This window comes from Paraniabella ginsengisoli (assembly GCF_022513635.1).
GTDB classification, from domain to species: Bacteria; Bacteroidota; Bacteroidia; order Chitinophagales; family Chitinophagaceae; genus Niabella; species Niabella ginsengisoli.
Window position 1 is genome coordinate 517700 of sequence record NZ_JAKWBL010000002.1, and the last position, 57671, is coordinate 575370.

Consider the following 57671-nt stretch of genomic DNA (forward strand, 5'->3'; position numbering starts at 1 on the left):
CGCGTGCGGGTTTGCCAATAGGTGCTTACTATGGTTTGAAAACAGATGGCTTTTTTCAAAGTTATACCGATATAGAAAATGCTGCAATTCCCATTGGTGTAACACCGCAGCCTGGCGATGTTAAATTTGTAGATCGTAACGATGACGGCGTTATCGACGACCGCGATCGTTATTGTCTTGGCGATGCCTTTCCGCATTATACTTTTGGTTTTACCTATAACGTAGATTATAAAGGCTTTGACCTTTCCATGTTGATACAGGGTGTTGGAAGCCGCAAGCAATCACTACGCGGAGATATATATGTTCCTTTTCACCATGGCGCCTGGTATCCGGTAATGTTCAAACATCAGTTAGATACATGGACAACAACAAATACCGATGCAAGATATCCTCGTTTGTCTGACGATGCATCTTCTTCTTATTCTAATAACTGGGGCCGCGGCTCTGATATTTTTATATTGGATGGTAAATACCTCCGGCTTAAAAATCTTCAGTTAGGGTATACGCTTCCTGCAAACCTTGTGGAACGTATGGGAATAGGCAGTATAAGAGCATATGTTACTGCGCAGAACCTATTCACTCTTTCAAATAATTCCTTTATTGATCCTGAATCATCCGAGTTTGATAATAATATGCGTTCAAGTGGTGCAAATAGCGGACGCAATTACCCAACGCTTAAGTATTACGGCTTTGGTATTAACATGGAATTTTAAAACTAAACTTAAAAGATGAAAAAGCTATTATATATCATAACCGGATTTATCGGTATAATATCAGTCTACTCTTGTCAGAAGCTGGATATTGCGCCAATCGATCGTTTTACAGATGACAATTATTGGACAACTCCCGGAAGAGCCGAGTTGTTGTTAAACATGGCTTATAACCAAATGTATAATGCCGATATAATGTGGCGTGATGAATTTTTAAGCGACAATATGTTGCAAACCTATGGTGCCAGCGACACCAGAACGATAAGGCGGGGCGAAGCTACGCCGGCGTTAGGACTTTTTAACAGCGAGTGGGGACAGTCTTACGGAGGCATAAAAACTTGCCTGGTATTTTTAAACAATGTTGATAAAATTCCGAAAATGGACGAAGCGCTTAAAAAAGAATGATCGACGAAATTCGTTTCATTAAAGCGTTTGTATTTTTTCGAATGGTGAATTACTATGGCGATGTTCCTTTTTTAATGATGAAATATCATTAGACGACGCTTACACCGTTAAACGTACACCAAAGAGTGAAGTGATGGCTTTTATTCATTCCGAGTTAGACGATATTATGAATGCTGGAAATTTACCAAAAGCAAGTGACCTTGCTGAATCTGAAAGAGGCCGAATAACGATTGGCGCTGCCTGTGCATTTCAAGCGCGTGCCTATTTATATGAGAGCAATTATGCCAAGGTAAAAGAATATGCCGGGCGACTTATTAATGACCAGGCTACTTATGGAGAGTATCGTCTTTTTGAATATGCTGCAAAAAAGAAGAAAGCTATTTAAGGCTTTTTACGCCTGAGAATGAGTATAACGATGAAGTGATTCTGGATATTACGTATGTACCGAATCTGAAAACATGGTCGCAAATGAGTCAGATGGCGCCTATTAGCAAACGTGGCGAATTATCATCTCAAAATCCCACACAGGAATTGGTAGATTGTTACCTTACAATGAATGGCTTGCCAGTAAAGGGTGCGGAAATAGATCCTTCATACGTTGAGAACAATCCGTATGTAAATCGTGATCCGCGACTGACTGCAACTATTGTTTATGACAATTATAAATGGCTTAATAAAGATGGCACGACTAGTACGATACGTACAGCCAAAGGTTCTGGTACTGATGATGCTTATATAAGCGCCGTAGATCGCCAAACAAAAACAGGTTATTATGTGCGTAAATATTACGACTGGGATATGGTGGCTATGGCCGCAGGTCTTAATATAATAATGTTCAGATATGCCGATGTATTACTGATGTATGCAGAAGCTTGTAACGAACTGTCGAAAATAACACAACAGGAGTGGGACATGAGCATAAGGCCCATTCGCAGCAGAGCCGGTTTTGAAGCTGCACTGGCGCTCAACTATCCGGCTGCTAAGAACCAAGAAGAGATAAGACAGATTATTAGAAACGAACGTCGGGTTGAACTGGCGCTGGAAGGCTTAAGATGGTTTGATATTAAACGCTGGCAAATAGGCGAGCAGGTACTTAAAGGATTTATGCACGGTTTTAAATTTGGGGAACAGATGCCGGCATAGACGGCGGATATGTAAGAGTTGATGAGTTCAAGTTCAATAATAACCGTGATTATTATTGGTCGGTTCCGCTGGAACAAATTGATCTTAATAAAAATCTGCTTCCTAATAATCCGGGTTATTAAGTCATTAAAGTAATAACACTATCTATATAATAGAATTAATAATTCATTCGCAGGTTGGCGGATAAGTTCTAAAAACTAAAACAAAAAAATAACAGATGAATACAATAATCACCAAAATTCTTTTTCATGTTTCGCCATGTTTGTTATGGCCGGATGTGCTAAAAATGATATGGAATATAAAGACCCTAAGGTAACAGCAGTGGACGCGCTTTATGCACCATTAGAAAACCAAAAACTAACTTTAAGTACACAGACAGGCGCTAACATTCTTTTTCAATGGTCACCCAGTCATGCTCAGGATGGACAATTAGTTTCTTACGAAGTTGTTTTTTACAAAGAGTCTGATATGAACACACCCATTTATCGGATCGTATCTGATAATACTGGTAAAGAACTTTATGCGCACATCACTCATTTAGATATAAATAAAGCCTGTTCTGCAGCCGGTATCCCCACAGGCGAAACAGGAACTATTTATTGGTCTGTTGCTTCATGGAGAGGCATTAGTTCTGCGGTTTGTCCACAAAAAAACAAACTCACAGTTACGCGTCTTGAAGGTTTTGAAGTAATACCCGACAACGTTTATATAACGGGCGAAGCTACTGAAACAGGAAGTGATGTTGCAAAAGCGATAGTTATGCAAGAGCCCAGTGAAGGTAAATTTGAAGTATATACAAAGTTAAAAAACTCTGGTTCTTTCTCTTTTGTGGACAGGATTTCGGGCACACCCGAAAGGTATTATATTAATGCTGAAGGTAAATTGGCTGATGCCGATGGTGAAGAAACTTCAAGTGTAGATGATGAGGCCGTTTATAGAATAACACTGGACTTTACAAATAAAGGTGTAACCACTACTAAGATAACTAAGATGGGTGTTTTCTTTAGTCCGGAAAATAAAATAATCATCGATCTTCCTTATGTAGGATTAGGTGTTTGGTCAGGCACTGGCGTTGTTACATTCAGACAAGAGTCGTGGGGTAGGGATGAGCGCTATAAGCTTCAAATGGAAACATCCTCTGGTACTGCGCAGTTCGGAGCTTTAAATCCAACCGACAGCCGTCCGGCTGCCGATGCACCAGCTTCTTATTATTATCTGAAACTTCTTGATCGAACTACTCAGTGGGATGACAAGTGGAAATTTGGTGCAGAGATGGATGGTGCTAACGTTACTGTTTCTGTCAAGTTGCAAGGCGGCGCGCCATATACACATACTATAAAGAAAAATTAAATTTTGACTGATTGAAAGATGCAGGCTCTTACTGCATCTTTCTTAAAAAACAGGTATATGAATAGGAATAGATTGTTTTCATTAATCATGCTATTGACCATCGTGTCGTGTACCAAGTATGATGATGTTTATATGGAGGAAGAAACGATGGAGAGCGACTTTTACAAAGTTGACTGGGTGGCTGCTGCAGACAGTGCCACTACTTCATTTGTTGATAGATACTGGAACAAGGCAGAACATGTGTTTAATAATACATTCGAAGGGCAAATTGCCTGGAATGACTACTGGCCGGAAGCACACGGACTTGATGTTTTAGTAGACGCTTATTTAAGGACAAATAAAAATGAATACAAACAGGCCATCTACGACTTTTATGAAGGTGTAAGAAATAAAAATTGGTATAGTGATAATTGGGAAAACGAATATTATGATGATATGGGCTGGCATGGGCTGGCTCACCTTCGAGCATTGGAGGCTACAAACGACACAAGATATGAGCAATCTGCAAAGAATTTGTGGTCGTGGATAACGCAAGGCTGGACTGAATTTGATGGTGGCGGTATAGAATGGCGTAAAGAATCAGACGAGTTGGGTGAAGCAAAAGGGATTCCGGCAAACGGGCCTGCAGCAATAATTGCAGCCCGCAGGTATCAAAAATATCCTGATGAAATAAATGGTGGGTTGGATAACCTGGAATGGGCAAAAAGAATATACGACTGGATGAAATACAATCGCACTATATTATCATCAGGCCGCATCTTCGAAAATATTAATGACAAAAACAGTGATTACTCGTATGATGTAGGTACTTATTTAGGAGCAGCATTGGAGCTTTACAATATCACAAAAGACAAGGTTTATTTGGATGATGCAATTCGCATTACCAATTATCATATTACCCATAACATAAACGAAACCTATGGTGTAATGATCGATTGGGGCGAACAGGCCGGAAACGGCGGTGGCCACGATGTGAATTTGTTTAAAGGAATCTTTGTAAGATATTTTACTATTTTAATTCAGCAACCAGACTTGTCGAATGAAGATCGCGCGCGTTATATTGCGTTCTTAAAAAACAATGCACAATATTTGTGGATTGAAGGAACTCAAAAAACGCCTGCTATCAAGTTCAGTTATAGCTGGTGGAAAAATCCCGGGGATACTGAAACCTGGGGAGATTTGCGTGCTGCAATAAGCGCAGTTACTACAATTGAGGCTATGGCGTTATTGCAAAAAGAAGGATACATAAAAGAGTAATCTTATTCAATTAACATAATTGAGTATTTACTTTGATGTATTATAAGAAAACTACAGATATTCGCAAATGCGTTTTCTGCGAAAATTTGCAAAAAAAAATCAGCGATTTATCAGCGGGAAAATTTCATTAAGCTCTAAGGTTTAGACAACTTCAATATTATAGTTCCTCTATAACCATTTCGAAAAAAAAAATTATGTTTAGAAAAGCCATTTATTTTTTCGCAGGATTATTAGCAACTTCTGCAACTTTATGTTCTGCGCAAAAACAAGGCGCCAATTTAACAGACTTTGTAAATCCATTTATTGGAACAACGACGCTTTGGGACAGTATTGATCTTGGTTACAAACCTACACGCCGCGCATGGGGCGCAGAAGCCTATCCGGGGGCTTCTCTGCCTAACTCGATGGTTCAGGTTACACCAGTAACAATGTGGCGAAGTGGTTCCGGATATCAATATGAAGATACAGTTGTTTACGCTTTTGCCCACACAAGTAAGGGACATTGGAATCTTTGTTACGTACCGTTGATTGCTGTTAGTGGAGATGTTAATCCGAAAACTTACTATTCTTCTTATAAACACACCAAGGAATCTGCCAGCCCGGGTTATTACCAGGTTTATTTAGAAAAATATGGAATCAATGCGGAAGTGACATCTACCTTAAGATGTGCTTTTCATAAATACACTTATGATAATGGAAAGAACAAAAAAATCCTCGCCGATCTGGCGCGCTCTAATGAACGCGTGAATGACTGGAAAATAAAAAAGCGACGATAATTCTTTTAGTGGTTATCAGAAAACAGGAAGCCCCTTTTATTTTTATGCGGTAACAAATCATAAAATAAAAAATGTTGAAGCGCTCAAAGATGGAGATGCAGAAGTAAGTATCGTCAACTTATTAGACAACAAAAATGCAGCTGATCCATTAGAAATGAAAGTTGGATTTTCTTATGTGAGTATCGAAAATGCTAAGAAAAATCTTGAAGTCGAAATGTTATCTAAAAATTTTGATCAGGTTAAAAATGAAGCAACAGAGAAGTGGAACATCTTGTTGTCAAAAATAAAAGTAACCGGAGGTACTGCAGATCAAAAGCAAACTTTTTATTCAACTTTCTATCGATCATTTTTATGGCCAATTTTATTGAGTGATGAGAACGGAGAATTTAGGAATGCAAAAGGCGATATTATTAATAAAGGATTTAAATATTACAGCGATCCTTCTTTTTGGGATGACTACCGTAATAAGTTGATCCTGCTTGGTATGATCTCACCAGATGTTGCTGCCGATGTTATAAAATCCATAACCGATCGTGGTGAGATAAAAGGTTTTATGCCAACTTTTTTCATGGAGATCACGCTTCGGCTTTTGTAGCAGGCAGTTATTTGCGTGGCATAAAAGATTTTGATGTGCAGAAAGCATATAGTTGCTTCTTAATAATGCCTTTGTTGATGGTAAAGGGGGACGGCCACATTTAAAAGAATATATGGAACGTGGCTGGATATCGGAGATGGATGTGGAAAACCCTAAACTGGAAACGGTTGCCAAAGCCGCGGTAACAAAAACCCAGGAATACTCTTACGATGATTATGCTACTGCACTACTTGCAAAAGAATTGGGCGATAAAGACAACTATGCAAAGCTGATGAAGCGAACCGACAGCTATAAAAATCTTTTTGATCCTGCTACTCAATTAATGAGGGGGCGCTTAGCAAACGGGCAATGGATCACGCCATTCAATCCTGAGCAGCCGTATTTTGAATATATGTATCGAGAAGCAAATGGCTGGCAATCTACTTTTTTGCCCCGCACGATCCGAAAGGGTTTATAGCGCTTTATCCAAGCAAAGAAGCTTTCGAGAAAAAACTAGACTCATTGTTTACCATTCCATGGAAAGGTTACGAGGCACACAATCTTACCACTTTTATTGGCCAATATTGCCATGGAAATCAACCTGGCCATAGCTCTCCTTATTTGTATTATTTTATTAACAAACAGGAGAAGGCTCAAAATTTATTGAACAAAATATTGAATCATTATTATCGTATGGGCCCGGAAAGACTGGCTTATTCAGGAATGGATGATGCAGGTGAAATGTCTTCCTGGTACACATTGAATGCGCTGGGTTTATACACTTATTCGCCGGCTGATCCTGAATACCTGGTAACGGTACCTTTATTTGATAAGGTTGTATTTGATTTAAGCGGAACAAAGTTTACCGTTTTGAAGAAAGGAAAAGGCGAGAAAATTACAAATATTACTTACGGAGGAAAGAAGATAGATGGCTATTTTATTCAGCATAAGCAACTGCAACAAGGTAAAGAACTTATTATTACAACCAACTAAGCTAAGCAACTTCGACAAAATAACTAACCACATAGGAACATAGAACATCAGGAATGAAAAAGGAAACATAATTGCACATAATCGTTTAATAGCCTGATACTATGGTCCGCCTTTGGCGGAATCTATATACCCTTAAGCGTAGCAAATACTATGTCTCTATTTGGTTAAAAGAGGAAATTATTTGTCAATCTTACTAATTTGTGTTTAAATACTTTCTAAACCTGAAATATAAAAATAGACTGATGAATATCTGGGGCATTGATTTAGGCGGAACAAAAATAGAATGTGTTGTATTAAACGATCAAAATCTTGGAGTAATAGCGCGTCAGAGACTTCCGACAGAAGCCGACAAAGGTTATGATCACATTCTGTTTCAAATAAAAAAACTGATCAACCGTGTTGCTGATCAATTGGATGAAAGCCCTGACCGTATTGGTTTTGCAACACCAGGAGTATTAGAGCCTGCTACTCAAACCATGAAAAACTGTAACACTACATGCATGAACGGTCGGACGATGCAGAAAGATCTGGAAGCGCTATTGAAAATTCCTGTTCGTATTGCCAATGATGCCAATTGTTTCGCATTAGCTGAAACAAGAATGGGTGCAGGAAGAAAACATCAAAATGCAGAAGTGGTGTTTGGTATCATCATGGGAACGGGAGTTGGTGGTGGTTTAATAGTACATCAAAAAATTATTAAAGGACACCACGGCATCGGTGGCGAGTGGGGGCATAACATCTTAGATGAAAACGGGCCGCAATGTTATTGTGGTAAACGCGGTTGTGTTGAAACTGTAATTTCTGGACCTGCGTTGGAAAAGGCTTATGAGAATTTTACAGGAACTCATCTTAAGCTGAATGAAATACTGCAAAGACATTTGGAAAGAATTGATGCCCATGCTACAACTATTATAGATCATCTGTTAGAAAACTATGGCAAAGCTTTATCCACACTTATAAATGTGATTGACCCCGACCTGATCATTATAGGAGGAGGCGTTGGCAACATGGATTTGCTGTATACCGAAGGCTATGAACGCATTAAAAAATACATTTTTAATAATGGTATTTTAACTACTCCAATTTGTAAGCCTGAATTAGGCGACAGCGCAGGTGTTTTCGGTGCGGCATTGCTTTGGGAATAATTTTCTTAACTGCTTATTGAGAATCCCAATTTTTTCGTTCAAGTAAAATTATTAGACATCGACAAACTTTATTTTCCTATTTTTATGTTCAAATGTATGTACATATGAAAACTGGAAAATTTCGATGGCTATTTTACTTCGTTATACTTTTGATAACCTTTATTCTTAATATCCAGTCAGCGCAGGCGCAAAAAAGACCAAGCCTAATATTATTTTGATCGTATCAGATGATCATTCATATAAAGCTATCAGCGCATACGACAATAAATTAATTCAAACACCAAACATTGATAGAATAGGAAATGAAGGCGTAATAATGGATAAGGCTTTTGTCACCAATTCAGTATGCAGTCCAAGCCGCGCCGTTATTTTAACTGGTAAGTATTCGCATGTAAATGGGTTAAAAGATAATGGAACTTTTTTAATGGCGACCAGGAAACGCTGCCTAAAATATTGCAAAGAAATGGTTACAAAACAGCGTTAATAGGGAAGTGGCATCTTTGGTCAGATCCAACCGGTTTTGATTACTGGAATATTCTTCCGGCACAAGGCCATTATTATAATCCGCCATTTATTAAAATGGGAAAAGATACTGCATATAAAGGTTATGTTACGGATGTTATAACGGATCTTTCTTTGCAGTGGATCGAACAAAATAAAGACAATCCATTTTGTTTGATGCTATTTCATAAAGCGCCTCATCGCAATTGGATGCCGCCAATTCATTACCTGGATTCTTTTCAGAATGTGCAATATGGATTACCATCAAATTTTTATGATGATTATGAAGGAAGAGAAGCTTTACAGCGGCAGCATATTACTGTTGCAGAAAATTTAGATATACGATACGATAGTAAAATTCCTTGTGCTAATTGTCCGGTTACAAAAATCAACGATTGGGCGCCGGCAGAATTTCAAAGGGAAATAGAAAGGCTAACACCGCATGAAAAAGAAGTGTGGGATAAAAATTATTATAAGGACAGCATCACATTTTCAAAACTGAAAACCAAAGATCAGCTGGTTCGATTCCAGTTTCAGCGTTATATGGAAGACTACTTGAGATGCGTAAAATCGGTAGATGATAATGTTGGGCGTGTTCTGGATTATTTAAAGAAGCAAAAATTGGATAGCAATACAATTGTCGTTTATATGTCCGATCAAGGCTTTTATTTGGGTGAGCACGGCTTATATGATAAACGGTTTATGTATGAAGAATCTTTTAGAACTCCAATGCTGATCCGTTATCCTTCGGGCATTCAGAAACACAGTCGCATCAGTGCTTTTACGCTTAATCTGGATATAGCGCCTACTCTTCTGAGCTGGGCTTCCATTCCCATTCCTAAAGATATGCAAGGTGTATCCATGAAGCCGTTAATCGAAAAAGGTGGTGATGCTTCGTGGAGAAAAGAAATATATTATCATTATTATGAACTGTCGTTTGGGTTGACAAAGCATTATGGTATTCGTACCGACAGGTACAAGCTTATACATTTTTATGGTGATATAGATTCATGGGAATTATATGATTTGAAAAAAGATCCACACGAAATGCATAATCTTTATAACAATGCAGCAATGACTTCTACGGTAAGCGATCTAAAAAATCGTTTATACAAATTGGCAGCTTATTATAAAGACAATACTCTTTAAGAAGGGTCTCTTCTGCTTTCAACTGTATAGACAAATGAGTCTGCTTTATAGTAGCCAAGATTATATTCAATAGGTCGTTCTCCCTGGTCGTACACGAAGCGTTTTCTAAAAAGAATGGGTTCTCCTGTTTGAATTTCAAGTTTATCAGCGATAAGTTTTGATGCCGGTTTAGCACTTATCTCTTCTTTGGAAAGCGTTGCCACAATGTGATGAACGGATTCGAGCATCTCATATAGCGGCCGATTAAAATCTTCATCTCCTGTCATTTCAACACGTGGATGAAAGTAAGATATAAAATAAACAAAAGGAGCATCAGTGCGGCCTCGTAAACGCTCCAGCTTTAATACTTTTTTGTCCATTGAGATCTGAAAAAAATTAGCGATTGTTTCATCTGGCGATTCCCAGCTTAAATGCAATTCATAATTTTTAATGGGTATTCCACGCGCCTGCATTTCCTGCGAAAAGCTTAGCCAATTGTTCGACTTTGAGCTAACCGTTGCTTCAGCTACTTTGGTGCCTACACCTTTTTTCTAAGGAGCAGTCCTTCATATACAAGTTTATTTAACGCCTGCCTCAACGTCGTTCTTGAAATTGCAAGTTGCTTCGCAAGGTCAACCTCGTTTGGCAAAAATTTGCCATTAATGTATTCCGGCTTTTTAATTAAGTCACGCAGCAATTTTTCTGCTTGCAAGTGAAGAGGTATATGATTTTTATGATCAAGTGAAAGTTTCATTTTGATTTTTTACAAAAATAATTATTTTGCTAAACAATTAAATGTACATATGTTTGTACATATAGATTGATTTAACAATAACGATGAAATTGTTTTATGAAATGAGCCAAAAACATTTTGCATGCCCGCAAATACAATTTGGCGAATTCCATCTGACCATTAAAAAGAAAAAAATAGACAGATGAAAAAAGCCCTCAACTGAACTCAAAAGCCGGGCATCCTCGTCGGCTTATTAAAAACGATTGTCTGCTATGTTCCGGTAATGCTTCCAAAGAGCACACTTGGATTCAATGGAACGCACTTCGAAAGATAGTGTCATACATGTTGCTATTTATGTCAGTATTTCTTTTGGGTCAATCCGGCGCAAACGCTCAAACTACAAATGGACAAGTTATTCGAGAAGATGGTCGTCCGGTAGCAAACGCTTCAGTACTTGTTAAAGAAAGCAACGCAGGTAATATTACTGATACGATGGGCTACTTTTCAGTACCAGCACAAATCGGTCAACATTTGGTGATCAGCCGGGTTGGTTACCAAACTACAGAAATACTGATACAATCAGCTGATTCGTTACTTGTGCATCTTAGCAGCACTAATAACTCCTTAGAAGATATTGTGGTAATTGGTTATGGAACTCAGAAAAAAGCCACACTTACCGGTGCGGTTTCTTCTATAACAGGTAAAGAAGTGGTAACAACAAAAAATGAAAATCTTCAAAACATGCTTACCGGTAAAGTTCCGGGATTAAGAGTAGTACAAAATAGTAGTGAGCCTGGTAGTTTTGATAATGCTTTTGATATTCGGGGACTTGGATCGCCATTAGTGGTGATTGATGGAGTGCCTCGAAACAATATAACACGCATAAATCCTGCTGATGTTGAATCTATTTCCGTATTGAAGGATGCTTCTGCCGCGATATATGGAGTGCGCGCGGCTAATGGTGTGGTTTTGATCACTACTAAGAAAGGAAAAAAGGAGCGGTACAGCTAACCTATAATGGTACGTATGGCTTGCAGTTCGCTTCAAGATTGCCAAAGCCTGTTGGCATTTTTGATTATATGACATTAGTGAATGAGCAAAGAATGCATAATATAAATGGCGGCACACCACTATATACCGAAGAAGATTTTGAAGCCTATCGCAATGGAACTAAGATCGCTGCTAATTGGCAGGATGCGATCATCAGGAAGTCAGCGCCTTTTACACAACACGATATCAGCGCAACTGGCGGAACTGATCGTTCTTCGTATTTTATTTCTTTAGGTTATACATCGCAAGATGCATTCTTTAAAAGTGATGATGTTGATTATAAACGTTATAATATCCGTTCAAATGTTAGCTCAAAGATCACGGACGATTTAACATTCGATCTGAATTTAAATGCGATAATGGATCGGAAGAATCAACCTTATATATCTCCGTGGTATGTGTTTAGAAGTCTTTGGTATCAACCGCCTATTCAAAATATTTATGCTAATAACAATCCTGAATATTTTAATAATGTGCCAAGTAATCTTAATGGTGTAGCACACGCCAGTTCTGATGTTAATGGGTATATGATCCAAACCAATAAATGGTTTCAATCATCTGCAAGCCTTACGTATCAACTTCCTTTAGAAGGGTTAAGTTTAAAAGGGCTTTACAGTTATGACTTTAATGATAATAACAACAAGGTCTATATGAAGTCATACAACCTGTATAATTATGATGCCAGCACTGATACTTACAATCCTGTTCCTCAGCAAACACCTTCAACTATCAGAAGAGATTATGCCGAATTTCCTGCTACTTTATTGCAGGCATCTTTAAACTATAATCGTTCGTTTGCCAACAAACATAATCTTACAGCATTGTTGTTATATGAAAGAGGTGTGCGCAGTGGTGATAATTTTTTTGCGCAACGTGAATTAGCGCTTCCTGTAGATCAGCTATTAGCTGGTATCAGCACTAATCAGCAGGGAGGTACCAACGCCGGTAATTTATATAAGACCATCAATGCTTCGTGGGTAGGGAGGCTGGCTTATGATTTTAAAGGAAAATATTTGGCAGAATTTTCATTCAGAGAAGATGGATCGTCAAAGTTTGCTCCGGAGCAACAATGGGGTTTTTTCCCGGCAGGCTTTTTGGCCTGGCGTATTTCGGAGGAATCCTTCTTTAAAAACAGCAATGCTTTATCGTTCATTAATAGCTTAAAGTTTAGAGGGTCGTATGGAGAGATGGGTGACGAAAATGCATCAAACTATCAGTTTGTTAGCGGTTATACATACCCGGTTTCGGGAAATGCAACTTCACTGCCTGGCGGTTCTGTATTTGATGGTGTCTTTGTGAATGGTGCGCAAGGTAAAGGTCTTGCTAACCCGTTGCTATCCTGGTACAAATCGAAAATGTTCAATGTTGGTATGGATTTGCAGGCATGGCGTGGATTGTTAGGTTTGACTGTTGAATATTTTGATCGGGAACGTACAGGACTTTTAGCAACTCGTGCACTTACTTTGCCAGAAGAAGTAGGTGTTGGTTTACCGCAGGAAAACCTTAATGGCGATCGCGCACGCGGTTTTGAATTTGAAATCACGCACGATAATCATATCGGCAGCTTTAACTATAATGTTCGCGGGGTGTTTGGCTACACACGCACAATGAACACAACACAAGTATCAGCACGTGCTGGTAATTCCTATCTAAATTGGAACAATAGCAATTATACACAAGATAGATGGAACAATATTTATTGGGGATATGGATCACCCGGCCAGTTTCAATCTTATAACGATATAGCCAATAATCCTTTCTTCGTGCCCCGCAACACTGTTGTAGGTGATTATATTTATGAAGACTGGAATGGTGATGGGCAAATCAGCACGCAGGATAATCATCCTATTGCCATGGCAGGTTTGCCATTGGTCACTTATGGCTTTACTTTAGGAGGCTCGTATAAGGGCATTGATTTGAATATGACCTGGAGCGGTGCTGGTAAAGTTTATGTATCTTATTTTGAACAATTAAATACTCCACTTTGGGCTGGTGGCGGAGCTTTGGAACAGTTTATGGATAGGTGGCATCCTGCTGATCCAACAGCCGATCCTTACGATCCTAATACTGCCTGGGTGCCTGGGAATTATGCATACACAGGTACGATACCTTATACAAATACACTTGCCAATGCTTCTAATGCAGCATACTTAAGACTTAAGACGGTAGAGCTTGGGTATACACTTTCTAAAAAGTTCTTCAAAGGGAATGGTTTGAAAGGTTTAAGGCTGTATGCAAATGGATACAATCCTATAACCTTTACGAAGCTCAAGTATCTGGATCCGGAACATCCATCAAGCCAGTTTGGATACCTGTATCCGATAGATGTTAAACTCACATTTGGTTTAAATATTCAATTTTAAAAAAGTCGCATCTGATTATATAACGATAAAAAGAAACAGATGAAAAATTATATTTTAGGTTTATTGCTCTCGGCGCTATGTTACTTATCGGCTTGTGAAAAGCTGGATGCACCACCGCTAAACGTAATACAGGATAGAGATATTTTTAATAGTGAAGCTGGAATAACCGCTTATATGGCGCGTATTTACAGTGTTATGCCAATAGAAGATTTTAAGTATTCTCCAACGCTTGGTTTTAACGCCTTCGTAATTGGTTCTTTTGCAGGCATTACCGGCGAGGCATTGAGTCGAGACATGGGCAATGCAAATGGTTCCTTTGGCTATTGGAGCGCGGCTTACAATCTTATCAGGGAATGCAATTATTTTTCGGAAGTATTACCAGACTATGCTGGCAATTTTACCGAAGAAAAGGTTAAGTACTGGCTGGGCGAAGTTAGGTTCATACGGGCAGTTACCTATCTTGCTTTGGTGAAGAGATATGGTGGTGTTCCCATTGTTGACCAGCTTTTAACAGATCCCGATCAGTCAATTGGTGACATTACAGAAAGCCTGGAAGAGTTGAAAATCCCACGATCTTCTGAAGAAAAAGTATGGGATTTTATTGCAGAAGATTTAAAGTACGCTTATGAAAATCTGCCGGAAACTAGTGTAGCAGGTAGAGTTAACCGATATGTGGCTGCCGGTTTTTTATCAAGGGCTATGCTGTATGCCGGTAGTATTGCCAAATACAACTCAATAGAATTGACCGCTGGTAGCGAGCGTCTCTGCGGTATACCAGCATCAAAAGCTGTTACATATTTTAAAGAGAGTTATGACGCTGCACAATTGCTGAATGGCAAATACAGCCTCTACAAAAAATCATGGTCGGCTACTGATAAAGAAGCACAATATCAGAATTATATAAATACATTTCTTGATGCTTCCAGCCCGGAGAATATATTTGTTCGACAATATAAATATCCAGATGCTGTACATGGTTATGATGCATTAAGTGTGCCTAAGCAACTTGAAGGGCCAGGCGGAAATTATTCTTCTGAAACCAATCCTACACTTGATTTTGTTGAAATGTTTGAAGGTCTACCACGTGATGCTAATGGCGCAATTCGTACACGTGATGCTGACGGTAAATACATCCTTTATGATAATACCATGTCTTTATTTTCGAATGCGGAACCAAGACTAAGAGCCACCATCATTTTACCTGGCGATGTTTTTAAAGGACAAGTAATTGACATCAGAAGAGGCATCTACACCGGAGAGACTGCTGGCGGCATCAATAAATTAATTCCTCCGGGATCAACAATAAACTATCCCACAACCAATATTGTAAGTTCGGCCAGCGCATTGCAGACACCCTATCAATTACCCGATGGAAGTATGATGAATCCGGCAGGTTTAAGTGGTGTATTCACAAACCTTGCAGCTAATGGTCCCGGCGGCAGCATTACAGGTTTTTCCGTTAGGAAATATTTGAATCCTAATAAACCCACAGCAGAAGTGGTAACTAACCGTTCTGAACAAAGCTGGATCGAATTAAGATACGCAGAAGTTTTATTGAATGCGGCAGAAGCTGGATATGAATTGTCTTCATTGGGACAAGGCGCCAGTTATCTTCAAACAGCAATTACCAATGTTAATATGATACGCGAAAGGGCAGGTGCGTCCAGCATTACATCTATCAATGACGTTGATGTAATTAGAGAAGAGCGCAGAAAAGAACTCGCCTTTGAACATAAGGTATATTGGGATCTGAAAAGGTGGCGAATCATAGATCAGGAACAAAACGCACGTTTATATCGTGTGCTAATGCCTTTTTATGCGGCTAAAGCAGATAAATATTTTTTGATGATAGAACAGACGAAAGAAATGCTCGTTTTACGTTTGATTCAAGATGGTACTATGATCAAATTCCCACTTCAGCTATTAGCAAAAACTCAAGCCTGATTCAGAACCCCGGCTATTAATAATGAAACATCAATTATTAAATAATCGCAGCGTAGCTGTAACAAAAAATATAAAGATGAAAAAGAATCTTTTATTAATGCTCTTTAGCATCTGTCTTTTTCCTTGTGGAGTTGTTCCAAGCTTGATAGTTATGATGCTCCCGATCAAACATTGAAGGGTCGCATTATCGACGCAACTACCGGAGAAAATGTTCAAAGCGAAGTGTCTGGCGAGAATGGAGTGGGCACCCGCATTGAATTGCGTGAATTAAGTTGGAGTGATAATCCGACTCCAATGTATCTTGCCACTAAACAGGATGGAACTTATATAAATACAAAAATATTTTCAGGAAATTATAAGATCTCTGCTGACGGTGCTTTTGTACCGCTCGTACAAACAGGTACAAACGCGGTGGATCATAGCCAGACTGTTGATGTAAAAAGCGGAACAACAGAAGTTAATTTTACGGTTGAGCCATTTTTGCGAATCGTATGGGAAGGTGAACCTGTACTTAATGCCGACGGCACTGTTACTGTTAAGGTAAAGATTACAAGAGGCACAGCAGACCCGGATTATCAGTTAAACGTAACAGATATTAATCTTTACGTAAACAACTTTGAGTATATCGGTAACAATAATTTCGATGCAAGGTATTCAAACAGAAGATCATTTGGTGGTACAGATGGTAATGATCTGCTCGATCAAACATTAACGATAACTACAACAGGCGGCGCATTACCCGGTAAGAGAACTTTGTATTTACGTGTAGGAGCAAGAACAACCTATCCCAATAATGGCAGGCCGTATAATTACAATGAAGTTAAATCTATTAATATTCCATAACAAAAGTTAAGAACTTAACTATAATACCTGCTTCATTCAACGTGCGTTATATTTTATCCGTCTTCCTGATTTTATTTTATCCATGCTTTTTAAAGGCAGCGGATAAGATTTTTAATGATACTGCCACAGCACCAGCTGCGGCAAAGGTTGAAGTGATGCCATATTATAAATTCAATGAGGAAAAAGCTCCGGCGCGTGTTGTAAAGATTTTTCTTCCTAAAAAAACAACAGGCCAGGTTTTTATTGAAATGCTTACTGGCGCATCGAATACTAAGTCAACGGTGCAAAGAGATACTGCTTTTTCTGAATTCGAAGTTTTGCTGCCGGAGCATGTAGGAGTCAGGAAAACTGAAGAAATAACAGTTAAGTTAGAATTTGGCAATCATAAAGTGATACTTCATGCAGCTGTTCCGGCCGAACGCTATTGGAATGTTTATATATATCCGCATTCGCATGTGGATATTGGTTACACGGGGTTGCAGGAAGATGTCAGCAAAATACATACACGAAATATTGATGTGGGTATTGACCTGGCAGCTAAAACGCAGCATTATCCAACCGGCTCTAGGTTTATATGGAATACAGAGTCTGCCTGGGTTGTAGATCGTTATCTGAAATCAGCTGATCCCGCAAGAAAGAAAAAGTTTTTTGATGCTGTAAAAAAAGGATGGATTAGAATTGACGCAGGACATTCGAATATAAACACCTCCATATGTTCTGATGAAGAATTGATGCATTTTTTTGATCAGAGCAATAGCATTGAAAAAAGTACCGGAGTTCCTGTTAACACAATGGTTCAGATGGATGTGCCAGGCGCAGCATGGGGAATTGTAGACGCGGCAGTTCATAATGGTGTAAAGGGTTTTATTTCCTTCCCTAATTATTATGACAGAAGGAAAATGCTGGAACATAAACCATTTTACTGGTTAGGGCCAGATGGTAAGAGTAAGATTCTTTTTTACAAGGGTTTCCATATGGCATTGGTTATACTATTAAAGGAAATTTATACGGGCTGAAGAAATTACAAACATATACTGAAGATGACAGGGTTCAGACCAATGAACCCATGAATAATTTTATTGATAAATTTCTTTTCAAAGAAACAGCAGCATTGGAAAGAGCAAATTCGCCGTATGATATTTTTGTGATGACATGGTCGATGGCTGATAATTGTGTTATAGATGCAGACTTGCCCGAAGCCGTTAAAAAGTGGAACGAAACGTATGCATACCCCAGGTTAAAAATTGCTGGTACGGCTGAAATTCTGGACGCTTATGAAAAAAATATGCAGAGCAAATTCCAACTTATTCCGGCGATTTTACTGAATACTGGACGAATGGATTAGGCTCGGCGGCTGCGCATACAGGAATGGCAAGGATCGCTAAAGAGAACCTGGCGCAGGTTGAAATCATTAATGCTATTATTGGCTCTGGCTCAAAAAAGAAGGCATTAATAAATGACGGTTGGGAAAGTCTTTTACTGGCCGCAGAACATACCTGGGGTTATCAAAATCCTAAAGATCCATTTGCTAAGGTGATTGAAAAAAATAAGCAGCAATATTTCTCGGGCGCGAAACAGTTGAGTGACTCTTTGCTTGCTTCTTTCAGTGATACTACTGTTACACAAGAAACTTATTCGGTTGTAAATACACTTTCCTGGAACCGGAAAGGTATTGTAACTCTAAGGCCAGAGCAAAGTCAAAGAGGGGATAAAGTGATAAATATTTCATCAGGAAAAGAAATGTTATCTCAACGTCTTTCCAATGGTGATCTGATTTTTCGAACAGAAATAATACCGGCACTTTCTTCACGCATGTATAAAGTGGCCAAAGGAAAATATAAAGAAACAAAAGATCAGATTTCAAGTCAAGACAATATTTTGTCCAACGATTTATTGCGTTTAGAGATTGATCCTGTTACTGGAAATATTCAGAGCGTTATTAAACTTGATAATAAGCATGAATATATTTCGCCTAAGGAAGGCGTAAATAGTTATTATTATTTAAAAGGCGTGTTTAATGGAAAAGACCAGCCAGGAAATCCCCAAGGTGTTCGTTCCGTTACAATACAAAAAAAGAATCCGGCCCTTTATTGAATTCAATATTGATAAAATCTCAAGCGCCTGGTTGTAATTGGTTGGAAAGAGAAGTAAAGCTTTATGCTGGTGAACCCTTTGTTGGCTTGCAGAACAGGTATGATAAAGTTTCCACAAAAGAAAAAGAAGGTATTCATTTTGGGTTCACATTTGATCTTCCTGATGCAATAGCTCATGTCGACGCTCCCTGGAGTGTTATTACTCCTGAAAAGGAGCAACTGCCCGCAGCCAATAGAAACTGGATGGCTTTTGAACGTTGGGTAGATATTTCCAATTCTCATAAGGGAGTAACCTGGACTTCATTAGAAGCTCCTTTGATTCAATGGGAAGATATGGACAGCGTTATATTGGATGGTGCCAGGCAAGCAGATCTTTGGAAAAAGAAAATAAAAGATTTTCAAAAATTATTTTCCTGGCCACTCAATAATCATTGGGATACAAATTTTCCTTTAGAACAAGGAGGCATCATTAAAGAGCAGTATGCTGTAAGTTTTCACGATGGCTACAATGTAGCAGCAGCGAATCGATTTGGCATGGAACAACATCGTCCGCTTGTAGCTGTAAAATCCAAAGTAAACTTAATAGATCAATCTCCATTCAGTTTTGATAAACCCGGCATAATCGTTTCAAGTATTACAAAAACTAATGATGAGGAGTGCTGGATTATAACATTCCGTTCTTTTTCTGATAAAAAAGAAGAACTAAAGCTAAATTGGGGATCAATAAAACCAGAATCGATTTTTGATGGGAATGCTGATGGCCCAGAAAATGAAGTAAAAGGAAATGAACTTGTCATAAATCCTTACGGAATAAAGATGATATATGTGAAACAAGCAACTAATTTTCGTTAAGCAAAAATATTTAGTGAGAAAGAAATGATTAAATCTATAAAAAAATCTGTTAGTATGATAGAACCTTCAAATGAAAAAACTGAGGCGGTAAGTTTTAAAACCTATGCGAGGAAAAGTGGCCAACCTTTAATGCCACAACAAATAAAAACACAGCTTGAAAAAGATGATCAATATTCAGTTTATCCATATCATGCTTTAGGTTCGGGTAATATAAAAACAGGATATGAAAGCCTGGCTGAATGGATATTGGAGCATCAAGGGAAAGTTGCTATCGATGGGATGAACGGTGTGTTTTGGAATGAAGTACATGATAGCCTTTCACGTGCATTTGCCAAGACAGAAAAAAAATACAATGGAGATTTACTCATGAATTTTTTATTTCAGAAGAAGAGATTGATCGACTGGTTCAACCTTTTCTGGGTGAAGTAGATTCGGTTTGGGGTACAAAGTGTACACATAAGCTAAGTGATTTTTTTGAAACAGACCAGCTTGCTAAGGAGCATCAAAATACCGAGGCTGATTGTGTTATTATTATAGGAATAGGCGCTGCTTTAGTAGATGCAACCGCTCCGGTGATCTACCTGGATGTACCCAAAAATGAAATTCAATATCGGATGCGCGCTGGCGCCATCATGAATATGGGATCTAATAAGACAGATAATGGAGCTGCAATGTATAAGCGCACTTTTTTTGTTGACTGGCCATTATTGAATGCGCATAAGCAAACAATAATGAAAAGGATTTCTGTTTTTGCAGATACGCAATGGCAGGAAAGTGTTTCATGGGCCGAATCGTTTTTTATTAACCGCGCGTTGAAGGAAATGAGTCAAACTGTTTTCCGCGTACGGCCCTGGTTTGAGCCGGGTGCATGGGGTGGCCAATGGATGAAAGAGCATATTCCAAATCTAAATAAAGATGAAGTTAACTATGCCTGGTCTTTTGAGCTGATCGTGCCAGAGAATGGAATTGTTTTTGAAAGCGACATGAATTTGCTGGAACTCTCTTTTGATTTTATCATGCTGAATGATGGAAGAAATGTTCTTGGTAAACATGCAGATTTTTTCGGAACAGAATTTCCTATTCGCTTCGATTTTCTTGATACATGGGATGGTGGTAACCTGTCTATCCAATGTCATCCGCGATTGCCGTATACACGTGAACATTTTGGCGAACAGATCACGCAAGACGAGACTTATTATATTTTAGATTGTAAAGACGATGCTGAAGTGTTTCTGGGCTTCCAGGATGATATCAATCCAGATGAATTTAAAACTGCTCTTGAAGAAAGCCAGGATAAAAATATAAAAGTTGATATAGAAAAATATGTTCAGTCTTATAACGCCAATAAACATGATCTTTTCCTGATACCTAACGGGACAGTCCATAGTGCCGGGAAAAATAACCTTGTTCTTGAAATCAGTTCTACACCATACATTTTTACATTCAAAATGTATGACTGGCTTCGCCTTGATTTAAACGGTGAGCCAAGAGCGATCAATATTGAACACGCTTTTAAAAATCTACGCTTTGAATATAAAGGCGATTATGTAAGCGATCAGTTAATCTCAAAACCTGGCGTTGTCAATGAAGGCGAAGATTGGATATTATATCACTTACCTACACACGCTCATCATTTTTATGATGTAGAAAGAGTAGAATTTAAATCAGAAATAACATTGAGCACCAATGATAGTTGTAACGTATTGATGTTAGTTGAAGGCGATGCTATTCAGGTAAAAGTAAACGGGGTTTTACAAGTGTTTCAATATGCCGAGACCTTCGTAATTCCTGCTGCTGCCAAAGAATATACTTTGGTGAATAACGGAAAAGATGTTGCCAAAGTTGTTAAAGCATTTATTAAGGAATCAATAGATCATTTAAGATGATAAATGATAAAGTTTTATTGGACTTACAATCCTTACACTTTCAAATTATCAATAACAAGATCAGAAATCTTATTCTAAGAATTACATCTGACTAAAAACAAAATGAAACATAAACAGATGAAAAAGATTATAAGTTGTTTACTACTTACATTTTTTGTTCAGTCCCTAATGGCACAACAAAAGATGCCCGTCGATTATGCGGATCCGCTGTTAGGAACATCCGAATCAAGATGGATGTTAAACCCTGGAGCAACCATGCCTTGGGGCATGGTTCAGCTAAGTCCCGATAATCAGGGCGGTGTCTGGAAATCCGGATACGAATATAGCCTTAATAATATCGGGGGTTCAGCCATATTCATGCGTGGACAATGGCGGGCCTTTCAGTAATGCCAACCGTTGGCGTGTTGAATACCCGAAGAGGCCCTGCAGACGGCCCTACAACCGGATGGACGACTGGCTATCGTTCGAGGATTGTGAAGGAAAGCGAGAAAGCCAGTCCGGGATATTATGCCGTAAAGTTGATGAATGGTAATATTTATACGGAATTGACAAGCACTACACGAAGCGGTTTTTTCAGATTTACATTTGATGAAGATCAGGAAGCGCATATTTTACTTGATCTGGATATACCTTTTGAAAACACGGCTGAGATAGAGGATGCTGTTTTTGCCAAAGTTTCTGATAAAGAAATAGAAGGTTATTCAAAGCAAAAGTGGAGCTGGAACGAATATACAGTTCATTTTGTGATCCGGTTTAATAAGTCCATTGAAGGTTTTGGGGGCTGGGCCGGTGACAAAGTTACCCGCAATGTAAAAGAATTTAAAGCAAAAGGAAGCAGTGGGGCTTTCGCTGATTTTAAAACATCGAAAGGTGAAGTGCTGTTAATGCAAACCGCAATTTCATTAGTAAGTGTTGATCAGGCAAGATTGAATCTTGAAACCGAAATGGATCCCTTCAACTGGGATTTTGATGCAGTAAAGAATAATGCAAGAAATGTTTGGAATGCTTTACTAAATAAGATCAAAATTGAAGGAGGCTCCGAAGAAAATAAAAAGAAGTTTTATACCAATCTGTATCGTTCTTATGTAGCACGTACTACCTGGAGCGATGTAAATGGGAAGTATGTAGATGTAAATGAGAAAGTACAACAGGTAGATCCTAAACGTCCTGTTTATGGAAGTGATGCATTGTGGAACACCTTTTGGAACCTGAACCAGTTGTGGGCTTTGGTAAATCCCGATCTTACTAGCAATTGGGTGCATTCACTACTGGAAATTTATAAAACAGGCGGATGGTTGCCCAAAGGGCCTGCAGGAATTGAATATTCCGGCATCATGGAAGCATCGCACGAAATTGCTTTGATCGTTGGAGCTTATCAAAAAGGTATTCGCGATTTTGATAAGGACCTTGCACTAAAAGCTCTCGTTCATCAACAAACAACGCCTGGCATAAAAACGCCGGAAAATGGTTTTGCTGGTAACCGCTTTTTTGAATCTTATATGAAGCTTGGTTACGTGCCGAATGAAGAAGGCCAGGTTTCTAATACTTTGGAATATGCTTACGATGACTGGTGTGTATCACAGTATGCAAAGGCATTAGGTAAGAAAGATATCTACGAACAATTTATAAAACGTGCAGCCAATTATAAAAATGTTTTCGACTCCGATGTGAAATATATCAGAATGAAAAACCGTGATGGTTCCTGGGTAAAGGACTGGTCGCCATATTGCTGCACAAGCTTTAGTGGTCCCGGCTATCTTGAAGGCAACGCATGGCAATACAGTTTTTTTAATCCGCATGATGTACAAGGTATTTTGAATTTAATGGGTCGCGATACATTCAATACACGCCTGGATGAAGGTTTTCAAAAGTCTGCTAAGTTTAACTTTAATGCTGATGGAGACTTGTACGATCTTGTTCCTATCAATCATGGCAACCAGCCTAATATGCAGGCGGCCTGGTTATTCAACTATTCTGGCAAACCCTGGCTTACCCAAAAATGGACAAGAGCTATAATGGATCAATATTACGGGGCAACCCCTTATCATGGTTGGTTGGGAGATGAGGATGAAGGCCAGATGGGAGCCTGGTATGTAATGTCAGCAATGGGATTGTTCCAAACGGAAGGAGGCGCCTCTGTAAAACCTTTTTATGAAATAGGAAGCCCGTTGTTCGAAAAAGCAACTATTAAGTTAGATCCAAAATATTATCCCGGCGGCCAGTTCACTATAATTGCCAAAAATACTTCTGATAAGAATATTTATGTCCAATCGGCGCAGCTAAATGGAAAACCTTTAAACAAGCCCTGGTTCTATCATGCTGACTTAGTAAAAGGAGGAACGTTGGTTCTTCAAATGGGGCCAACGCCCAATAAAAGCTGGGGTTCAAGTCCACAAGATGCACCGCCATCAATGTCACCCAACAAAGAAGCAAAATAATATAGATTCATAATAATTATAACTGATGGAAGTAGTAAATAAAAAATCATCTGTCCTTTTGATCACGCTGGTGGTATCTCTTGGCGGATTTTTATTCGGCTTCGATATGGCTGTAGTTTCTGGCGTACTTCCTTTTTACAGGAAAAATATACGTTGTCGCCAGTGGCTGAAGGTTGGTTTGTTACGATCGCATTGATCGGATGTATTGTTGGCGTTGCATTTTCTGGTGAAATGTCAGACAGATGGGGACGGAAGAAACCGATGTTCATATCAGCTTTCTTTTTCCTGATCTCCGCTATTGGTGCGGCGCTTGTGCCAACTTTAACCGGCGTTTTTATTTTTAGATTTATTGGCGGACTTGGTATCGGGCTTACTTCTAATCTTGTACCTCTTTATATTTCTGAAATAGCTCCGGCAAAAACAAGAGGCCGTTTAGTTACGCTTTACCAATTTGCGCTTACGCTGGGAATACTATGCGCTTACTTAAGTAACGCTTTTTTAGTGAAATATAGCGAAACGTATAACATCCAAAGCAGTGGCTCTCTTTTTGAATATGTTTTTTTACTCGATGTATGGCGTGGAATGTTGTTGGTTGGTGGTTTGCCTGCATTGTTATTTTTAGCGGGTATGTTCTTTGTTCCTGAAAGTCCGCGCTGGCTGATGCAGCGTAACAGATCTGCTGAAGCTTTAACCATCATGCGTAGGTTTTCAAACGATGAAGTTTTAGAATTGCCAAAACTTCAAACCGATTCGTCTTCCGCAGATAGTGTTTCATATCGCGAACTTTTTAAAGGACGATGGAGAAAAGCAATGATCGTGGGTATCCTGCTGCCATTGTTTTCACAGTTTAGTGGAATCAATGCTATTATATATTATGGACCCAGTATTTTAAACGACGCTGGTGTTTCTATGAATAATTCATTAATGAGCCAGGTTGTATTTGGCGTAGCCAATATGTTGTTTACGTTACTTGCAATATGGAAAGTAGATACATTGGGGCGCCGCCCACTTTATATATATGGTACACTTGGCGCTACAATAGCGTTGGTGCTTACAGGTATATGCTTTGCAACAGGTGCATCAACATCTGTTTTTATTTTGATAAGTGTGTTGATGTTCCTCGCTTGCTTTGCCTTTTCTATCGGCCCGTTAAAATTTGTTGTAGCCTCCGAAATATTTCCCGGTCACATACGCGGCAGGGCAATGGCGCTTTCTATCATGGTCATGTGGGTCGCCGATGCAATCGTGGGCCAAATCACACCCATCATGTTAAAGCATTTAGGTACGCCTGCAACTTTTTGGGTATTCGCAACTTTTTGCTTTATCGCATTTATTGTTGTTTACAAAATATTGCCGGAGACCAAAGGGAAATCTTTAGAGCAGATCGAAGAAGGATGGTTAAAAGAGAAAGGCAACTAAAGTTTGAAATGCCTGCAAGTAATAAAGTGTATTATTTTTTATGAGATCATCAGTAAACAAATGGCATCGGTATTGCCACGCTCGCTTGTACTGTGGAACATAAATGATCTTACATAAACGATGATAAATAATATCAAATGACGACGAAACAAAAAGCTAATCATTTAATTGCAGCAGCAGATATTGGAGGAACTCATATAACAGCAGCAGTAATTGATATAGTTGATCGATCAATTATTCCTGGTTCGTTGGTAAGGTTGTCCGTCGATGCTTCTGACAATGCAGAAAATGTTATAAGTAGGTGGAGTTTGGCTCTAAAGCAGGCTTCAGGCGATTTGCCGGTTTCTAAAATTGGTATTGCAATGCCGGGGCCATTCGATTATGCCAATGGCATCAGTTATATGATCAACCAAGGTAAATATGAATCTTTGTATGGCTTAAATGTAAAACAGTTATTAGCCGACCATTTAACGATTGAGGAAGATCTTTTTTCTTTTTCTAATGATGCGGCCTGTTTTCTTTCGGGTGAACTCTTTGCAGCAAACATGGATTCAAATGTGTTTGACAAATCAATTAGCATAACATTAGGCACAGGTCTTGGTACCGCTTTGTATAAAAATGGAGTAGCCGCAAGTGCAGATCTTTGGTCATTACCCTTTAAAGATAATATTGCTGAATATTATTTATCTTCTAAATGGTTTGTTGACCAATATTTACAACGTACAGGATCTCATCATCAGGGAGTAAAAGATCTGGTGCAAATGGCTAACTCAAATAAAGTTGCGGCACATCTGTTTCAGATCTTCAGTTATAATCTTGCCGATTTTTTAATACAGTTTATAAAAAGGGAAGAAGCTGAAACCATCATATTGGGCGGTAATATCTCAAAGGCCTATAAGCTTTTTCTTCCTGGTGTAAAACGCTTTGTAGCTGATGTTTTTCCGCATGTTCAAATAAAAGTATCCAGATTAGGTGAGGTTGCTTGTTTGTATGGCGCCGCGGCTGAAGCCATTGCTTTAAAGGTCGAAGCGCAATAAAGTAATTAGGAAACTCTGAAAATAACTTAACCACATATAAGTACATAGTATTTTAATACTCTTGATCAGACCAAAGAAAAAATTAAAGATGAAAATGAATTTTAAAAATAGTTGCTTTTTCCTGATACTGTCAATGTTCTCATTGCCATTGTTGTCACAAAAGATTTTACAAAGTGGGTTGATCCTCATATTGGAACGGCACATTGCAGATGGTTTCATTTCACCCCAGGTGCTTTCCCGTTTGGTATGGCCAAACCAGCTCCATCTACAAATGGTAGTTTCGGCAATGCCCATGGATGGGATGCCACTGGTTATGATTACAGGGATTCTACAATAGAAGGGTTTCCTAACTTCCATGAGTTTCAGGTAGGAGGTATCGTATTTGCACCTTCAACGGGAAAGCTGCAAACAATACCTGGAACAAGGACGGATCCTGAAAGTGGCTACAGGTCTCGATTTGACAGGAAATATGAAGTTTGTACTGCCGGATATTATGCAGTGAATCTTAAAGATTATAATATAAAAGCGGAACTAACAGCAACAGAGCGGGTTTCGTTTCATCGTTATACTTTTCCGCAGTCCCAGTCTTCTCATATAATTTTTGATATCGGCAATCAGCAGGGAGAAAGTGGTGAGGTTGTAGATGCTGAAGTATCTATTACAAGTGATGGAATGGTAGAAGGCTGGGTAACAACAGCTCCTGTATATATAAAAAATACCAGGCTGGTGCCACACTTACCATGTATTTTTCTGCCAAGGTCGATAGAAAACCTTCATCGTTCGGCGCTTTTAATGGCGAGGCTATAAAAGCTGGTGCAAAGATGGCGAAAGGAAAAGGAGCTGGTATTTATCTAACATTTAGTACAGATCATAATGAAGCTATTACTGTTACGTCAGGACTTTCTTATACCTCTATTCAAAATGCCAGGCTTAATTTAGAAGCTGAAGCAAAAGATCTTTCATTTGATCAGGCCAGGCTTCGGGCTACTAATTCCTGGAACCAATATCTGGGTCGCATCAATGTTGAAGGCGGCAAGGATGAAGATATGACGAAGTTTTATACGGGTCTTTATCATGCATTATTAGGTAGGGGATTGGCAAGCGATGTAAATGGCGCTTATCCTAAAAATGATGGATCGGTAGGACAAATTCCACTTGACAAATCAGGAAAGCCGTTACATAATCATTATAATACAGATGCAGTTTGGGGCACTTATTGGAACCTTACTCAATTATGGGCGCTGGTATATCCTGAATATTATGCTGATTTTGTGAAGAGTCAATTACTGGTATATAAAGATGCCGGTTGGCTGGGAGATGGTATTGCATGCAGCCGCTATGTATCCGGCGTAGGTACCAATTTTGTAGGTCTGGTTATTGCGAGTGCTTATTTGTGTGGCATTGATGATTTTGATACTAAAGTTGGTTATGAAGCCGCAAGAAAAAATGAGCTGGAATGGAGAGACCGGCCGTTTGGTGCAGGCAAAGCCGATCTTGATCGATTTATAAAATATGGATATGTAAATCATCTCGATAGCGGAGATGCAGGTGGCGAGCGCTGGCAATTTTCGGCATCGCATACTTTAGAATATGCGTTTAGTGCACATGCAGTCGCCGAGTGGGCAAAACGCTTAGGGAAAACAAAAGATTATAAACAACTGCTTGCATTATCGAAAGCCTGGGAACGTATTTACGATCCGTCTTTAAAATTGATTCACCCCAAACTTGCTAATGGAAAGTTTATTGAAAATTTTGATCCTTCTCAACCCTGGCGAGGCTTTCAGGAAGGTAATGCATGGCAATACACTTATTTTGTTCCACATCATATTGAAAGCCTGATCGACAAAATGGGCGCGCAAACATTTAACAGCAGACTCGATAGCATCTTTAAAGTTTCAGAAAAAAACCTCTTTGGTGGAGGGTCAACCATTGATGCCTTTGCAGGTATTAGCGGTATTTATAATCATGGCAACCAACCCAACCTGCATGTTTCCTGGCTTTTTAATTATTCAGGAAAACCTTCTTTAACTCAAAAATGGGTACGTGCTATTTGCAATAAATTTTATGGAACGGAAGGCGTGCATGGATATGGATTTGGACAGGATGAAGACCAAGGCCAACTTGGTGCGTGGTATGTAATGTCGGCTTTAGGCTTATTTGATATAAAGGGCCTTACGGATTCCGATGCGGCATTCGGTATTGGAAGTCCTTTGTTTAAAAAGATAACCCTGCAACTTTCGCCTAAATATTACGGAAGTAAGAAGTTTATTATTGATGCACCAAATAGCAGTGATAAGAATATGTTTATTCAATCAATGAAGCTGGATAACCAAGCGCTTCACAAACCTTTTGTTTCCTTTAAAGATGTGGTAAATGGCGGTAGACTGAGTTTGGAAATGGCTGCTAAGGAAAAAAATAACTACTGATTGAAAAGCTGTTCTGTCTATGAAATGGAAAACTTATTTTCCTTCCTGAAAGGCTAACATATTACCTTCGGTATCTTTAAAAATGGCAAAATAACCTGACCCAGCGGTGGTTCGTTTTTTGTCTGTGATAATATGGCCTCCTCCAGATTGAACTCTATTTAAAAGCGCTTCTACATCTCCATTGGCATTTAAATATACAAGAGAGCCGGAATTTTGTTCTTTTGTGTCATCATATTCAACCAAAGTGCCACAGAATCCTTCCCCGATGTGTTGGGTATACATTGACATACATCATTGCCGATAGTAAGGTCAACTATCTTGAACTGGAAAACATTTTCGTAAAATTGTTTTGCGCGTTTCATGTCCCTTACAGGTATCTCGATCCAACTAACGATTTCCACAGCCATTGTATAGTTTTTTAAATATGGTTTGTCAGAGTTTTTTCAATTGACTGGCACGCAATATTGCCTTCGAAAATATTTAGTATCAAATCTCGCGCCATATATTAAGCTTTAATTAAAATATCAAAAATTTAATTTAAGCGCTCTCCCGGCCGCAGCCAGAGATGCTCTCCGTTTTGCAAATTATTAGGATTCAAAGAATGCCTTTTACGTGAATGAGCGCAAAAAGTATTAACCAGATAAAAAAATGGCTTGCCTTTTGCATATCTTGAAAAACGAATAATAAGTTTATAAATGTTTCAGCCCTATAGCCCTTTTGAATTTAGAGAGATCGATTTGTTGAGAAAGACGAAAAGAAGATTTGTTGTACTTCAAACCTGTGATCTTCTCATCGAATCAAAACATGATAATAAGAAATTGTACCTGATGTTAACCGATTATGATGCACTTGCAAATGCAAGAGGCCATAAAAATTCAATCACTAACGACAAACATGCTATCATCTTTGATCTTGAAAATGATAGTCATCGTAATAAACTAACCGAGATGTTATATCCCGATTCAAAATATTTTATATACCGTTCTACTATCGCAAATGGAACTAGTTCACGCATACAACACGAATTGGTTTAGAAGCACGCGCTTGTCTTTAAATAACAGTACTACAAATTCAATTTTAATGGATTGCAGAATTATTGTAATCTATTATATTTGAAGAATGACTTCTATTAAAAAGCAAGCCCTCCTTTCTGAAGATTGGGGCGTAGTGGTTCTTGGGTTTATTATTATTATCCTTGCTGTTTTTGGAATATATATCGATTCCCCTTCTTTTAGTTGGGATGCAACCTCAGATATATCAGCAAAAATTTTGAGTGGATCCAATCTATACAAAATAATTATCCAGTTCTTATTTGTATACATTATCGCAATTGTAGGCGCTTTTTTTACCGGCAAATCCATTTCATTTATCCTGAAGAGTTTCCCGGTTATTTATATTCTTACATTGCTGGCATTTTTTATAGGTGGCAATGGAACCATTCAGGTACTTAATTTAGAAACAGTCATTTTTTGCCTGGCTCTTGGCCTTATTGTAAGAAACTTTTTCAACCTTCCTATTTGGCTGAAGGACACTCTTTCTTCCGAATTTTTTGTAAAGATCGGGTTGGTCTTATTAGGTACCAATGTTCTTTTTTCGGATGTATTAAAAACGGGATCGTTAGGTTTGATACAGGCTTTATTGGTAGTATTAACAGTTTGGTATTTCTCATTTTGGTTGTGCAAAAAATGAAAATCGATAAAGAACTTTCTTTAATGATGTCAAGTGCTGTTTCCATTTGTGGTGTTTCTGCAGCTATTGCTACTTCAGGAGCGATTAAAGGTGATTCAAAAAAACTCTCATTAGTTGTGTCGCTAGTTCTGATCACGGCTGTGCCAATGATGATCGTTATGCCCTGGCTTGCAAGCTGGATGGGCCTTTCGCAGGAAGTGACAGGAGCATGGTTGGGCGGAACTATCGATACAACCGGAGCTGTTGCCGCTTCCGGTTCGCTGGTTGGAGAAACCGCCTTAAAAATAAGCACCATCGTGAAATTTTCACAAAACGTATTGTTGGGCTTTGCTGCGTTTGCTATTTCGATTTACTGGACTTATACTAAAACGGCGAGTAGCCAGTCTGTTTCAGAAAAACCAACCCTGAAATTGATCTGGGAAAGGTTTCCGAAATTTGTCATCGGGTTTGCCCTGGCTTCATTAATATTCTCTTTTATTCTTAATCCCGAAATAACTCAAAGTGTAAAAGCTCCTTTGAAAAGCCTGCAGGGGCTTTGGTTTGCTTTAGCATTTACATGCATTGGTTTGGAAACAAATTTTAAAGACCTGGTTGGAGTTCAAAATAGAAAGCCGGTATTTGCTTTTTTAGGAGCCCAGTTATTTAATATTCTTATTACATTATTGATCGCATACTTCTTGTTTGGAAGTGGATTATACGAATAGCGCTGCAATTTAAATTGCTGTAAATATTTTAATAAATGATAAAGCGTTGCCTGCACTTTTATATTGTTTTTCTGCTGACGATATTTGTTTCAGGATGTGGAGAAAAAAAGAACCTGATAATGTTTCGAAGCCTAATGTTATTATCGTTTACCTTGATGACTTGGGAATAGGAGATTTGAGTTGCTATGGAGCGACTGCTGTAAAAACACCGAATGTTGACAAGTTGGCTGCAGGCGGAATAAAGTTTACAGATGCACATAGCACTGCGTCTACATGTACGCCTTCGCGGTATTCTTTATTAACAGGCAGCTATGCTTTTAGAAACAATGCGGCTATTACCTGGTGATGCACCATTGCTGATTCAGCCGGGCACGCCAACAATAGCTGCGATGTTTAAAAATTCGGGTTATAAAACAGGTGTGATTGGGAAATGGCATTTGGGATTAGGAGACGGAATACCTGATTGGAATGGTACCCTGAAGCCAGGCCCGCTTGAAATAGGATTTGACTATTCTTTTATCATTCCTGCAACGCTTGACCGCGTACCCACGGTTTATGTTGAGAACTATAAAGTACCGAACCTCGATCCGAAAGATCCTATTATAGTAAGTTATGGTAAGAAAGTAGGCAATTGGCCAACAGGCCTGGAAAGGCCAGATTTATTGAAATTTGGAGCGGATACACAACACAGTAATACGATCACTGATGGGGTTAGCCGCATCGGATATATGACAGGCGGCAAATCTGCATTATGGAAAGATCAGGAAATTCCTTTTGTTTTTTTAGATAAAGTAAAATCATTTATTACACAAAATAAAAAAGAACCATTCTTTCTATATTTTTCATTTGCTGATATTCATGTTCCCAGAGATCCTAATCCTAAATTTAAAGGCGTGACAAAAATGGGATCGCGCGGCGATGCTATTGTACAGATGGATTGGTCGGTTGGTGAATTGATGAAGATATTGGATGAGCACAGTTTAACAGATAATACTATTGTGATATTTACTAGTGACAACGGCCCGGTATTAGACGACGGTTATCATGATGAGGCTGAAAAACTGGTAGGAAATCATGACCCATCGGGTGGTTTAAAAGGTGGAAAATATAGTGCCTATGAAGCGGGAACAGTTATGCCTACAATATTGTATTGGAAAGGAACTGTTCAGCCCGCTGTTAGTAACGCTCTGATCAGCCAGGTTGATTTTTATGCTTCGTTTGCAAATTTGTTAGGATATTCTTTAAAGACAGACGAAGCACCTGATAGTTACGATATGCTGGAGGCTCTTATGGGGAAAAATAAAAATGGCCGGGAAAGTATGTTGGAAGAATCTTATACGATGTCTTTAAGAAAAGGTAATTGGAAATACATTGCTCCTCAAAGCAAACCCACTCCAGCCTGGATGGTCAACAAGCGAATTGAGACCGGCCTGATGCCAAAGCCACAGTTATACAATCTGGAAGCTGACATATCCGAAACAAATAATCTTAGTGATGCAAATCCTTCTCAACTAAAAGAGATGCAATCTATATTATCGGACATTCTTAAAGCGCCAAGTCGGCCAGGATTTAAAAAATAATTTATTAATTGCCTAATAATATTACCATGCGACATGTATTTTTTTTCTTTATAACAATTCTTTTTTGCACACAATTAACAGCTCAAAAGGCGGATGAATTTGCAAATTTAAAAAGATACGCAACAGATAACGAATCTTTGCTAAGTTCAGGAAAAAAGGTTGATGTTGTATTTATAGGCAATTCTATTACCGAAGCCTGGGTAAAGCATGATGCTGCTTTTTTTAGTTCTAATAATTATGTGGGACGTGGTATTAGTGGTCAAACTTCTTCTCAAATGCTATTACGTTTTCAGCAAGATGTTGTTGCATTAAAACCTAAAGTGGTTGTGATCAATGCAGGTACCAATGACATTGCTTTAAATGCTGGGAATTACGATCAGCACTTCACTTTTAATAATATTAAGTCGATGGCCGCTATCGCTAAAAGCAACGGTATCATAGTCATCCTTACTTCTGTTCTTCCCGCCGGTTCATTTCCCTGGCGCCCGGAAGTTAAAAACGCCTCTGCTCAGGTTGATGAATTAAATGGATTAGTAAAAAAATATGCCATTGAAAAAGGCTTTTCGTATATTGATTATAACCTGCTCATGCGCAATGAAAAAGGTGGCATGAAAACTGTATTGGCTGATGATGGTATTCATCCAAATAAAGAAGGATATAAAATAATGGAAGAAGTAGCCCTGAAAGCCATTAGTAAGAATCTGAAGAAAAAATAGAATAACCGGTATTTTTGTTCAGATGCATGCATTTGCCACAATTTTTATACGAATAAGTACAAAAGTGAAAGAGTAGATGGCAATCTCTTTATTAATTTGTTAATCTAAAACCACCCGGAATGATTAAATTTCTTGCCAGCGCTTTACTATTAACTTCATTAGGTTTAAGCGCACAAAACTATAGCCCCGCATCATCATCCTTAACTACCGAATGGGGACAAAAAGTAACTCCTGAAAATGCATGGCAACAATACCCCAGGCCACAAATGCAGAGAAGTGAATGGCAGAATTTAAACGGGCTTTGGAATTATAGCATACAAAAAAAGGCGTTGCAAAACCTGCGAATTACGAAGGAACAATATTAGTACCCTTTGGTGTTGAATCGTCTCTATCCGGTGTAGGCAAGCCTTTGCTGCCCGAACAGGAGCTTTGGTACAGCCGTAAATTTTCTATTCCTGATACTTGGGGAGATAAAGAAATGATACTGCATTTTGATGCCGTAGATTGGGAAACGAAAGTTTGGGTAAACGGGAAATTGGCGGGTACACACAAAGGAGGATCAGATCCGTTTGAGTTTAATATTACTTCACATTTAAAGAAGAGTGGTGAGCAGGAATTAGTAGTTTCTGTGTGGGACCCAACTGATAAAGAAATGCAGGCGCGGGGTAAACAGTCACTCGATCCTAAAGGAATTTGGTACACAGCTGTATCTGGTATATGGCAATCTGTTTGGCTTGAGCCTGTGTCCAAAAGCCATATCGCAGAAGCGTATCCTGTACCAGACATTGATAGGAGCAGAGTTTATTTTAATTTTCAATCAGAAAATATAACCGGATCACATCAGTTGAATGTATTAATAAAAAACGGAAATAATGTGGTTAAGGATACCACACTTTCTTTTCACAAAGCTATTATTATTCCTTTGCCTAACGTGAAGTTGTGGACACCGGAAACGCCTGAATTGTATCATACAACCATCACTATCAAAAAAAGAGGAACTGTTGTTGACCAGTTCAATACCTATTTCGCTATGCGAAAAATTAATATGGTAAAAGATGAAAATGGTTATATGCGATTGGCGCTAAATAACAAACCCGTCTTTCATTTAGGAACACTTGATCAGGGATGGTGGCCGGATGGATTATTAACTCCTCCGTCAGAAGAAGCGATGATGTATGATATTGTGAAGCTAAAGGAAATGGGTTTTAATACGATTCGTAAACATATCAAAGTAGAACCTTCACGATATTATTACATGGCTGATTCAATTGGGATGTTGCTTTGGCAGGATATGCCTTCGGGTTTCTTATGGCCAGATCATCCTTCTCATGTAAAACATGATGATAAAGAAGATTGGGTGCGCCCGGCAGAATCGGCTGTTCAGTTTGAGAAGGAATGGGAATCTATAATGAATCATCTTCGCTTTTTTCCGTCCATCGTTATGTGGGTGCCGTTTAATGAAGGCTGGGGACAATACGATACTAAACGGATAACTGCATGGACTAAAAAATATGATCCTACAAGATTAGTGAATTCTCCAAGCGGCTGGACTGATCGTGGAGTGGGTGATGTGATGGATGTTCACCAATATCCTGGTCCGGGTATGGGCGTGGTTGATTTAAACCCTGGCCGTTCAATGGTTTTAGGCGAGTTTGGTGGTTTGGGGCTTGTGGTGAAAGATCATATATGGAATGCTAATAAAAGGAATTGGGGCTATAAGACTTATACACAAGATTCTGTTTTAGTAAGAGAATATACAGAGTTGATGCATAATTTATCTTTAATGGTAAAGCGCGGATTGTCCGCTGCTATTTACACTCAAACAACAGATGTTGAAGGAGAAGTGAATGGACTGATCACCTACGATAGAAAAGTAATTAAAATGCCAGAAACCCTTTTGCGTAAGCTACATGAACCTATGTATGAAAAAGCAGATGGAAAGATTTTGTTTGTGAATCAAAGAAATGAAACAGACCGGCCTTTTATTTTTTCTTCTGGGCAGGAACCTCCTGCTGATTGGTTAACAGGTGCTGTAAAGTTTAATAAAGACAAGCAAAAGGTTGCTGTTAAAAAAGGTGGTAATATTTATGCTTACCAGGATGTGGATTTTGGAAATGAAATGCCGGAAGGTTTGGGTTTAAAACTATATGCTTCAGGCGATGTAAAAATCTATGTTAACGGTGTGTTGGTTTGGAGTGAAGATCAGGTTCGGATAAAAAGACATTACGATGATATAAACCTTTCGTCTTATGTGCATCTGTTAAAACCCTGGAATAATCGGATTGCTGTAGAAGCAAAAGCAGCAACGCAGGATGTCGATTTTGATTTTTCTTTATACCAATGGAATAAATGATAAGGCTAAACTTGGTTAAACTTATTTTTCACCACATTAGGCACATAGGTTTTATGATAAATAGGAAACATAAAAGCACATAATAGTTCATTTACCGAAGGCTATGTCCGCCTACGGCGGATACAATATAACCTCAACGAAGTAAATGCTATGTATCTATGTGCCCACCCGGATGATCGGTCGGACGGGTTTTATTAAAAAAGTCTAAACAAGTTCGCTATTATAATAACAATCACCTGAATAATACTTGGCATTTTTATTTTCTCGCAAAAAGAAGAATTTGCAGGTTTATTTTTTATACTTCATTTCATAACTTAGCCAAATTCAATAACGGTTATTTATGAAAAGAAGTATTTTCCTTTTGATTGCTTTGCTATCGATGGCTGTAGCTATTGGACAGCAATCTTACAAAACTGTAAAAGATATTAAGTATTATTCTGAGACGGATTATAACAAAGACAGTTATAAGGATTCTATGTGTGTATTAGATCTTTATTATCCTGAAGGTGTAAAAGACTTTGCAACGATCGTGTGGTTTCATGGCGGCGGCATTACTGGTGGCCATCGTGATATGCCTGAACAATTAAAAAATAAAGGATATGCAATTGCAACAGTTGAATATCGCTTATCTCCCAACGTTAAAGCACCTGTTTATATTGAAGACGCTGCCGCTGCCGTAGCCTGGGTGTTCGAGCATATAAAAAATATGGCGGAAATGATAATTTTATTTTCTTATCAGGCCATTCCGCTGGAGCATATCTTGTTTCGATGGTTACCTTGAATAAAAATTATTTATCAAAATATCGCATTGATGCAAATCGTGTAGCAGCATTAGTACCTTTTAGCAGCCAAGCCATTACGCATTTTACTGTGCGGCAGGAGAGGGAGTAGATCCTATGCGACCTGTGATAGACTCTATGGCACCATTGCATTTTGTAAGAAAAGATGCTCCTCCAACTATATTAATTACCGGCGACCGCGAATTGGAGATGATGGGCCGATACGAAGAAAATGCTTACTGGTACAGGATGATGAAGCTTGTGGGCCATAAGTCATCTAAATTATTTGAGCTTGAAGGTTACGATCATGGCAATATGCCAGAAGGAGGTTACCCTATTTTATTAAGGGAAATGCGTGAACGCATTAAAGAAATTAACTCCGATAAGAAATGAGTATCTTTTTGATGTTGTAATTGTAACCTATGGCATTTGTTGTTCTTCTGTCGTTGGTCCGTTAACTGTTAAAATCCCATCTTTAGAAACCTCCATTTTATCAATAAATACAACACGCTCATCACCGGTTTTGCTGGTACGGCCATGATATACGCATAACATCGTCTTTCCGTCTGGCGAAACAGTAATACTATTGTGGCCAGTACCTGTAACAATACCGCCGTTAGCTGTGTTCTTTTGTAAAACCGGATTATTAGCTGCTTTTTTAAAAGGGCCTAAAGGACTTGTTGATGTGGCGTAGCCTACTGCATAATTTTTTCCGCCAAAATAGTTTGCAGAATACATCATGTAATAAATATCATCTTTCTTAAAAATATAAGATCCTTCTGTCCATCTGCGGTTCACTTCCTTTGATGTTACAGAGCGGCTTTCCCATTCAGCTTGCTGATCATCCATTTTTGCAGGCGGGCGTAAAATCAATACAGGTTCGCCAATCACTCCGCTAAAATCCTGTTTCATTTCTATGCCATATACCCAACTTTCTTCAATTTCATTAAACCATCCTTTTTCGCGAGCCCATGTTGCAACTTCACTTTCAACGGCATGCTTGTAACAGCATCTTGAATAATATAAATATGTTTTGCCATCTTCACCAAACAATACATTGGCGTCAATTATTGGATAGCCAGGATCAAAAATGGGTTTGTTTTGCATGTCGATAAAAGGCCCTGTTGGCTTGTCTGATATGGCAACCCCGATTTTAAAATTTTCTTTTTCATTAGTAGGATTTTCTTTCCACTGTGCGCTGTAAAACATGTAGTATTTGCCATTGCGCTCATATACTTCAGGAGCCCAGTAAGAATGTTCGCCCCAGCCATTTTTATTATTGCCAAAGTAAACCTGGCCTTCTTGTTTCCAATTTACAAGGTCAGCAGAAGAATAAGCTGCAAATCCATTTTTAGCTCCAGCTCCTGTGCCATACATATAATAGACACCGTCAGACGAACGTAAAACATACGGATCGCCAAACTTAACATCTAATGGATTTTTATAAGTTATCTCTTTTTTTGATGAAGAAGTTTGACAGGAAAGGTTGCTGAGTAAAAGACAGGCGACTGATATAAGTAAGATTTTTTGCATGTATGGTTGTTATTAAAAAATATGAATTTAATGTTGCTACATTTCTACACCAACATTTTTTCTCCAGGTAGCAAGCTCTTTTTTAAGTTGTGTTACTATTTTAGGATTTTTGTCGGAAAGATTGTTGGCCTCTCCTAAATCATTCTCCATATTATATAATTCATTCGTATTATCATCAAAAAATTCAATGAGTTTCCATTTGCCATCAATAATGCTACCGGCTGATCTTCCTCCTAAAAAATGTGGCTGGTCTAAAGGATAATGCCAGTAAAATTTTCTGTCGGACATTTTCTTCTCAGGATTTTTTAATAATCTGGCAAATGAAAATCCATCTAAAGGCTGGTTATTCTTCTTTGCTTTTATCAGCTCTTCAAAAGTGGGGTAAACGTCAAAGTTTACCAGCGGTTGGCTGCAAACTGCTCCTTTTTTTATACCTGGCCCCCAAATAATAAAAGGTTCTCTTACACCACCTTCATACAAACAGCTTTTGCCAGCTTTGAGCGGGGCATTATTGGTAACTCTTGTTTCGCCTCCGTTATCGCTTGTAAAAATAATGAGCGTGTTTTTATCTAATCCAAGTTCAGTTAATTTCTTCAAAATAGCACCCACACCTTCATCCACTACTTTTAGTTGTGCGGCCAGGTGCGGATTGTTTTCTTTTGCCCATACGCCTGTGCCGCCGGGTTTATATGGATCATCAGCTTTATTTTTTGGCCGGGCTTCGCTGGTGCCTGCACCTTTCTTATTTTTAAAATGCTCAACAAGTTCGGGTTTGCCATGCACGGCAGTATGCACAGCATAATGACTTAAATATAGAAAGAAAGGCTGGTCTTTATTGCGTTCAATAAATTCAAGCGCTTCATAATGCTGCCGGTCGGTAAGGTATTCATGCTCTCCGGGTAACTTTTTCTGAATCTCACGATTCCAGAAATAGGGCCAGAAATAGGCTCCTTCAGCTATTCCACGATTCTCACTTACCAGCACTTCATCGAAGCCATGCTGATCGGGTAAAGTTTCTTCCGAAGCTCCTTCTTTCACATATCCCGACAAGTGCCATTTACCCACAATTCCTGTGTGGTAACCATTTGCTTTCAGCATTTCTGCAAGCGTTGTATGTGAAAGCGGCAGATGTTGAGCAGAGTTGGGCCGCAGGTAATCCGTAATTTTTAGCCTCGCGGGATATTGGCCAGTCATTAAGGCTGCGCGGTATGGAGAGCATACAGGTGCCGCAGCATAAAAACGTGTGAACCGCATACCTTCGGAGGCAAGTTTATTAAGGAATGGTGTTTCGTTAAACTTATTTCCATAACATTCCAACTCACTGTATCCTAAGTCGTCAGCGAGTATATAAATAATGTTTAATTTTTCGGTCTGGGCGTTACCGACAAGCGAAATAAAGAAAAAAGTACCCACATTGGTTTAAGGGTAAAAGCAAACAATGTATTTGAAAAGGATTTCATGTGGCTATCGCTTTTGCGGACAAGATAATAATTATGTTTAAAGAACATTGACAATTTTGTAGCGCTTTTTTCATTATTGTATCAAAATATGATATTAATATTTTTAGAACAATTGGCTCCTTGCTATTTACGATACCCTTTCATCTATATATAATGTGCTTTTAGCCAGGTAACTTAAAGTAAACAATAATGTAATGAAAATTTAATAGTCTATTGTTTTTGTGGACTAGTATTTTCCCCTATATTCGCAGTGGCAAATTTTTTTGACAGACATGACAAAACTGAACGAAAACAAAAAATTGACAGTGATTTGTGTAAATAACCCTCTTTTTAGCTGTTGTAATACAAAATTGACAAACTCTCGTACAATAGTTAAAGTGCTATTTAGTTTCTGATTATATCTTACATGCAATAAAAAATGACGATTGCTATGCAACTACTATTTCTTATTGCTTGTCAAGACCAACATTTACCAGAACAATAGAAAGCTTTTCATAAAAGAACCGGTTAGTATCCGAATGGGAATGTTATGTCTGTTCGAAATTTTAACGAGATTCAAAAAACTTTATGTTAGTATAACTGCTAAATAAGCCCCAAACATGCAGTGCCTCTATTCAGCCTGCATTGTAAGGGTGTGAAATAATCAAAATCATGAAACTGCATATATATAATATATATATCGGAGAATATAAAACGGCGTCTCATCCGATGGCTATCGGATCAACAAAAAAATCGTCTGCCGCGGCGGACAACCTAAAAAATTTACGGATGAAAATAATGCGCTTGAAAAGAAACTTGTTTTACAGTTTAGGGGTGTTCCTATTATCGTATGCACCATCTGTTGCCAAAGCACAACAAAGCGATACGCTTGATCTTGGCTATAAAAAAGTTAGCGTAGCAGATTTTAATGGCTCAGCTTATACCATTACAGCGCATGAGTTGCGAAACCTTCCGGTAACTAATCTTACCAATTTGCTTTCAGGTTTGGTGCCTGGTTTTTTTCTGTTCAAACCTCTGGCGGAACAGTTAACGAAGCTGCTAACTATTGGATAAGAGGTATTCGTACGAATGCTGAAGGTGTTTTAGTGCTTGTTGATGGACAAGAGCGGGAGTTCGGTGTGTTGAGCTCCAACGAAGTAGAGTCGATCACTGTTTTGAAAGACGCATCCATGTCTGCTTTATACGGCACACGGGCGGCAAATGGAATCATTTTCATTAACACCAAAAAAGGAAAAAAGGAAGGCCAAGCGTAGAACTTACGTCGCAGATGATAAATCAGAAACCTTTAGGTATGCTTACTTCTCTTGATGCTTTAAGTTATGCGGAGCATTATAACGAGGCTATCAAATACGATGGACTAGATGCATCAAAAATGTACTCGCAAAATTATTTAAATCAATATCGTAATAGAGATGGTGTTAATCAGGAGTTTTATCCTGATGTAAATTGGAGAGATAACTACTTTAAAAAAGTAATTGGGTACAAAGACACAATCTAAGTATTTCCGGAGGATCGGATCGTACAAGGTATTTCATCAATGGTGGATTTTTAAAACAGGCGGGTATGTTTGTTACAGATGAGGAGTCTTCTTACAGCACTAATAATACTACGAGCCGCTATAATATTCGCTCCAATCTAGAAGTAGATGTAACAAATACTACTTTACTTAACCTCGATATTTACGGTTGGTTTGACAAGCAGAATAGGCCAGGTGGAGATTCATATGGAGCATACAATTCATTAATAACAACACCACCTAATGCATTTCCTCCATATTATATAGATAATGGTCAGTATACAGATCAGGACGGGAATATAGTGCGAGGAATTAACGGAAGAATCACTGCTGGAAATGACCTGGTTTCAAACCCATGGGCATTATTAAACAGGAATGGATATTCCATATTGAACCGCGTGTATGGTTCATTTAGGGCAAAACTTACACAGGAACTGGCATTTATTACTAAAGGTCTGAGCGCTTCAGCATTGTTATCAATGGATAGTTATACCGCTGCGGTAACGGATAGGCAAAAAGGATTTGCATATTACAATTTGTCTGACATCAACTCAACTTTTTTGAGGAGAACGGGTACTGATCAGCAAATGGGCAATGGTATTACTGACAGGGCTAGTGAAGCGAGAACTTCACTGGACTTTCAATTGTCTTACGATAAGTCTTTTAATAATCATTATGTTTCTGCTACAGCTTTTTACAACCAATATGAATTCGACGATCAAACATCTATTCCCAGCCGTTTTCAAACAATAGGCTCCTGGTTAGGATACAATTATAAACACAAGTATTATCTGGATCTAACAGGCTCTTATCATGGGGTATATAAGTTTGCACCCGGGAAAAGATTTGGTTTCTATCCTGTTGTTTCTGCAGGATGGACGATCTCTAACGAAAACTTTTTCGGATCAGTAAAGGATGCCGTGTCTTATTTAAAAATAAGAGGTTCATATGGTTTAATAGGGAACCAGCGTGGCGTAGCAGAATTTCAGTACAGAACAAGGTTGAACGAAGTTGGCGGCGTGTACTGGTTTGGAAATACTATGGCTGCCAGGCCGGGTTTTGTAGAAGATATTCTTGCTAATCCTGGCCTTACCTGGGAAAAAGCCAAACAACTCAACCTTGGCGCTGACATCAGGTTGTTTGATGATAGGTTTAGCTATTCCTTCGATTATTTTAAAGATCGCAGGTCGGATATGTATATGGTCAACAATAATGTTACATCCTTATTGGGATCTATTGCTACTATACAACAAAACATAGGAGAGATGTTTTCGGAGGGTTACGAAATGGCGGCTTTATGGAAGTCAACAATTGGCGATTTTGGGTACAGGATTGGAGGTTCTTATTCCTTTTCATCTAATGAAAACATTAAAACGGGTGAAATTCAGGAGTGAACTATTGGCTGCAAGAAGCTGGGTATGCAAGGGGACTTAGAAGAGGGTATATCGCAACTGGTCTATTTCAATCGGAAGCAGAAATAGCAGCGTCTCCAAAACAAACTTTTTCTGAAGTACAACCAGGTGATATTAAGTATAAGGATATAAATGGTGATGGACTTATTGATCGCAACGACCAGGTTCCTTTAGGGTATGGAAATGTGCCAAGTGTATTTTATGGAATTAATGCGGGCATCTCTTATAAAGGTATCGGGTTAATGGTACTTTTTCAGGGAGCCGGGCGCACTACACAAATGTTAAGTGAGAAAGTAGCTTTTCCTTTTTTATCGAATGGAACTATATACGAGCACCAACAGGATTACTGGACGCCTGAAAACCCTGATGCTTCTTTACCTAATATTTCTACCATCAATTCCAATGTAAATAATACACAAAGCTCATCATTCTGGATGAAGGATGCCAGCTATATAAGGCTAAAAACCCTGGAACTATCTTATCAGTTTCCGGAAAAATGGCTTGGCAATTCTTTTATAAAGAACCTTCAATTGTTTGCGAATGGTTACAACTTGTATGTATGGTCTAAAGATGATAGTCCGCTAGATCCGGAAGATAATGGTGCATCTAACACTATGCCACTGACACGTAACGTGAGCCTTGGTTTGTCAGTAAGATTTTAATAAAAATAAAAAATAGACAGATGAAAAAATATATAATTCCGGTACTGATTATGGTTGCACTTTCAGCGTGCAATTATATGGATGAGAAGCCTTATGATTGGGCACAGCCGATAGATGTTTTTTCGATGGAAGCCAGCTATGAAAAGCCCATCACACAGGCCTATTCTTATTTAAAAGGTGGCTTCAATCGCATCTCAGGATCTTTCCTTGATGCCGCCACAGATGATGGTATGAGCACAATTAATATATCAACCATTCACAGGCTTTCGCGAGCGTACACAACCTCTAATAATCCGGTTGAGAACTGCTGGGACGCTTCTTATCAGGGAATAAGACAAGCATTGTTTGTTCAAAAGAATCTTGCTGAAATAGACCTGGTATTGAATAATAAAAGTTCGGAAGATGTAATTGAGATAAAAAATATTTACTCTGGCGAAATGTACTGTTTACGGGCTTTGTATGAGTTTGATCTGCTTCGTCATTATGGAGGCTATCCAATTGTAAGTAAATTTTATAACCTGGGTGATCCGGAATTATCTCAAAAACAACGCAGCTCATTCGCTGATTGTGTTAATAATATTATCAGCCTTTGCGATTCCGCAGAGAAATATTTGGACGTAACACCTGTAGGTGGAAATGGCGGCTTTGGCCGCATGACCAAAGGTGCAGCTTTGGCCATTAAAGCGAAAACATTGATATTAGCTGCAAGCCCTTTATTTAATCAAAGTGGCAACGGCAATACGTTTATTGGCTATACTAATGCATCCGCATCAGATATACAAGCGCGTTGGGAATCTGCAGCTGCGGCTTGTGCAGCTGTGATCAATCTTAAAAAAGCAGATGGAGCAAATGCTTATTCATTACATGCCAACTACGAAAGATTGTTTGTTACATCGCCTAACAATGAGTATATCATATTTGTTTCAGCTCCAAAATCAAATGGGCTTGAAAACAGGCAGCTTCCTCCAACACTTTCAAGGGATTTGGGTGGCGGTACGGTTCCTACTCAGGAATTTGTAGATGCGTTTACAATGGCTGATGGCAGCGACTATGTTGAAAGCGATATAAGCACACAATATAAGAATCGCGATCCCCGGCTGGTGGCAAGTATTGGGTTTAACGGTTCAACGTATGGCGCGTTGGGAACCATTCAAACAAAACTGGGAGATGGATCAACCATTGATGGCTTAAATCTTATTGCTGACCGATCAACTAATACTGGTTATTATTTGAGAAAGTTTATAGATTTTAATATAGATTTTTCTAAAGCCAGTCCTGGTACAGCTTTTCACTTATTTCCGTTAATACGCCTTGCCGATGTGTTTTTACTTTATGCTGAAGCAATGAACGAAGCTTATGGTCCGGATGTAGACCCGCTCGGATTTGGACTTAGCGCAAAAGCTGCTGTACAGCGTGTGAGAACACGTGCTGGATTTAAGGCCAACGATAAATACCTTACAAATGTTGCTGATGTCGCAACTATGCGTAGTAAAATAAAGGACGAAAGACGTGTTGAATTATCCTTTGAAGAACAACGCTACTTCGATTTGAGGCGTTGGATGGATGGCAATAAATTGAACCAATCTGTTACGGGCATACGTATAGAACAGGTAGGTGCAAACTTAACTGCAAACTATTTTACGGTAGATGGGCTGCGCCGCTTTGAATCAAAATGTATCTGCATCCGATACCATTGCAAGAAACAATGATCTCTCCACAAATTACTCAAAACCCCGGATGGTAACTGTGATAAATAAAATTATTATGAGAAAAGTTTTTTTAGTAGCGCTGTTATTTCTTTTATGTATGTATGGTTATGCGCAAAAGTCAATAACCGGTACTGTAAAAGATGATGCAGGCAAGGGGTTAGCTGGTGTATCTGTCGCGCAAAAAGATGCGACGAATGCGACCATGACCGAAGAGGATGGTTCATTTAAGTTTGTGCTTGATGACAATAAAGAAAGTGTTCTTTTATTTTCAATGATCGGCTTTGAAAATAAAGAGGTGGCATTAGCTGGCGCAGAAAGTGTACAAGTTACTTTAGTTGCACAAACTAAGGATCTTGAGCAGGTAGTTGTGGTGGGTTATGGTATACAACGAAAAGCATCTGTTACAGGTGCTATTTCTAATGTTGGAGCAGAGGACATCAGGAAGGCCCCGGTGGCGAGCGTTACCAATTCCCTCACCGGGTTCCGGGTTTGATCACTCGGCAATCCAGTGGCCGGCCAGGTCAGGATGATGCCGCTTTGTTTATACGTGGCCGCGCTACTTTTAATAACTCTGATCCATTGGTGTTAGTAGATGGTGTAGAGCGCGACTTCCGCCAGATAGAGCCAGATGATATCGAAAGTGTTTCTATTCTTAAAGATGCATCTGCAACAGCGGTGTTTGGGGTTCGAGGTGCAAATGGTGTTGTGTTGGTTACAACAAAAAGAGGTGCTGCCGGAAAATCTAAGATCAATTTTAATGCTGAATATGGCGTTACTAATTTTAACCGTATTACTAAAGCATTGAATGCGGAAACTACTTCTCTCTTTCAGCGGGAAGGAACAATAAATGTTGGATTAGATCCTTCAATTTTATCCAACACAAGTAATTTCCCGGTTTCAGAGTACGATAATTATTTATACCGAACGCAGCTTAGCCCGTTCACTCATGCTGATAATGATTTTATTGAAACCTTTACCAAACCTGGTTCACAGCAGAAATATAATATCAGTATTACAGGTGGTAACAAAGTGATCAAGTATTATGTTTCGGCAGGATATTTTAACCAGCAGGGTATGTTTGAAGCCGATATTGATAAGCTAAGAGAAAAACCTATTTTAAAAAGACTGATCGAATTATCTCCCGATGTGGATGAGGCGTTACGGGCTAAAGAGTACGATGCTTCTTATTATTTCGATCGTATCACCACACGTTCTAACATTGATATAACCTTAAGTGAAGATTTGAAATTAGGTGTGAATATGTCGTATCTGTATAAAAAGAAAACAGGCCCGCTACTTATGATGGTTTATCAAGCGGTGCTGAAAATTTACGACTCTTTGCTGCATTTTATCGGAATGCACCGCAGGCTTTTCCTTTGATGAACCCTAACGGAAGCTTTGCAGGAGCAATTGGCGTGTGGCGTCAAAACCCACTTGTTACCATTGCCAACACCGGTTTTCGTTCTGATTTTAGTAATGATCTGCAAACTGCTTTCACTTTTAATTATAACTTACGTAAACTGATTAAAGGCCTTTCGGTTGATGGACGATATTCTTTTGATGTTGACTGGAGTAACTGGCGCGGCATGCAGGAACGTCCTTATTTGTATTCATTTAATACTGGCGATAGTTCATATCTACAAGGACTTAATGGTGTTTTGCCTGTCCAGGGTTCTGGTAAAGTGTCAGCTGTTTACGGACAGTATGTTGAGCTTGCTCTAAGATATAAAGGGGTAATTGGTATCCATCACAATATATCTGGTGTGATATTGGGAAACTTCAATTCTGAATCAACTCGGGGGGCAGTATTCTTATGTGCCCCATATTTATCAAGGACTTATAGGAAGGGTTAATTATGATTATGATAATAAATATCTTCTTGAAATAAATATGGGATACAATGGTTCGAACCGTTTTGCAAAAGGAAGGCAGTACCAATTGTTTCCATCTGTATCTGCAGGCTGGATAATTTCAAATGAAAAATTCCTGTCTGAATCTAATGTCCTGAATTTTCTTAAACTGAGAGGCTCCTTTGGTCAGGTGGGCAATGATAAATTAGGTGGCTTTTCTTATTATTATCGCTATACTTATGTTAATGGTGCATCATATTCATTTGGGGAAACAAACAATCCTGATATTGTAGGATTACAGGAAGGGCGATTGCCCAGTATATCCATAGGCTGGGAAATGGCAACTAAGTACAATGTAGCTTTTGAAACAAGATGGTTAAAATCACGCCTTAGTTTTAATGTAGATCTTTTTAAGGAACGTAGAACTGATATTTTAGCGGAACCCGGCAAGTTTTTATTAGTTGCAGGTATTAATAGTTTAGCACCGGAGAATATAGGAGTGGTTAATAACAAAGGTTATGATTTGGAACTGGGATGGCAGGAGCAGTTATCTTCAGGTTTTAGCTATTTCGCAAAAGCTATTTATTCCAATGCTAAAAATACGATAGCTGAAAGGAACGAGGCGAACCAGCCTTATGATTATTTGCGTGAAACGGGTCGTTCCATCGGGCAGTTTTTGGTTACCAGTTTGACGGCTTCTTCCAGTCTTACGAACAAATAGCGGCCTCTCCGCAACAATTTGGTTTATCTAACCTGGCGCCGGGAGATATTAAATACAAAGATATTAACCAGGATGGTATTGTTGATCAAAATGACCAAACGGCTATTGGATATAGCACCCTGCCCGAAATTACTTATTCACTTTCAACCGGGGTCGGTTATAAAGGTATTGATATTAGCTTGCTGTTTCAGGGAGCTGCTCGCAGCTCTGTATATATGGTGGGCGACCTTGGCTGGGATAACAGCTGGGGTAATTATTATGAAGAACATATTAATAGGTGGACACCGGAAACCGCGCTCACAGCTACTTATCCCAGGTTTTTACAAAAGTCAGACGGCAATAATCAAAACTATTATGCCTCTGATTACTGGCTGAGAGATGGTAGCTATTTAAGATTGAAAAATGTTCAGGTGGGATATTCTTTTCCTAAATCTTTATATAGAAAATTACCGCTGACATCAGTGCGTTTTTTGCGAATGCTTTTAATCTATTGACATGGGATAAAGTAAAAAGAGTAGATCCGGAATCAAACCCCGACAGGAATTCTGGGCAATTTTACCCGCAACAACGTATTGTGAATTTTGGTGTAAATGTTGGTTTCTAAAAACAAAAAACAGGAAGGATGAAAAAGATATACTTTTTAATTTTAATCGCCGTACTATCTCTGAGTTGTAATAAGGAGGGGTTGCTAGATAGTACAGATTTAGATGAACTCACAGACGAGAAGGTATTTACAGATGTTGAAAATACAAGGAGGGCGCTAATAAACTTGTATGGCAACATGCGTCAGGCCAGTAATAATAACAGTGGCAGTTTTTCTCAGCTGTTTGATATGAACGTTACTGTTGCTATGTTGGATAATGCAACAGATGATGGTGCCGGTAATACCACACGTAATGCTGGTATTTCACCTGGCATTCAAAAATATATAACAGGAGCTATTTCAGGAACCTCTAATCCTGTAGTGTTAACTCATCCGTGGAGATTTTTTACAGAAGCATCCGCAACGCTAATATATTTCTTGCCAATATTGACAAATGCCCTATGACAGAAGAAGAGAAAAGGAGTAGTGCTAATCAGGCACGCTTTTTAAGGGCTTATTATTATCACGAGTTGTTCAGATGGTTTGGACCATTGGTTATTACCACTGAGCCTATTGACCCATTTATTTTTGACAGCACTAAGCGCGAAAACTTAAAAACGACTGTCGACTTTATAGTAAATGAGTTTGATGCTTTGTCGCAGGATGGTGCTTTACCAGATAGATGGGAAGGCTCAGAATATGGTCGTGCTACTAAAACAGCTGCAATGGGATATAAGGCAAGGACTTTGTTATATGCAGCCAGTCCTCTCTATCAGGAATCAGGAGTAACATGGGCGCAGGCAGCACAGGCAGCTTTAGATCTTATTACTTATGCAGATAGCAGAAGTCTGCACAGTCTTTATGTGGCGCCGGGAGAACCCAATAAAAACTATTCACGCTATTTTAATGAACGTGCTAATGCTGAAAATATTTTGGTGTATTTGCGAGATCCAACAAATGATCTTTACAATTTATTTCCGGCTTTTAACCCATGGAATGTAAATAAAGAATTGACCACCGTACCTACACAATGGCTGGTGGATTGTTATGATATGGCTGACGGTTCAGAACCAATTGTAGGATACAATGCGGATAACAGTCCTATCATTAATCCTGCGTCAGGATATAATGAACAAGATCCATATAAGAATCGTGATCCCCGGTTTTATCAAACCATTCTATATCATGGCGCCACCTGGCCCAATGTAAATAAAGGAAGAGCAACTGTAGATATAAGAACGCCTAATAATTGGGGTAGTGGTTATTTCCTGGTAAAATATCTGGATGATCGTATTGACCATAGAGATGGAGGTACCACATCAATGAACTTTATAATGATGCGCTATGCTGAAATCTTATTGGACTATGCAGAGGCTATAAATGAAGCAGAAAATAACGCAAATGCAAGATTGATGGCGGTTGAACAATTAAATAGGATAAGAGAACGTGCTGGCATTACCAATCCTTTAAACGCGGCTGACTTTACACAGGCTACACTAAGAGAAAGGATACGGAAAGAGCGCCGCATAGAACTTTGTTTTGAAGAACATCGTTTTTTCGACATCAGGAGATGGATGATAGCAAAAACAGTGATGAATAAACCAGCAATTGGTATTACGATTCGTGGAGGACAGTTTGTACGATCCCGGTTAGATAATAGAAATTATAGTGATCGGATGAATTTGTTGCCTTTACCAGTTGACGAGGTAAATAATGCACCTTTAATTTATCAAAATCCGGGCTATTAATAAATATCATAAGATTCAGAAACCTATTATAAGAACAGTATAGGTTTTTACCAGAGCATTAAAAAAGAATAAAATCAAACACATGAAAAGAAGTATTTATCTGTTAGCGGTTATAGGAACCATTTTATTTTTGACATCCTGCGCTAAAGATGTTGAAGATGTAAATTTTGTTCCTGAAGTAAAAATATCGTTTCAGGAAGGCGGGATAGCAATATTGTTAAGGTTGAAAAGGGCGTTAATCAGTATACTGCAAAGATTGATGTACAATCATCCGGATCGATCATCAACATTTTTGAAATTTATACTGCTGACGCTAAAACCGGTAACCGTGATACATTGATTACCGAAACAGCCAGATCTTTTGATGATGGCCAGGCAAATTATTCTGCAACTTATACCATACCGGATCTTTCTGAGAACAGGTGTATCAAAGTAGTGGTTACAGATACATTAGGCCGTGTATATGAAAAAAATCTTGTAGTAAAGATCACGCCATCGGTAGTCTTTTCGACTGTAGCTAAAATAGAAACCGTTGAGAATTTTTATGGCCCGTATTATGCCACCTGGTTATCCGGAAGAGTATATATGCGCAAGCATACCGATTATAAAAATGAAATTGATTTTAGTTTGGGCGATGTAGTCATTGCTTCAGAAGGCGCTACTGTTCTGCCAGCATTGATAAACCCGGCACAGCGGTCTGCAAATGGTCTGCTAACAATAGAAGGTTTACAAAGCGCAACATTTGATTCAACCACATTAAGCGCTGCAGAGTACAACGGAATATCCCAGGTAAATGCGGGGGCCATCGCGTCCTTACCTGATCCGACCCAGAATGTAATACCCATTCGAAGCGGAAAAGTATATTTGTTTAAAACGGCCAACGGTAAAAAAGGGTTGATACATATATCCGCGCTCACTCAAAAAAGCGGTACTATAGAAAATACAAATGGGGAATGGGTGGCGCAAACTAATTATTACGAAGCTACTCTAAGTTCAAAAACCGTTTTGCCATAAAGCTTAAGAAAAGGATATTGGCAATATCTTAAGTTGAGGCGTATTAGTATTTACAATGTATAGAAGCTATAAAAGGTTTTCTATACATTGTTGTTTTATACTAAAATTTTTATAATGCTTAAACTTCTTTAATTATAAAAGGTCAAAATACACAATGCATATTCGTATATTTTCTTTCCTCTTCTTTTACATTATTTCAATAAATGCATACGCCCAGAAAAAATCAAAGCCTAATATAATTGTCATTCTTGCAGACGACATGGGCTTCTCTGATATTGGCTGTTACGGCGGCGAAGTGCAAACACCCAATATTAATAATCTTGCTAAAGAGGGAATTCGTTACAAACAATTCTATAATGCAGCACGCTGTTGCCCCACAAGAGCTTCGTTGGTAACTGGTCTTTACCCCCATCAGGCCGGAATGGGATGGATGGCCGCGGCCGATTTGGGTACACCTGCCTATCAGGATAATCTGAATAATGAATGTGTAACAATCGCAGAAGTATTAAAACCTGCAGGTTACAGCACTTATATGACAGGAAAATGGCATCTTACTAACGAAAGAAAAATAGATGGATATGTAACCGACAACTGGCCCGTGCAACGCGGATTTGACAGGTATTTCGGCATTATTCCCGGCGGGGCCAATTATTATACGCCAATAATTTATAGCAATAATAAGCGATACAAGGCTCCAGAAAATTTTTACTTGACTGATGCGATCAGCGATACAAGTGTTAAATATATTCAAGAACATTTTACAGGAAATGCGGACAATCCATTTTTTATGTATGTCGCCTATACATCGCCACACTGGCCTTTGCATGCTCCGAAAGAAGTTATAGAAAAATATAAAAATACTTACTCGAAAGGCTGGGATGCTACCCGTGAGGCAAGGTTTAAAAGGCAAAAAGAAATAGGACTTTTTGATAATGATACAAAACTGACACCGCGTGATGCAAGAGTGCCAGCATGGAGTACTTTGGATGAAAAAGCTAAAGAGGAAATGAGCATGCGTATGGCTATTTATGCCGCACAGATCGACATCATGGATCAGGGAATTGGTAGAATAGTTAACAGTTTAAAAGAACTGGGGCAGCTGGATAATACACTTATTTTATTTTTAAGTGATAACGGCGCTTGTGCTGAATATATCAGCAGTGGAAAAAGTAAAGCAGTTGATGGAACAGAAGAAACTTTCGAGAGTTACCGTATCAATTGGGCAAATGTAAGTAGTACACCATTTAAAGAATATAAACATTTCACACATGAAGGTGGTATTGCTACACCGTTGATCGTGCATTGGCCCGACGGTGTAAAGAAGGATCTTAATAATCATTTTGTAACGGAATATGGCCATCTAACAGATATTATGGCAACCTGCGCTGATGTAGCAAAGGCTACATATCCTGCTACATTTGAAGGACATGAAATTGTGCCAATGCAGGGCAAAAGCCTTGCTCCACATTTTGTGGGAAAAAGTAACAACAGGGGAAAAGTTTATTGGGAGCATGAAGCTAATATTGCTTTACGTGATGGTAAATGGAAACTGGTCGCCAAGACTGAAGAAGACAATCAGTTTAGTGAGTCTGGATTGCAATTGTATAATATGGAAACTGATCCGACAGAGATGAACGATTTAAGCAAGCAACAACCTGAACGTGTTCAATCAATGTATAAAGAATGGAATAGTTGGGCTCATAGCATTGGTGCCTTTCCATTAGACACGCGGGAATACAATGTTAGAATGCGTGCTTATAAACGTGTAATAAACGGAAGCTTTGATGATAACCTGGGAGGATGGAATATTAAAGTGGGAGAAGATGCAAATGCAACTATAGATATTGATGAGACAGGTCAGATCTCTGGTAAAAAATCAGCGATGATCAGCATGACAAAACCTGGAAACAAGCCCGCTGCGGTAAATATGAACTGGGCTTTTCCTGTAAAAAAAGGAGAGCGATTTGAGATAAAGCTTAAAACGAAATCCAAGACGGCTACTTCTTATTTTGCCCGTCTTGAAAAAGCAGATGGCAATGCTGAAAAAATCATTAATGAAAATATTAAAGTAGGAAATAAACTTAATGATTTTCATTTTACATCCGCTCCTGCACCCGAAGCCGGCAGTTACAAACTGGCGCTGTATTTCGGTACATTAAAGCCAGGTGACCAGGTTTGGTTAGACGACATAGAACTGATTACACTAAAAAATAATTATGCTGAAGCGATTGCTTTTTATATGTTTATTGATGCCTTTCATGGCTGTGGCTCAGAACAAGAAACATGTCCTGTTAGTAAGTATTGATGGCTTTCGCCCCAATTTTTATAAGGAAGATGTTTGGAATGCTCCAACCTTAAAACGCTTGCAAGCCGCAGGTGTTTATGCAGATGGAGTGAGCAGTATTTTTCCTTCGGTAACTTATCCATCACATACAAGCATTGTAACTGGTGAGTTGCCAGGGCGTCATGGCATTTATTACAACGTTCCCTATGATTCAAAAAAAGGTGAATGGTATTGGAATGAAAGTGCTATTAAAGTGCCAACAGTTTGGGATGCAGTTAAGGCAGCGGATTTAACATCGGGTGCGGTTATGTGGCCGGTAACAGTGGGTGCGCCTATCGATTATAATTTCCCTGTACGCAGGGCAGATAATGATGAAAAGACAGACCAGCTATCTGTTACTAAGCCTTATGTTACGCCATCTAATATGCTTAATGAAATGCAACAAAAGATCGGAACATTATCACCTAAAGATTTTAATCACGATAATATGGATATCACCATTGGTAAAATGGCATCTTATATTATCAAAACACATAAACCAGATTTAATGGCTGTGCATTTTATCGGGTTAGATCATGCGCAGCATGACGTGGGAAGGAAGGAGCAGAAGTGACACGTGCATTAGCGGTAATTGATAGCATGCTAAACGTGGTTTTGTCGGCTTACGAATCGGCCGGTATATTGAATAATACTGATGTGATCATTACAGGTGATCATGGATTTGTTTCTGTTCAATACAATATTTCACCTAATACATTATTAGCTAAGGCAGGTTTGATAACTGATAAAGATTGGAAGGCTAAATTTCTTTCTACGGGTGGATCTGCGTTTTTGTATTTAAAAGATCCTAATGATAAAGCAACTTTAAATAAAGTGGTAGAACTGTTGCAAAATGTGGCGCCAGCTGATCAAAAGTATTTCAACATTATAGAGCGTAAGGAATTAGATAAAATGGGTGCCAACCGGAAGTAGCGCTGGCTTTGGCAGCAAACAACATGGCTGCTTTAAATGGAAATACGGAAGGATCTCTGATTAAACGTAAAAAAATATAAACGGTTCACACGGGCATGATCCACGTATGCAGGAATTGTTTACAGGATTTATTGGCAGCGGCCCATCTTTTAAAAACGGTGTTAAAGTTGACCATTTGGCGCTTACCGATATCTCGACATTGATTAGTGATATACTTGGGTTAACATTCAAATCACCAACAACAGAACTAAAAAAGAAAATATTAAAAGATTAATAGTATGGCTTTAATATATAGATACGCCTGCTTGTTATTATGTTTCTGCATTTCAACTGCATTATCTGCGCAGCAGAGTAAGAAGCGTCCTAATATTGTTGTGATCATGGCCGATGATCTGGATTCAAGACAATTGAGTTGTTATGGCGGCACTAATCTCAAAACAACGAATATTGATAAGCTTGCATCAGAAGGCATGTTATTCAACCATATGATCGCTTCAGAAGCCATGTGTGTGCCCACAAGGGCTTCATTATTTACCGGACTATATCCTGCAAGGCATGGCTCTTTTCAAAATCACAAACCTGTTTTTGATAACCTGAAAAGTATTTGCCATTACCTGGATGCACAAAATTATACTGTTGCACTAACAGGTAAAAATCACAGCACAAAACCTGAATCTGTTTTCCCTTTTAAGTTTATTGAAGGCTTTCAGCCTAATTGTGTAGCGCCAACTGATGATTATTCTTTAGACAGTGTAAGACAATTTATAACTGCTCAGAAAGACCCGTATTGCTTGTTTGTGATGAGCATTAATCCGCACGCGCCGTGGACTTTAGGCGATCCTTCAGAATTTGATGCCGATAAATTAAAGCTTCCGCTACATTGGGTAGATACTAAACAGGTTCGCGAGCAGTTTCGTAAATATCTGGCAGAAAGGCGGCTCGATAACCAGGTAGGTGATATTATGAAACTATTGCAGGAAACAGGACAGGATAAAAATACAATACTGATTTTTTTGGGAGAACAAGGCGCTCAGTTCCCGGGTGCGAAATGGACGCTTTGGGATGCTGGACAAAAAAGTTCCATGATTGTTCGCTGGCCTGATGTTGTAAAACCTGCCAGTCAAACAGACGCCATTGTTCAGTATGAAGATATAACGCCTACGTTTATTGATATTTCCGGCGGTACACCTATTGCAAATCTTGATGGCAAAAGTTTTCTTAATGTACTAAAAGATCAAAAATCAAAAGGCCGCGATTTTGCTTATGGTATACATAATAATATTCCCGAAGGGCCTGCTTATCCCATGCGCAGTATCAGAAGTACTCAATACAAGTTGTTGTTAAACCTTACTCCGGAAAAAAATATCATATCAAGTATATGATGAATCCTAATAAAAAAGATAGTTATTGGAATGGCTGGGTAGACAAGGCTAAAACAGATACACATGATCAAAAACTTATTGATCGGATTGTGAATCATCCTGCTATTGAATTTTACGATATAAAAAAAGATCCATATGAACTGAATAATCTTGCCGGAGATCCGAAGTATAAAAGTTTAATAAAAGAGTATAGTTCAAAATTACGGATGTGGATGAAGCAACAAGGAGATACCGGCGCTTCAATGGATATTAATTATAAAAAGAAAAATAAAGAATAAATGAGGTTAAGAAAATCACTTATTATCTTATGCTTATCCGTAATGTGGATGCCTGCAATTTATGCGCAGCAAAAGCCTAATATTATTTTTATACTTGCCGATGACTTGGGTTCATCTGAGTTAGGTAGCTATGGTAATACCTTCAATGAAACACCTAATCTTGATCAATTAGCAGCAGAAGGCATGAGGTTTACACAGGCTTACTCAGCAGCACCAATTTGTTCGCCAGCTCGTGCAGGTTTTATTACCGGTCAATACCCTGCACGCATACGTATTACAGACTTTCTTGATAACGAAGCACCAAGATATTTAGATCCAGCAAAGTATTATACCTTGAATGAGGCATTGTCTTCAGCAGGTTACCGCACAGGCATAATTGGTAAATGGCATTTGGATACCAAATTCAGTAATCCCATCGGAAATCCCCAGCAGCATGGGTTTGACGAGGTAATAGGTTCTGAAACGAAGTATATCGCTGATGGCGACTATTTCTATCCTTATGATAAAATATCCACTTTCAAAACCGGATCGGATAATGAATACCTTACGGATCGGCAATGCAGCGAAGCTTCTGGCTTTATTGAAAGAAATAAGGATAAGCCATTCTTTCTGTATTTGTCGTTTTATAGTGTTCATACAAGGTTAGATGCTCCGGAAGCTTTAGTGAAAAAATATAGAAATAAGTTTGACACAAAATATGGCAATGGCGCCGCAGCTAAATTTTATGATGATCCGAAAAATCAACGTCACGAAGGCAAGCATAACGATAATCCCTATCTGGCTGCAATGATTGAAAGTATTGACAATGGTGTTGGAAGTGTTATGGAAACTTTAAAGAAAAATGGATTGGATAAAAATACTTTGGTCGTGTTCTTTTCTGATAATGGAGGCGTAGCAGGTTTTGCAAATAATGGTATTTTGAGAATGGGTAAATCCTGGTTGTACGAAGGTGGCATCAGAGAAAACCTGATTACACGTTGGCCTGCGGCGATAAAAGCCGGAACTGTTTCTGACATTCCTGTTTGTGGTATTGATTTTTATCCTACCTTTTTGGAGATGGCAGGTATAGAGAATAAAGCTGGTAATATTGTTGATGGGAAAAGTATTTTAAATGTTTTTAAAGGTAATAAATGGAGTGAACGAGAGGCGCTTTTCTGGCATTATCCTTCTGAAACAGGAAAATGGGTACCTCGCATGTGCAGCGCTGTAAGAATGGGCAATTACAAATTGCTTTATTTTTATGCAGACAAGAAAATCGAGTTGTATGATTTATCAAAGGATCCGTCTGAGAAGAACGATATTGCAGTTTCACAACCGCAAAAAGTAAAGGAATTGAAAGCTGCGCTTGATAATTGGAAGAAAGAAGTAAAAGCAGAAGTGCCGAACATAAATGCTATAAAAGCAAAAAAGAAAAAGAAGCCATAACCTTTATGCACCTCTCTAAACTATTTAATAGTTGAAGTATAAGGAAACGATATTGCTGCATGATGTGAAACTATTGTTGAAGATGATCAGCTTTTTGCTGCTCCTAATTGTCTGCACTTGCAATATTGTATGTGGCCAACAGGTGCTGTTTAGAAATTATAGTGTTAATAATGGAATGTCTTCAAACACTGTATGGAATATCATACAGGATGATCAGGGATACATGTGGTTTGGT

At 38.7% G+C, this 57671-nt stretch carries 61 protein-coding genes and 5 pseudogenes (2 of these 66 running past the window's edge); 60 read left to right on the forward strand and 6 right to left on the reverse strand.

What is annotated here, in order from left to right; all coding sequences use genetic code 11:
* The 12 genes and pseudogenes from MKP09_RS13965 to MKP09_RS26220 all read left to right on the forward strand — a co-directional run.
* On the forward strand, positions 1 to 713 hold the final stretch of the coding sequence (locus MKP09_RS13965; protein ID WP_240830598.1) for a SusC/RagA family TonB-linked outer membrane protein. It extends 2398 nt beyond the left edge of the window; only the last 713 of its 3111 coding nucleotides appear in the window; the start codon falls outside the window, past its left edge; its stop codon occupies positions 711 to 713.
* A gap of 15 nt (positions 714 to 728) precedes the next feature.
* Entirely contained in the window at positions 729 to 1115 is a 387-nt protein-coding gene (locus tag MKP09_RS13970; protein ID WP_240830599.1) for a hypothetical protein, read from the forward strand.
* Between the two features lie 133 nt (positions 1116 to 1248).
* A complete protein-coding gene (locus MKP09_RS13975; RefSeq protein ID WP_240830600.1) occupies positions 1249 to 1500 on the forward strand; it encodes a hypothetical protein in 252 nt (83 codons plus the stop codon).
* An 83-nt stretch (positions 1501 to 1583) separates the two neighbouring features.
* Positions 1584 to 2258 (forward strand): RagB/SusD family nutrient uptake outer membrane protein, encoded by a 675-nt coding sequence (locus tag MKP09_RS13980; protein WP_240830601.1) that lies wholly within the window; start codon positions 1584 to 1586, stop codon positions 2256 to 2258.
* Positions 2259 to 2549: 291 nt separating this feature from the next.
* Positions 2550 to 3608, forward strand: a complete 1059-nt coding sequence (locus MKP09_RS13985) for a SusE domain-containing protein (protein WP_240830602.1) — start codon at positions 2550 to 2552, stop codon at positions 3606 to 3608.
* Between the two features lie 57 nt (positions 3609 to 3665).
* Positions 3666 to 4865 carry a glycoside hydrolase family 76 protein gene (locus tag MKP09_RS13990; protein ID WP_240830603.1) on the forward strand — a complete coding sequence of 400 codons (1200 nt, stop codon included), beginning with the start codon at positions 3666 to 3668 and terminating at the stop codon, positions 4863 to 4865.
* Between the two features lie 194 nt (positions 4866 to 5059).
* Positions 5060 to 5641 carry a hypothetical protein gene (locus MKP09_RS13995; RefSeq protein WP_240830604.1) on the forward strand — a complete coding sequence of 194 codons (582 nt, stop codon included), beginning with the start codon at positions 5060 to 5062 and terminating at the stop codon, positions 5639 to 5641.
* A gap of 154 nt (positions 5642 to 5795) precedes the next feature.
* Positions 5796 to 6236 carry a glycoside hydrolase family 92 protein gene (locus MKP09_RS26205; RefSeq protein WP_262915372.1) on the forward strand — a complete coding sequence of 147 codons (441 nt, stop codon included), beginning with the start codon at positions 5796 to 5798 and terminating at the stop codon, positions 6234 to 6236.
* Between the two features lie 136 nt (positions 6237 to 6372).
* Positions 6373 to 7208 (forward strand): annotated as a pseudogene (locus tag MKP09_RS26210) (glycoside hydrolase domain-containing protein).
* 242 nt (positions 7209 to 7450) lie between these two features.
* A complete protein-coding gene (locus MKP09_RS14005) occupies positions 7451 to 8353 on the forward strand; it encodes an ROK family protein (protein WP_240830605.1) in 903 nt (300 codons plus the stop codon).
* A 214-nt stretch (positions 8354 to 8567) separates the two neighbouring features.
* Positions 8568 to 8837, forward strand: a complete 270-nt coding sequence (locus MKP09_RS26215; protein ID WP_262915373.1) for a sulfatase-like hydrolase/transferase — start codon at positions 8568 to 8570, stop codon at positions 8835 to 8837.
* Positions 8807 to 10003, forward strand: a complete 1197-nt coding sequence (locus MKP09_RS26220; protein WP_262915374.1) for a sulfatase/phosphatase domain-containing protein — start codon at positions 8807 to 8809, stop codon at positions 10001 to 10003. Before MKP09_RS26215 ends, MKP09_RS26220 begins: the two co-directional genes overlap by 31 nt.
* Here MKP09_RS26220 and MKP09_RS14020 read toward each other — a convergent pair.
* A complete protein-coding gene (locus MKP09_RS14020; RefSeq protein ID WP_240830606.1) occupies positions 10000 to 10455 on the reverse strand; it encodes a GntR family transcriptional regulator in 456 nt (151 codons plus the stop codon). The genes MKP09_RS26220 and MKP09_RS14020 overlap by 4 nt on opposite strands.
* 65 nt (positions 10456 to 10520) lie before the next feature.
* Positions 10521 to 10736 carry a GntR family transcriptional regulator gene (locus tag MKP09_RS14025; RefSeq protein ID WP_240830607.1) on the reverse strand — a complete coding sequence of 72 codons (216 nt, stop codon included), beginning with the start codon at positions 10734 to 10736 and terminating at the stop codon, positions 10521 to 10523.
* A gap of 333 nt (positions 10737 to 11069) precedes the next feature.
* On the opposite strand from MKP09_RS14025, the gene MKP09_RS14030 reads away from it, so the two are divergent.
* The 17 genes and pseudogenes from MKP09_RS14030 to MKP09_RS14100 all read left to right on the forward strand — a co-directional run bounded on the left by MKP09_RS14030 (position 11070) and on the right by MKP09_RS14100 (position 29066).
* Positions 11070 to 11726, forward strand: coding sequence for a TonB-dependent receptor plug domain-containing protein (locus MKP09_RS14030; RefSeq protein ID WP_240830608.1), 657 nt, complete (start codon positions 11070 to 11072; stop codon positions 11724 to 11726).
* Between the two features lie 38 nt (positions 11727 to 11764).
* Entirely contained in the window at positions 11765 to 14128 is a 2364-nt protein-coding gene (locus MKP09_RS14035; protein ID WP_240830609.1) for a SusC/RagA family TonB-linked outer membrane protein, read from the forward strand.
* A 294-nt stretch (positions 14129 to 14422) separates the two neighbouring features.
* Positions 14423 to 15922 (forward strand): annotated as a pseudogene (locus MKP09_RS14040) (RagB/SusD family nutrient uptake outer membrane protein); the annotation flags it as partial.
* A 41-nt stretch (positions 15923 to 15963) separates the two neighbouring features.
* The gene (locus tag MKP09_RS28895; RefSeq protein ID WP_490355048.1) at positions 15964 to 16092 is read left to right on the forward strand and encodes a RagB/SusD family nutrient uptake outer membrane protein; all 129 of its coding nucleotides are present in this window, start codon (positions 15964 to 15966) and stop codon (positions 16090 to 16092) included.
* Positions 16093 to 16243: 151 nt separating this feature from the next.
* Positions 16244 to 16915 (forward strand): DUF3823 domain-containing protein, encoded by a 672-nt coding sequence (locus MKP09_RS14045; protein WP_240830611.1) that lies wholly within the window; start codon positions 16244 to 16246, stop codon positions 16913 to 16915.
* 41 nt (positions 16916 to 16956) lie between these two features.
* Positions 16957 to 17931 (forward strand): glycoside hydrolase family 38 N-terminal domain-containing protein, encoded by a 975-nt coding sequence (locus tag MKP09_RS14050; RefSeq protein ID WP_240830612.1) that lies wholly within the window; start codon positions 16957 to 16959, stop codon positions 17929 to 17931.
* A gap of 50 nt (positions 17932 to 17981) precedes the next feature.
* Positions 17982 to 18260: a hypothetical protein gene (locus MKP09_RS14055; protein ID WP_240830613.1), complete on the forward strand. Its 279-nt coding sequence runs from the start codon at positions 17982 to 17984 to the stop codon at positions 18258 to 18260.
* Between the two features lie 23 nt (positions 18261 to 18283).
* The gene (locus tag MKP09_RS14060; protein ID WP_240830614.1) at positions 18284 to 19009 is read left to right on the forward strand and encodes a hypothetical protein; all 726 of its coding nucleotides are present in this window, start codon (positions 18284 to 18286) and stop codon (positions 19007 to 19009) included.
* The gene (locus MKP09_RS14065) at positions 19006 to 19860 is read left to right on the forward strand and encodes a hypothetical protein (protein WP_240830615.1); all 855 of its coding nucleotides are present in this window, start codon (positions 19006 to 19008) and stop codon (positions 19858 to 19860) included. The genes MKP09_RS14060 and MKP09_RS14065 overlap by 4 nt, the downstream gene beginning before the upstream one ends.
* A gap of 54 nt (positions 19861 to 19914) precedes the next feature.
* On the forward strand, positions 19915 to 20289 hold the full coding sequence (locus tag MKP09_RS14070; protein WP_240830616.1) for a hypothetical protein: 375 nt from the start codon (positions 19915 to 19917) through the stop codon (positions 20287 to 20289).
* Positions 20262 to 21746, forward strand: a complete 1485-nt coding sequence (locus MKP09_RS14075) for a class I mannose-6-phosphate isomerase (protein ID WP_490355049.1) — start codon at positions 20262 to 20264, stop codon at positions 21744 to 21746. The genes MKP09_RS14070 and MKP09_RS14075 overlap by 28 nt, the downstream gene beginning before the upstream one ends.
* 255 nt (positions 21747 to 22001) lie before the next feature.
* Positions 22002 to 24184: pseudogene (locus tag MKP09_RS14080) on the forward strand (GH92 family glycosyl hydrolase).
* 25 nt (positions 24185 to 24209) lie between these two features.
* Complete coding sequence (locus MKP09_RS14085) at positions 24210 to 24380, forward strand: hypothetical protein (RefSeq protein ID WP_240830618.1); 171 nt, start codon at positions 24210 to 24212, stop codon at positions 24378 to 24380.
* A complete protein-coding gene (locus MKP09_RS14090) occupies positions 24347 to 25603 on the forward strand; it encodes a sugar porter family MFS transporter (protein WP_240830619.1) in 1257 nt (418 codons plus the stop codon). Before MKP09_RS14085 ends, MKP09_RS14090 begins: the two co-directional genes overlap by 34 nt.
* A 137-nt stretch (positions 25604 to 25740) precedes the next feature.
* On the forward strand, positions 25741 to 26640 hold the full coding sequence (locus tag MKP09_RS14095; protein ID WP_240830620.1) for an ROK family protein: 900 nt from the start codon (positions 25741 to 25743) through the stop codon (positions 26638 to 26640).
* Positions 26641 to 26751: 111 nt separating this feature from the next.
* The gene (locus MKP09_RS26225; RefSeq protein WP_262915375.1) at positions 26752 to 27447 is read left to right on the forward strand and encodes a hypothetical protein; all 696 of its coding nucleotides are present in this window, start codon (positions 26752 to 26754) and stop codon (positions 27445 to 27447) included.
* A complete protein-coding gene (locus tag MKP09_RS14100; protein WP_262915376.1) occupies positions 27381 to 29066 on the forward strand; it encodes a glycoside hydrolase family 92 protein in 1686 nt (561 codons plus the stop codon). Before MKP09_RS26225 ends, MKP09_RS14100 begins: the two co-directional genes overlap by 67 nt.
* 33 nt (positions 29067 to 29099) lie before the next feature.
* On the opposite strand, the gene MKP09_RS14105 is transcribed toward MKP09_RS14100, so the two are convergent.
* Both MKP09_RS14105 and MKP09_RS28175 read right to left on the reverse strand, forming a co-directional pair.
* On the reverse strand, positions 29100 to 29348 hold the full coding sequence (locus MKP09_RS14105) for a VOC family protein (RefSeq protein WP_240830621.1): 249 nt from the start codon (positions 29346 to 29348) through the stop codon (positions 29100 to 29102).
* Entirely contained in the window at positions 29255 to 29473 is a 219-nt protein-coding gene (locus MKP09_RS28175) for a VOC family protein (protein WP_394801067.1), read from the reverse strand. Before MKP09_RS28175 ends, MKP09_RS14105 begins: the two co-directional genes overlap by 94 nt.
* Before the next feature lie 288 nt (positions 29474 to 29761).
* On the opposite strand from MKP09_RS28175, the gene MKP09_RS14110 reads away from it, so the two are divergent.
* From MKP09_RS14110 to MKP09_RS14150, 9 genes and pseudogenes are all read left to right on the forward strand, one after another.
* On the forward strand, positions 29762 to 30100 hold the full coding sequence (locus MKP09_RS14110; RefSeq protein WP_240830622.1) for a hypothetical protein: 339 nt from the start codon (positions 29762 to 29764) through the stop codon (positions 30098 to 30100).
* Positions 30101 to 30185: 85 nt separating this feature from the next.
* Positions 30186 to 31459: pseudogene (locus MKP09_RS14115) on the forward strand (YeiH family protein).
* Positions 31460 to 31505: 46 nt separating this feature from the next.
* Positions 31506 to 31805, forward strand: a complete 300-nt coding sequence (locus tag MKP09_RS26230) for a sulfatase-like hydrolase/transferase (RefSeq protein WP_262915377.1) — start codon at positions 31506 to 31508, stop codon at positions 31803 to 31805.
* Positions 31771 to 33039, forward strand: coding sequence for a sulfatase-like hydrolase/transferase (locus MKP09_RS26235; protein ID WP_262915378.1), 1269 nt, complete (start codon positions 31771 to 31773; stop codon positions 33037 to 33039). Before MKP09_RS26230 ends, MKP09_RS26235 begins: the two co-directional genes overlap by 35 nt.
* A 26-nt stretch (positions 33040 to 33065) precedes the next feature.
* On the forward strand, positions 33066 to 33755 hold the full coding sequence (locus MKP09_RS14130) for an SGNH/GDSL hydrolase family protein (protein WP_240830623.1): 690 nt from the start codon (positions 33066 to 33068) through the stop codon (positions 33753 to 33755).
* Positions 33756 to 33874: 119 nt separating this feature from the next.
* On the forward strand, positions 33875 to 34120 hold the full coding sequence (locus MKP09_RS14135; RefSeq protein ID WP_240830624.1) for a hypothetical protein: 246 nt from the start codon (positions 33875 to 33877) through the stop codon (positions 34118 to 34120).
* 44 nt (positions 34121 to 34164) lie between these two features.
* Positions 34165 to 36108 carry a glycoside hydrolase family 2 protein gene (locus tag MKP09_RS14140; RefSeq protein WP_240830625.1) on the forward strand — a complete coding sequence of 648 codons (1944 nt, stop codon included), beginning with the start codon at positions 34165 to 34167 and terminating at the stop codon, positions 36106 to 36108.
* A gap of 340 nt (positions 36109 to 36448) precedes the next feature.
* Positions 36449 to 36889 carry an alpha/beta hydrolase fold domain-containing protein gene (locus MKP09_RS14145; protein ID WP_240830626.1) on the forward strand — a complete coding sequence of 147 codons (441 nt, stop codon included), beginning with the start codon at positions 36449 to 36451 and terminating at the stop codon, positions 36887 to 36889.
* 136 nt (positions 36890 to 37025) lie between these two features.
* Entirely contained in the window at positions 37026 to 37280 is a 255-nt protein-coding gene (locus MKP09_RS14150) for an alpha/beta hydrolase family protein (RefSeq protein WP_240830627.1), read from the forward strand.
* A 27-nt stretch (positions 37281 to 37307) separates the two neighbouring features.
* Here MKP09_RS14150 and MKP09_RS14155 read toward each other — a convergent pair whose 3' ends face one another.
* Together MKP09_RS14155 and MKP09_RS14160 are read right to left on the reverse strand one after the other, a co-directional pair.
* Positions 37308 to 38420 (reverse strand): glycoside hydrolase family 43 protein, encoded by a 1113-nt coding sequence (locus MKP09_RS14155; protein ID WP_240830628.1) that lies wholly within the window; start codon positions 38418 to 38420, stop codon positions 37308 to 37310.
* Between the two features lie 36 nt (positions 38421 to 38456).
* Positions 38457 to 39833, reverse strand: a complete 1377-nt coding sequence (locus MKP09_RS14160) for a sulfatase (protein WP_240830629.1) — start codon at positions 39831 to 39833, stop codon at positions 38457 to 38459.
* A 698-nt stretch (positions 39834 to 40531) separates the two neighbouring features.
* On the opposite strand from MKP09_RS14160, the gene MKP09_RS14165 reads away from it, so the two are divergent.
* The 22 genes and pseudogenes from MKP09_RS14165 to MKP09_RS14270 form a co-directional block, all read left to right on the forward strand.
* Positions 40532 to 40933: a hypothetical protein gene (locus MKP09_RS14165; protein ID WP_240830630.1), complete on the forward strand. Its 402-nt coding sequence runs from the start codon at positions 40532 to 40534 to the stop codon at positions 40931 to 40933.
* Between the two features lie 5 nt (positions 40934 to 40938).
* Positions 40939 to 41133 (forward strand): TonB-dependent receptor plug domain-containing protein, encoded by a 195-nt coding sequence (locus tag MKP09_RS27425; protein ID WP_240830709.1) that lies wholly within the window; start codon positions 40939 to 40941, stop codon positions 41131 to 41133.
* A gap of 14 nt (positions 41134 to 41147) precedes the next feature.
* Complete coding sequence (locus MKP09_RS14175) at positions 41148 to 41378, forward strand: hypothetical protein (RefSeq protein WP_240830631.1); 231 nt, start codon at positions 41148 to 41150, stop codon at positions 41376 to 41378.
* 65 nt (positions 41379 to 41443) lie between these two features.
* A complete protein-coding gene (locus tag MKP09_RS14180) occupies positions 41444 to 42790 on the forward strand; it encodes a TonB-dependent receptor domain-containing protein (protein ID WP_240830632.1) in 1347 nt (448 codons plus the stop codon).
* Complete coding sequence (locus MKP09_RS14185; protein ID WP_240830633.1) at positions 42787 to 43470, forward strand: SusC/RagA family TonB-linked outer membrane protein; 684 nt, start codon at positions 42787 to 42789, stop codon at positions 43468 to 43470. The genes MKP09_RS14180 and MKP09_RS14185 overlap by 4 nt, the downstream gene beginning before the upstream one ends.
* Before the next feature lie 20 nt (positions 43471 to 43490).
* Entirely contained in the window at positions 43491 to 45179 is a 1689-nt protein-coding gene (locus tag MKP09_RS14190) for a RagB/SusD family nutrient uptake outer membrane protein (RefSeq protein ID WP_240830634.1), read from the forward strand.
* Positions 45180 to 45234: 55 nt separating this feature from the next.
* A complete protein-coding gene (locus tag MKP09_RS14195) occupies positions 45235 to 45672 on the forward strand; it encodes a carboxypeptidase-like regulatory domain-containing protein (protein WP_240830635.1) in 438 nt (145 codons plus the stop codon).
* Positions 45669 to 46559, forward strand: coding sequence for a TonB-dependent receptor plug domain-containing protein (locus MKP09_RS14200; protein ID WP_240830636.1), 891 nt, complete (start codon positions 45669 to 45671; stop codon positions 46557 to 46559). Before MKP09_RS14195 ends, MKP09_RS14200 begins: the two co-directional genes overlap by 4 nt.
* Positions 46556 to 47032, forward strand: a complete 477-nt coding sequence (locus MKP09_RS14205) for a hypothetical protein (RefSeq protein ID WP_240830637.1) — start codon at positions 46556 to 46558, stop codon at positions 47030 to 47032. Before MKP09_RS14200 ends, MKP09_RS14205 begins: the two co-directional genes overlap by 4 nt.
* Positions 46995 to 47750: a SusC/RagA family TonB-linked outer membrane protein gene (locus MKP09_RS14210; RefSeq protein WP_240830638.1), complete on the forward strand. Its 756-nt coding sequence runs from the start codon at positions 46995 to 46997 to the stop codon at positions 47748 to 47750. The genes MKP09_RS14205 and MKP09_RS14210 overlap by 38 nt, the downstream gene beginning before the upstream one ends.
* A gap of 179 nt (positions 47751 to 47929) precedes the next feature.
* The gene (locus MKP09_RS14215) at positions 47930 to 48244 is read left to right on the forward strand and encodes a hypothetical protein (protein ID WP_240830639.1); all 315 of its coding nucleotides are present in this window, start codon (positions 47930 to 47932) and stop codon (positions 48242 to 48244) included.
* A gap of 191 nt (positions 48245 to 48435) precedes the next feature.
* Entirely contained in the window at positions 48436 to 48798 is a 363-nt protein-coding gene (locus MKP09_RS14220; protein WP_240830640.1) for a hypothetical protein, read from the forward strand.
* A complete protein-coding gene (locus tag MKP09_RS14225) occupies positions 48795 to 50081 on the forward strand; it encodes a RagB/SusD family nutrient uptake outer membrane protein (protein WP_240830641.1) in 1287 nt (428 codons plus the stop codon). Before MKP09_RS14220 ends, MKP09_RS14225 begins: the two co-directional genes overlap by 4 nt.
* An 82-nt stretch (positions 50082 to 50163) precedes the next feature.
* The gene (locus MKP09_RS14230) at positions 50164 to 50421 is read left to right on the forward strand and encodes a hypothetical protein (protein WP_240830642.1); all 258 of its coding nucleotides are present in this window, start codon (positions 50164 to 50166) and stop codon (positions 50419 to 50421) included.
* A complete protein-coding gene (locus MKP09_RS14235; protein ID WP_240830643.1) occupies positions 50418 to 51095 on the forward strand; it encodes a hypothetical protein in 678 nt (225 codons plus the stop codon). Before MKP09_RS14230 ends, MKP09_RS14235 begins: the two co-directional genes overlap by 4 nt.
* A gap of 154 nt (positions 51096 to 51249) precedes the next feature.
* The gene (locus MKP09_RS14240) at positions 51250 to 53400 is read left to right on the forward strand and encodes an arylsulfatase (RefSeq protein WP_240830644.1); all 2151 of its coding nucleotides are present in this window, start codon (positions 51250 to 51252) and stop codon (positions 53398 to 53400) included.
* Positions 53354 to 54351 (forward strand): annotated as a pseudogene (locus MKP09_RS28180) (alkaline phosphatase family protein). Before MKP09_RS14240 ends, MKP09_RS28180 begins: the two are co-directional and overlap by 47 nt.
* A gap of 106 nt (positions 54352 to 54457) precedes the next feature.
* Positions 54458 to 54625: a hypothetical protein gene (locus tag MKP09_RS14250; protein ID WP_240830645.1), complete on the forward strand. Its 168-nt coding sequence runs from the start codon at positions 54458 to 54460 to the stop codon at positions 54623 to 54625.
* A gap of 4 nt (positions 54626 to 54629) precedes the next feature.
* Complete coding sequence (locus MKP09_RS14255; RefSeq protein ID WP_240830646.1) at positions 54630 to 55733, forward strand: sulfatase family protein; 1104 nt, start codon at positions 54630 to 54632, stop codon at positions 55731 to 55733.
* Positions 55730 to 56011, forward strand: a complete 282-nt coding sequence (locus tag MKP09_RS14260) for a sulfatase/phosphatase domain-containing protein (protein WP_240830647.1) — start codon at positions 55730 to 55732, stop codon at positions 56009 to 56011. Before MKP09_RS14255 ends, MKP09_RS14260 begins: the two co-directional genes overlap by 4 nt.
* Positions 56012 to 57436 (forward strand): sulfatase, encoded by a 1425-nt coding sequence (locus tag MKP09_RS14265; RefSeq protein WP_240830648.1) that lies wholly within the window; start codon positions 56012 to 56014, stop codon positions 57434 to 57436. It abuts the gene before it with no gap.
* Positions 57437 to 57467: 31 nt separating this feature from the next.
* Positions 57468 to 57671: the start of a ligand-binding sensor domain-containing protein gene (locus MKP09_RS14270; RefSeq protein ID WP_240830649.1), read on the forward strand. It continues 975 nt past the right edge of the window; the window shows 204 of its 1179 coding nt (coding positions 1–204); its start codon is at positions 57468 to 57470; its stop codon lies off the right edge, out of view.

Coding starts and splice junctions, on each gene's coding strand:
- MKP09_RS13970 (WP_240830599.1), top strand. CDS start 729: ATGAAAAAGCTATTATATATCATAACCGGATTTATCGGTATAATATCA.
- MKP09_RS13975 (WP_240830600.1), top strand. CDS start 1,249: ATGGCTTTTATTCATTCCGAGTTAGACGATATTATGAATGCTGGAAAT.
- MKP09_RS13980 (WP_240830601.1), top strand. CDS start 1,584: ATGAGTCAGATGGCGCCTATTAGCAAACGTGGCGAATTATCATCTCAA.
- MKP09_RS13985 (WP_240830602.1), top strand. CDS start 2,550: ATGGAATATAAAGACCCTAAGGTAACAGCAGTGGACGCGCTTTATGCA.
- MKP09_RS13990 (WP_240830603.1), top strand. CDS start 3,666: ATGAATAGGAATAGATTGTTTTCATTAATCATGCTATTGACCATCGTG.
- MKP09_RS13995 (WP_240830604.1), top strand. CDS start 5,060: ATGTTTAGAAAAGCCATTTATTTTTTCGCAGGATTATTAGCAACTTCT.
- MKP09_RS26205 (WP_262915372.1), top strand. CDS start 5,796: ATGAAAGTTGGATTTTCTTATGTGAGTATCGAAAATGCTAAGAAAAAT.
- MKP09_RS14005 (WP_240830605.1), top strand. CDS start 7,451: ATGAATATCTGGGGCATTGATTTAGGCGGAACAAAAATAGAATGTGTT.
- MKP09_RS14020 (WP_240830606.1), bottom strand. CDS start 10,455: ATGCAGGCGCGTGGAATACCCATTAAAAATTATGAATTGCATTTAAGC.
- MKP09_RS14025 (WP_240830607.1), bottom strand. CDS start 10,736: ATGAAACTTTCACTTGATCATAAAAATCATATACCTCTTCACTTGCAA.
- MKP09_RS14030 (WP_240830608.1), top strand. CDS start 11,070: ATGTCAGTATTTCTTTTGGGTCAATCCGGCGCAAACGCTCAAACTACA.
- MKP09_RS14055 (WP_240830613.1), top strand. CDS start 17,982: ATGAATAATTTTATTGATAAATTTCTTTTCAAAGAAACAGCAGCATTG.
- MKP09_RS14060 (WP_240830614.1), top strand. CDS start 18,284: ATGGCAAGGATCGCTAAAGAGAACCTGGCGCAGGTTGAAATCATTAAT.
- MKP09_RS14070 (WP_240830616.1), top strand. CDS start 19,915: ATGATAGAACCTTCAAATGAAAAAACTGAGGCGGTAAGTTTTAAAACC.
- MKP09_RS14085 (WP_240830618.1), top strand. CDS start 24,210: ATGGAAGTAGTAAATAAAAAATCATCTGTCCTTTTGATCACGCTGGTG.
- MKP09_RS14095 (WP_240830620.1), top strand. CDS start 25,741: ATGACGACGAAACAAAAAGCTAATCATTTAATTGCAGCAGCAGATATT.
- MKP09_RS14100 (WP_262915376.1), top strand. CDS start 27,381: ATGTATTTTTCTGCCAAGGTCGATAGAAAACCTTCATCGTTCGGCGCT.
- MKP09_RS14105 (WP_240830621.1), bottom strand. CDS start 29,348: ATGTATACCCAACACATCGGGGAAGGATTCTGTGGCACTTTGGTTGAA.
- MKP09_RS28175 (WP_394801067.1), bottom strand. CDS start 29,473: ATGGCTGTGGAAATCGTTAGTTGGATCGAGATACCTGTAAGGGACATG.
- MKP09_RS14110 (WP_240830622.1), top strand. CDS start 29,762: ATGTTTCAGCCCTATAGCCCTTTTGAATTTAGAGAGATCGATTTGTTG.
- MKP09_RS26235 (WP_262915378.1), top strand. CDS start 31,771: ATGCTTTTAGAAACAATGCGGCTATTACCTGGTGATGCACCATTGCTG.
- MKP09_RS14130 (WP_240830623.1), top strand. CDS start 33,066: ATGCGACATGTATTTTTTTTCTTTATAACAATTCTTTTTTGCACACAA.
- MKP09_RS14135 (WP_240830624.1), top strand. CDS start 33,875: ATGATTAAATTTCTTGCCAGCGCTTTACTATTAACTTCATTAGGTTTA.
- MKP09_RS14145 (WP_240830626.1), top strand. CDS start 36,449: ATGAAAAGAAGTATTTTCCTTTTGATTGCTTTGCTATCGATGGCTGTA.
- MKP09_RS14150 (WP_240830627.1), top strand. CDS start 37,026: ATGGCACCATTGCATTTTGTAAGAAAAGATGCTCCTCCAACTATATTA.
- MKP09_RS14155 (WP_240830628.1), bottom strand. CDS start 38,420: ATGCAAAAAATCTTACTTATATCAGTCGCCTGTCTTTTACTCAGCAAC.
- MKP09_RS14165 (WP_240830630.1), top strand. CDS start 40,532: ATGAAACTGCATATATATAATATATATATCGGAGAATATAAAACGGCG.
- MKP09_RS14175 (WP_240830631.1), top strand. CDS start 41,148: ATGATAAATCAGAAACCTTTAGGTATGCTTACTTCTCTTGATGCTTTA.
- MKP09_RS14180 (WP_240830632.1), top strand. CDS start 41,444: ATGTTTGTTACAGATGAGGAGTCTTCTTACAGCACTAATAATACTACG.
- MKP09_RS14190 (WP_240830634.1), top strand. CDS start 43,491: ATGAAAAAATATATAATTCCGGTACTGATTATGGTTGCACTTTCAGCG.
- MKP09_RS14195 (WP_240830635.1), top strand. CDS start 45,235: ATGAGAAAAGTTTTTTTAGTAGCGCTGTTATTTCTTTTATGTATGTAT.
- MKP09_RS14225 (WP_240830641.1), top strand. CDS start 48,795: ATGACAGAAGAAGAGAAAAGGAGTAGTGCTAATCAGGCACGCTTTTTA.
- MKP09_RS14230 (WP_240830642.1), top strand. CDS start 50,164: ATGAAAAGAAGTATTTATCTGTTAGCGGTTATAGGAACCATTTTATTT.
- MKP09_RS14240 (WP_240830644.1), top strand. CDS start 51,250: ATGCATATTCGTATATTTTCTTTCCTCTTCTTTTACATTATTTCAATA.
- MKP09_RS14250 (WP_240830645.1), top strand. CDS start 54,458: ATGCAGGAATTGTTTACAGGATTTATTGGCAGCGGCCCATCTTTTAAA.
- MKP09_RS14255 (WP_240830646.1), top strand. CDS start 54,630: ATGGCTTTAATATATAGATACGCCTGCTTGTTATTATGTTTCTGCATT.
- MKP09_RS14260 (WP_240830647.1), top strand. CDS start 55,730: ATGATGAATCCTAATAAAAAAGATAGTTATTGGAATGGCTGGGTAGAC.
- MKP09_RS14265 (WP_240830648.1), top strand. CDS start 56,012: ATGAGGTTAAGAAAATCACTTATTATCTTATGCTTATCCGTAATGTGG.